The 55,829-nt window shown below is 67.6% G+C and carries 52 protein-coding genes and 1 tRNA gene (1 of these 53 cut by a window edge); 25 read left to right on the top strand and 28 right to left on the bottom strand.

Annotated features, from left to right (window positions below; all coding sequences use genetic code 11):
- Positions 1-125: 125 nt before the first annotated feature.
- The gene (locus tag Q9Q79_RS14960; protein ID WP_024958251.1) at positions 126-2,972 is read left to right on the top strand and encodes an autotransporter serine protease; all 2,847 of its coding nucleotides are present in this window, start codon (positions 126-128) and stop codon (positions 2,970-2,972) included.
- Between the two features lie 44 nt (positions 2,973-3,016).
- Here the strand turns inward: Q9Q79_RS14960 and Q9Q79_RS14955 are convergent, their stop codons facing one another.
- Positions 3,017-4,114, bottom strand: a complete 1,098-nt coding sequence (locus tag Q9Q79_RS14955) for a Glu/Leu/Phe/Val dehydrogenase dimerization domain-containing protein (protein ID WP_005410578.1) — start codon at positions 4,112-4,114, stop codon at positions 3,017-3,019.
- 278 nt (positions 4,115-4,392) lie between these two features.
- Between Q9Q79_RS14955 and Q9Q79_RS14950 the strand changes: the two genes are divergently transcribed.
- A complete protein-coding gene (locus Q9Q79_RS14950) occupies positions 4,393-5,469 on the top strand; it encodes an HDOD domain-containing protein (RefSeq protein ID WP_005410577.1) in 1,077 nt (358 codons plus the stop codon).
- A gap of 3 nt (positions 5,470-5,472) precedes the next feature.
- Here the strand turns inward: Q9Q79_RS14950 and Q9Q79_RS14945 are convergent, their stop codons facing one another.
- The 3 genes from Q9Q79_RS14945 to Q9Q79_RS14935 all read right to left on the bottom strand — a co-directional run bounded on the left by Q9Q79_RS14945 (position 5,473) and on the right by Q9Q79_RS14935 (position 8,442).
- Positions 5,473-7,065 carry a phospholipase D family protein gene (locus tag Q9Q79_RS14945; RefSeq protein ID WP_043035441.1) on the bottom strand — a complete coding sequence of 531 codons (1,593 nt, stop codon included), beginning with the start codon at positions 7,063-7,065 and terminating at the stop codon, positions 5,473-5,475.
- Between the two features lie 130 nt (positions 7,066-7,195).
- Positions 7,196-7,894 carry an RNA pseudouridine synthase gene (locus Q9Q79_RS14940; protein ID WP_043035442.1) on the bottom strand — a complete coding sequence of 233 codons (699 nt, stop codon included), beginning with the start codon at positions 7,892-7,894 and terminating at the stop codon, positions 7,196-7,198.
- Positions 7,895-7,941: 47 nt separating this feature from the next.
- Positions 7,942-8,442, bottom strand: a complete 501-nt coding sequence (locus Q9Q79_RS14935; protein WP_043035443.1) for a M48 family metallopeptidase — start codon at positions 8,440-8,442, stop codon at positions 7,942-7,944.
- A 62-nt stretch (positions 8,443-8,504) separates the two neighbouring features.
- On the opposite strand from Q9Q79_RS14935, the gene Q9Q79_RS14930 reads away from it, so the two are divergent.
- On the top strand, positions 8,505-9,062 hold the full coding sequence (locus Q9Q79_RS14930; RefSeq protein ID WP_005410573.1) for a DUF2058 domain-containing protein: 558 nt from the start codon (positions 8,505-8,507) through the stop codon (positions 9,060-9,062).
- Between the two features lie 170 nt (positions 9,063-9,232).
- On the top strand, positions 9,233-9,499 hold the full coding sequence (locus Q9Q79_RS14925) for a DksA/TraR family C4-type zinc finger protein (RefSeq protein ID WP_005414219.1): 267 nt from the start codon (positions 9,233-9,235) through the stop codon (positions 9,497-9,499).
- Between the two features lie 511 nt (positions 9,500-10,010).
- Here the strand turns inward: Q9Q79_RS14925 and Q9Q79_RS14920 are convergent.
- Positions 10,011-10,604, bottom strand: coding sequence for a mechanosensitive ion channel family protein (locus Q9Q79_RS14920; protein ID WP_005410571.1), 594 nt, complete (start codon positions 10,602-10,604; stop codon positions 10,011-10,013).
- Positions 10,605-10,640: 36 nt separating this feature from the next.
- The gene (locus tag Q9Q79_RS14915) at positions 10,641-10,820 is read right to left on the bottom strand and encodes a hypothetical protein (protein ID WP_044570681.1); all 180 of its coding nucleotides are present in this window, start codon (positions 10,818-10,820) and stop codon (positions 10,641-10,643) included.
- Between the two features lie 126 nt (positions 10,821-10,946).
- Between Q9Q79_RS14915 and Q9Q79_RS14910 the strand changes: the two genes are divergently transcribed.
- Genes Q9Q79_RS14910 through Q9Q79_RS14900 form a run of 3 tightly spaced genes read left to right on the top strand, consistent with a single transcriptional unit; the run spans position 10,947 to position 12,947 of the window.
- Positions 10,947-11,525, top strand: coding sequence for a sigma-70 family RNA polymerase sigma factor (locus tag Q9Q79_RS14910; protein ID WP_012480954.1), 579 nt, complete (start codon positions 10,947-10,949; stop codon positions 11,523-11,525).
- The gene (locus Q9Q79_RS14905; protein ID WP_012480953.1) at positions 11,522-12,055 is read left to right on the top strand and encodes a hypothetical protein; all 534 of its coding nucleotides are present in this window, start codon (positions 11,522-11,524) and stop codon (positions 12,053-12,055) included. Before Q9Q79_RS14910 ends, Q9Q79_RS14905 begins: the two co-directional genes overlap by 4 nt.
- Before the next feature lie 10 nt (positions 12,056-12,065).
- Entirely contained in the window at positions 12,066-12,947 is an 882-nt protein-coding gene (locus Q9Q79_RS14900) for a DUF4097 family beta strand repeat-containing protein (RefSeq protein WP_012480952.1), read from the top strand.
- A gap of 49 nt (positions 12,948-12,996) precedes the next feature.
- Here the strand turns inward: Q9Q79_RS14900 and Q9Q79_RS14895 are convergent, their stop codons facing one another.
- The 3 genes from Q9Q79_RS14895 to Q9Q79_RS14885 form a co-directional block, all read right to left on the bottom strand.
- Positions 12,997-13,179, bottom strand: a complete 183-nt coding sequence (locus Q9Q79_RS14895) for a hypothetical protein (protein ID WP_005410566.1) — start codon at positions 13,177-13,179, stop codon at positions 12,997-12,999.
- An 11-nt stretch (positions 13,180-13,190) separates the two neighbouring features.
- On the bottom strand, positions 13,191-13,442 hold the full coding sequence (locus Q9Q79_RS14890) for a YkgJ family cysteine cluster protein (RefSeq protein WP_005410565.1): 252 nt from the start codon (positions 13,440-13,442) through the stop codon (positions 13,191-13,193).
- 271 nt (positions 13,443-13,713) lie between these two features.
- Entirely contained in the window at positions 13,714-15,075 is a 1,362-nt protein-coding gene (locus tag Q9Q79_RS14885) for an Hsp70 family protein (RefSeq protein ID WP_201864150.1), read from the bottom strand.
- Positions 15,076-15,257: 182 nt separating this feature from the next.
- Between Q9Q79_RS14885 and Q9Q79_RS14880 the strand changes: the two genes are divergently transcribed.
- Positions 15,258-15,593 carry a zinc ribbon domain-containing protein YjdM gene (locus Q9Q79_RS14880; RefSeq protein WP_005414225.1) on the top strand — a complete coding sequence of 112 codons (336 nt, stop codon included), beginning with the start codon at positions 15,258-15,260 and terminating at the stop codon, positions 15,591-15,593.
- 6 nt (positions 15,594-15,599) lie between these two features.
- On the opposite strand, the gene Q9Q79_RS14875 is transcribed toward Q9Q79_RS14880, so the two are convergent.
- Entirely contained in the window at positions 15,600-16,751 is a 1,152-nt protein-coding gene (locus tag Q9Q79_RS14875) for a transglutaminase-like domain-containing protein (protein WP_012480949.1), read from the bottom strand.
- A gap of 240 nt (positions 16,752-16,991) precedes the next feature.
- Between Q9Q79_RS14875 and Q9Q79_RS14870 the strand changes: the two genes are divergently transcribed.
- From Q9Q79_RS14870 to Q9Q79_RS14855, 4 genes are all read left to right on the top strand, one after another.
- Positions 16,992-17,594 carry a hypothetical protein gene (locus tag Q9Q79_RS14870; RefSeq protein ID WP_005410561.1) on the top strand — a complete coding sequence of 201 codons (603 nt, stop codon included), beginning with the start codon at positions 16,992-16,994 and terminating at the stop codon, positions 17,592-17,594.
- 49 nt (positions 17,595-17,643) lie between these two features.
- On the top strand, positions 17,644-17,817 hold the full coding sequence (locus Q9Q79_RS14865; protein ID WP_050550426.1) for an oxidoreductase-like domain-containing protein: 174 nt from the start codon (positions 17,644-17,646) through the stop codon (positions 17,815-17,817).
- Complete coding sequence (locus tag Q9Q79_RS14860; RefSeq protein ID WP_012480946.1) at positions 17,814-18,431, top strand: DUF998 domain-containing protein; 618 nt, start codon at positions 17,814-17,816, stop codon at positions 18,429-18,431. Before Q9Q79_RS14865 ends, Q9Q79_RS14860 begins: the two co-directional genes overlap by 4 nt.
- Positions 18,432-18,509: 78 nt before the next feature.
- The gene (locus tag Q9Q79_RS14855; RefSeq protein WP_201864152.1) at positions 18,510-19,856 is read left to right on the top strand and encodes a virulence factor family protein; all 1,347 of its coding nucleotides are present in this window, start codon (positions 18,510-18,512) and stop codon (positions 19,854-19,856) included.
- A 150-nt stretch (positions 19,857-20,006) separates the two neighbouring features.
- On the opposite strand, the gene mprF is transcribed toward Q9Q79_RS14855, so the two are convergent.
- On the bottom strand, positions 20,007-22,571 hold the full coding sequence (gene mprF, locus Q9Q79_RS14850; RefSeq protein ID WP_012480944.1) for a bifunctional lysylphosphatidylglycerol flippase/synthetase MprF: 2,565 nt from the start codon (positions 22,569-22,571) through the stop codon (positions 20,007-20,009).
- Between the two features lie 192 nt (positions 22,572-22,763).
- On the opposite strand from mprF, the gene Q9Q79_RS14845 reads away from it, so the two are divergent.
- Positions 22,764-23,111, top strand: a complete 348-nt coding sequence (locus Q9Q79_RS14845) for a RidA family protein (RefSeq protein ID WP_005410556.1) — start codon at positions 22,764-22,766, stop codon at positions 23,109-23,111.
- Between the two features lie 151 nt (positions 23,112-23,262).
- Here Q9Q79_RS14845 and rnfB read toward each other — a convergent pair whose 3' ends face one another.
- The 9 genes from rnfB to Q9Q79_RS14800 all read right to left on the bottom strand — a co-directional run bounded on the left by rnfB (position 23,263) and on the right by Q9Q79_RS14800 (position 32,391).
- Positions 23,263-23,676: an Rnf electron transport complex subunit RnfB gene (rnfB, locus tag Q9Q79_RS14840; protein ID WP_005414142.1), complete on the bottom strand. Its 414-nt coding sequence runs from the start codon at positions 23,674-23,676 to the stop codon at positions 23,263-23,265.
- Positions 23,677-23,700: 24 nt separating this feature from the next.
- Complete coding sequence (locus Q9Q79_RS14835) at positions 23,701-24,291, bottom strand: HAD family hydrolase (RefSeq protein WP_201864153.1); 591 nt, start codon at positions 24,289-24,291, stop codon at positions 23,701-23,703.
- A gap of 78 nt (positions 24,292-24,369) precedes the next feature.
- Entirely contained in the window at positions 24,370-26,436 is a 2,067-nt protein-coding gene (gene metG / locus Q9Q79_RS14830) for a methionine--tRNA ligase (protein WP_049395543.1), read from the bottom strand.
- Between the two features lie 102 nt (positions 26,437-26,538).
- Positions 26,539-26,982, bottom strand: a complete 444-nt coding sequence (locus Q9Q79_RS14825; RefSeq protein ID WP_012480941.1) for a DUF2147 domain-containing protein — start codon at positions 26,980-26,982, stop codon at positions 26,539-26,541.
- Between the two features lie 410 nt (positions 26,983-27,392).
- Positions 27,393-27,797 (bottom strand): VOC family protein, encoded by a 405-nt coding sequence (locus Q9Q79_RS14820; RefSeq protein ID WP_005414138.1) that lies wholly within the window; start codon positions 27,795-27,797, stop codon positions 27,393-27,395.
- On the bottom strand, positions 27,794-28,861 hold the full coding sequence (locus Q9Q79_RS14815; RefSeq protein ID WP_043035453.1) for a serine hydrolase domain-containing protein: 1,068 nt from the start codon (positions 28,859-28,861) through the stop codon (positions 27,794-27,796). Before Q9Q79_RS14815 ends, Q9Q79_RS14820 begins: the two co-directional genes overlap by 4 nt.
- 16 nt (positions 28,862-28,877) lie before the next feature.
- Complete coding sequence (locus Q9Q79_RS14810) at positions 28,878-30,818, bottom strand: DUF885 family protein (RefSeq protein WP_059035031.1); 1,941 nt, start codon at positions 30,816-30,818, stop codon at positions 28,878-28,880.
- Positions 30,819-30,913: 95 nt separating this feature from the next.
- The gene (locus Q9Q79_RS14805) at positions 30,914-31,699 is read right to left on the bottom strand and encodes a queuosine precursor transporter (protein WP_012480937.1); all 786 of its coding nucleotides are present in this window, start codon (positions 31,697-31,699) and stop codon (positions 30,914-30,916) included.
- Positions 31,696-32,391 (bottom strand): DUF502 domain-containing protein, encoded by a 696-nt coding sequence (locus Q9Q79_RS14800; protein WP_005414135.1) that lies wholly within the window; start codon positions 32,389-32,391, stop codon positions 31,696-31,698. The genes Q9Q79_RS14805 and Q9Q79_RS14800 overlap by 4 nt, the downstream gene beginning before the upstream one ends.
- Before the next feature lie 76 nt (positions 32,392-32,467).
- On the opposite strand from Q9Q79_RS14800, the gene Q9Q79_RS14795 reads away from it, so the two are divergent.
- On the top strand, positions 32,468-33,784 hold the full coding sequence (locus Q9Q79_RS14795) for a hypothetical protein (protein ID WP_099484056.1): 1,317 nt from the start codon (positions 32,468-32,470) through the stop codon (positions 33,782-33,784).
- A gap of 7 nt (positions 33,785-33,791) precedes the next feature.
- Here the strand turns inward: Q9Q79_RS14795 and Q9Q79_RS14790 are convergent, their stop codons facing one another.
- The 4 genes from Q9Q79_RS14790 to trxA form a co-directional block, all read right to left on the bottom strand.
- Positions 33,792-34,244: a DUF4442 domain-containing protein gene (locus Q9Q79_RS14790; RefSeq protein ID WP_010482929.1), complete on the bottom strand. Its 453-nt coding sequence runs from the start codon at positions 34,242-34,244 to the stop codon at positions 33,792-33,794.
- Positions 34,245-34,318: 74 nt separating this feature from the next.
- Entirely contained in the window at positions 34,319-35,944 is a 1,626-nt protein-coding gene (locus tag Q9Q79_RS14785) for a CHASE2 domain-containing protein (protein ID WP_065183442.1), read from the bottom strand.
- Positions 35,941-37,596 (bottom strand): FecR domain-containing protein, encoded by a 1,656-nt coding sequence (locus tag Q9Q79_RS14780; protein ID WP_043034738.1) that lies wholly within the window; start codon positions 37,594-37,596, stop codon positions 35,941-35,943. Before Q9Q79_RS14780 ends, Q9Q79_RS14785 begins: the two co-directional genes overlap by 4 nt.
- A 153-nt stretch (positions 37,597-37,749) precedes the next feature.
- Positions 37,750-38,607, bottom strand: coding sequence for a thioredoxin (gene trxA / locus Q9Q79_RS14775; RefSeq protein ID WP_005410542.1), 858 nt, complete (start codon positions 38,605-38,607; stop codon positions 37,750-37,752).
- Positions 38,608-38,731: 124 nt separating this feature from the next.
- On the opposite strand from trxA, the gene Q9Q79_RS14770 reads away from it, so the two are divergent.
- From Q9Q79_RS14770 to Q9Q79_RS14735, 8 genes are all read left to right on the top strand, one after another.
- Positions 38,732-39,334 (top strand): DUF998 domain-containing protein, encoded by a 603-nt coding sequence (locus Q9Q79_RS14770; RefSeq protein ID WP_201864068.1) that lies wholly within the window; start codon positions 38,732-38,734, stop codon positions 39,332-39,334.
- A gap of 105 nt (positions 39,335-39,439) precedes the next feature.
- Complete coding sequence (leuS, locus tag Q9Q79_RS14765) at positions 39,440-42,082, top strand: leucine--tRNA ligase (RefSeq protein ID WP_012480931.1); 2,643 nt, start codon at positions 39,440-39,442, stop codon at positions 42,080-42,082.
- 136 nt (positions 42,083-42,218) lie between these two features.
- Positions 42,219-42,803: an LPS assembly lipoprotein LptE gene (gene lptE / locus Q9Q79_RS14760; RefSeq protein ID WP_005410539.1), complete on the top strand. Its 585-nt coding sequence runs from the start codon at positions 42,219-42,221 to the stop codon at positions 42,801-42,803.
- Positions 42,804-42,812: 9 nt separating this feature from the next.
- Entirely contained in the window at positions 42,813-43,850 is a 1,038-nt protein-coding gene (holA, locus tag Q9Q79_RS14755) for a DNA polymerase III subunit delta (RefSeq protein ID WP_012480930.1), read from the top strand.
- Positions 43,851-44,519, top strand: coding sequence for a nicotinate-nucleotide adenylyltransferase (gene nadD / locus Q9Q79_RS14750; RefSeq protein WP_005410537.1), 669 nt, complete (start codon positions 43,851-43,853; stop codon positions 44,517-44,519).
- A gap of 58 nt (positions 44,520-44,577) precedes the next feature.
- The gene (gene rsfS, locus Q9Q79_RS14745) at positions 44,578-44,988 is read left to right on the top strand and encodes a ribosome silencing factor (RefSeq protein WP_005410536.1); all 411 of its coding nucleotides are present in this window, start codon (positions 44,578-44,580) and stop codon (positions 44,986-44,988) included.
- 64 nt (positions 44,989-45,052) lie between these two features.
- Positions 45,053-45,523: a 23S rRNA (pseudouridine(1915)-N(3))-methyltransferase RlmH gene (gene rlmH / locus Q9Q79_RS14740; protein ID WP_005410535.1), complete on the top strand. Its 471-nt coding sequence runs from the start codon at positions 45,053-45,055 to the stop codon at positions 45,521-45,523.
- A gap of 22 nt (positions 45,524-45,545) precedes the next feature.
- Positions 45,546-45,622: transfer RNA gene (locus tag Q9Q79_RS14735), tRNA-Asn, on the top strand.
- Positions 45,623-45,694: 72 nt separating this feature from the next.
- On the opposite strand, the gene Q9Q79_RS14730 is transcribed toward Q9Q79_RS14735, so the two are convergent.
- From Q9Q79_RS14730 to Q9Q79_RS14715, 4 genes are all read right to left on the bottom strand, one after another.
- The gene (locus Q9Q79_RS14730; protein ID WP_005410534.1) at positions 45,695-47,116 is read right to left on the bottom strand and encodes a basic amino acid/polyamine antiporter; all 1,422 of its coding nucleotides are present in this window, start codon (positions 47,114-47,116) and stop codon (positions 45,695-45,697) included.
- Between the two features lie 128 nt (positions 47,117-47,244).
- The gene (locus Q9Q79_RS14725; protein ID WP_043034741.1) at positions 47,245-50,079 is read right to left on the bottom strand and encodes a TonB-dependent receptor; all 2,835 of its coding nucleotides are present in this window, start codon (positions 50,077-50,079) and stop codon (positions 47,245-47,247) included.
- 196 nt (positions 50,080-50,275) lie between these two features.
- Positions 50,276-50,926 carry an energy transducer TonB gene (locus Q9Q79_RS14720; protein WP_012480926.1) on the bottom strand — a complete coding sequence of 217 codons (651 nt, stop codon included), beginning with the start codon at positions 50,924-50,926 and terminating at the stop codon, positions 50,276-50,278.
- Positions 50,927-51,139: 213 nt separating this feature from the next.
- Complete coding sequence (locus Q9Q79_RS14715) at positions 51,140-51,877, bottom strand: SIMPL domain-containing protein (RefSeq protein WP_005410531.1); 738 nt, start codon at positions 51,875-51,877, stop codon at positions 51,140-51,142.
- A gap of 131 nt (positions 51,878-52,008) precedes the next feature.
- Between Q9Q79_RS14715 and Q9Q79_RS14710 the strand changes: the two genes are divergently transcribed.
- The 3 genes in view from Q9Q79_RS14710 to Q9Q79_RS14700 are tightly spaced (at most 30 nt apart) and all read left to right on the top strand, a layout consistent with a single transcriptional unit that may run on beyond the window.
- Positions 52,009-52,617, top strand: coding sequence for a Maf family nucleotide pyrophosphatase (locus tag Q9Q79_RS14710; RefSeq protein WP_065183444.1), 609 nt, complete (start codon positions 52,009-52,011; stop codon positions 52,615-52,617).
- The gene (rng, locus tag Q9Q79_RS14705; protein WP_005410529.1) at positions 52,610-54,097 is read left to right on the top strand and encodes a ribonuclease G; all 1,488 of its coding nucleotides are present in this window, start codon (positions 52,610-52,612) and stop codon (positions 54,095-54,097) included. The genes Q9Q79_RS14710 and rng overlap by 8 nt, the downstream gene beginning before the upstream one ends.
- A gap of 30 nt (positions 54,098-54,127) precedes the next feature.
- Positions 54,128-55,829: the beginning of a YhdP family protein gene (locus Q9Q79_RS14700; RefSeq protein ID WP_180872604.1), read on the top strand. The gene runs 2,153 nt beyond the window's last position; the window shows 1,702 of its 3,855 coding nt (coding positions 1-1,702); it begins with the start codon at positions 54,128-54,130; its stop codon lies off the right edge, out of view.

Here is a 55,829-nt window from a genome sequence, read left to right as displayed (position 1 = left end):
GCCCCGGTTTCCCGGCAGACTGCGTGGGGGTCGGCCCAAGTATAGAGGGTCGGGGAGGGCTGCCGCTGTGCGGCGCCGAACGCCTGCCGGGATGAAGGCAGGCCAACGTTCACGGGAAGGAATCGATGGAGCGAACGATGATGGTGAGGTCTGTGCTGGCAACCGCGCTGGCGATGGCGCTGACGGCCTGTGGTGGAGGCGGCGGAGGCGGCAGCAACGTGCGCGTCGACCCGCCCCCGACCACGCCGACACCTCCAACCACGCCTCCGCCGACGACACCACCGCCGGCCAAGCCGCAGGAGCCGGCCTTTGATGCGCATCTTTCAGTCACCAACGCGCGCGCCGCACAGGCCGCCGGCCTGACCGGGCAGGGCGTGCGCATCGGCATCGTCGATTCGGGCGTGCAGCGCAACGCGGTGGCCTTGAATGGTCGCGTGCTGGCCAACTTCAATTACATCGATCCCGCCAGGAACAACCTGGCGGTTGATGACGTGGTCGGGCATGGCACCGCCGTGGCCAGCCTCGCTGCCGGCGCAGCAGTGGGGACCTGGCCGGGCGGTATCGCGCCAGGCGCCCAGATCGTCTCGGCAAGGATCATTTCCGACAAGCCGCCGACCGATGACGGCAGTGGCCAGGGCAATGCCTTCAGTGGGCCGCTGGGCGTGGCCCAGGTCCACCAGGACCTGATCAGCTACAACGTGAAGGTGATGAACAACTCGTGGGGCGGCCTGTACTGGACCGATCTGCCGACCACCGCGCAGGTAGCCGCCGAATACCGGCCGTTCGTGATCAACCACGGTGGCCTGGTGGTGTTCGCCGCCGGCAATGACGGCCGCAGCGAGCCGAGCAGCCTGGCCGCGCTGCCCAGCCAGAAGGGCGTGGCAGGCACGCTTCCGGCGGCCGATCTGGAGCGCGGCTGGCTGGTGGCCACGGCGGTGGACCCGTTTACGCCGGGCGCGCTGGCCAGCTATTCGAATGCCTGCGGCCAGGCGGCCCGCTACTGCCTGGCAGCGCCGGGCAGCGCGGTCTACCCGGATGCCAACGGTGGCAGCTACTACTGGAACTACGGCACCTCGTTCGCCGCGCCGCTGGTCTCCGGTGCGGCGGCGCTGGTCTGGCAGCGCTTCCCCTACTTCAACAACGATCTGGTGAGGCAGACCCTGCTGGGCACTGCCAAGGACATCGGTGCGCCCGGCGTGGATCCGGTGTTCGGCTATGGCCTGCTCGACATCGGTCGCGCGATCAACGGTCCCGGCCGCTTCGACTGGGGCGATGTGGTTGCCAACGTTGATGCCGGCTCGACCAACTCGATGTGGAGCAACGACATCACCGGCAGCGGTGGCCTGGTCAAGCAGGGCGGAGGCAAGCTGGTACTGGCCGGCAACAACAGCTATTCCGGCGCCACCCGCATCGAGCGCGGCATCCTGACGCTGCAGAACGGTGGCGTGATCCGTTCAAATGTGACGATCCTCGCCCAGCCCGACCCGGATTCCACCGGTCTGCAGTTCAACGGTGGCACGCCGCGGGTGATCGGCAATGTGGTCAACGGCGGCAGCGTGTTCCTCACCACCGGCAATACCACCGGCACCATCGAGGGCAACTACACCCAGCAGCCCGGCGCGCAGCTGATGATCGCGCTCGGTGCCAACGCACTTCAGGTCACCGGCAACGCAACGATCAATGGCGGGGTGCGTGTGCACGGCTTTGTCTCCGGCTATGTACCGCAGAACGGAACGCGCCAGGACCTCATCCACGCCGCGGGTGGCCTGAACGGCACCTTCAGTACCCAAGCCACTTCCACCGGCCTGCAGGGGCTGACCCTGGTGGCACCCACGTATGGCTACGACAGCAACAACGCCTGGTTGAACGTGAACCAGGTCAGCGTCACCGCCGCAGCCAGTGGCCTGAGCGCCTCCGCACAGGCCGCAGCGCAGCGCCTGGAAGGCGCATTCGCAGTGCTCGACGGCAACACCGGCCTGCAGGGATCGCCCTTCGGTACGGCAGCCGGTGCGCTGCAGTGGGCCGGAGGCGGCCAGCAGGGCCTGGCCGACAGCCTGCAGAGCCTGTCCGGCCAGGCGCATGCCCGCGCCGAGGCCGCCACCTTCGACAGCATCGACATGTCGCGGCGTGCGATTGCCGAGCGCTTCGATCGTGTACAGGCCACCCCGCGCCTGCGCGGGAGCTGGCAGAGCGCGCTGGGTGAGGCGGGGCAGGGCAGCTTCGCCGGCAACGCCGCCGACAGCCGGGGCTGGATGGCCGGCCAGGATCTGCCGCTGGGCGGCAACGGCCTGATGGGCGTCGCCTTCGGTGAGACCCGCAGCAATGGTGGCAGCAGTTTCGGCGGTGATCGCGGGCGTGATCGCCAGGCGCAGGCACAGTTGTACGCTGGCTGGAACCTGGGGCGTGGCTATGCGCTGGCCCAGTTCGGCAGTGGCCAGTTCACCCGCGCGCTGGATCGCCAGCTGCTGCTGGGTGCGGGCGCCTATGGTGTCTCGGCGCGTTACGGCGGGCGTTTCAGCAGCGCCAGCGTGGAAGGCGGATATCGCCTGGGCCGCGCAGGCGCTTCGGTGACGCCCTACCTCGGTGCCAGCACCACGCGTGTCGATACCGATGCGTTCAATGAGCTGGGCGGTTTCGGCTTCGGCCTGCGGGGTGATGCCACCCGCGCGCAGCGCAGCCAGATGCTGGCCGGCATCCGTGGCGAGCGGGGCTGGGGGCGTTGGAACCTGCGCGGACACGCCGAGTGGCAGCAGCGGCTGGACGGCGGTGACGCCGATTGGCAGGCCAGTTTTGTCGGCGTGGATGCCTGGGCGCCGCTGGCAGGCTGGAATGCGCCGCGCGGCAGTGCGCTGATCGGCGTCGCGCTGGAATCGTGGTGGGGCCGCAATGGCCGCTTGAGCCTGGGTTTCGACCAGCGTATCGGTGGCGAGGGCGCGCGGCAGGCTGCGTTGCGCTACAGCACCGGGTTCTAGCAATCGGTCGCGCCGGGAAGGCTCCCGGCGCGACGTCTGCAGCCTCAGCCGCCGCGCAGGTTGCCCAGGCGCGGAGTGCTGCGGCCCAGCGGCATCTTCAGCTTGCCGATCGACAGGATGCGGCTTTCCGCAATGCGATCGGCTGCCCGCTGCGGCGCGATGTTCTCGCGCTGCGACAGTTCGAAGATGCGGGTGAGGTTGTGGTAGATGCTGCGGATCAGTCGCATCGCGCGTTCGCGGTTGTAGCCGTCGATCTCCAGCGACACGTTCATCACACCGCCGGCGTTGACGGCGTAGTCCGGGGCGTAGAGGATGCCGCGCGCATGCAGTTCGTCGCCGATCTCCAGGCTCGACAGCTGGTTGTTGGCCGTGCCGCAGATGATCTTGGCCTTGATCCGCGGCAGCGTGTCGGCGTTGATCGCGCCTTCCAGCGCACACGGTGCGAACACATCGGCGTTCACTTCGTGGATCTCGTCCGGCTTGACCGCCTCGGCGCCGAAATCGCTGACTGCACGATCAACCAGCGCACTGTCCAGGTCGGTGACATACAGCTTGGCGCCGCGGTCACGCAGCAGTTTCACCAGTTCCATGCCGATGTGGCCCAGGCCCTGCACCGCGATGCTGGTCTTGCCTACTTCCTCATGGCCGAACTTGAAGCGCATCGACGCCATCAGTGCCTGCAGTGCGCCGTAGGCCGTGAAAGGCGCCGGATCGCCGGAGCCACCATGGACCTGGTGCACGCCGGTCACGAACTGGCTCTCCAGGTAGATGTTCTCCATGTCGTTGACGTCGGTGCCAACGTCCTCGGCGGTGATGTAGCGGCCGCCCAGCGAATCGACGTAGCGGCCGAAGGCGCGGAACAGTACCTCGGTCTTGTCCGTCTTCGGATCGCCGATGATCACCGCCTTGCCGCCGCCCACGTTGAGCCCGGCCAGCGCATTCTTGTAGGTCATCGTCCGGCTCAGCCGCAGCACATCGGCCAGCGCCTCGTCGGTGCTGGCGTAAGGGCGCATGCGCACGCCGCCCAGGGCGGGGCCCAGGGTGGTGTTGTGGATGGCGATGATCGCCTTCAGGCCGGCATCGTGGTTGTGGCAGAACACCACTTGTTCGTGGCCGGTGGTGGCGAGGGTTTCGAATAGCATGGCGTCTCCGATGGCGCGAACAGCGGCGAACTGCAGCGAACGGCCAGTGAACGGTAGGGTCCCAAAACAAAAAAAGCGACGTCGTCAGTGCAGGGGGACGGGTCGCGCGGCGCCATTCTAGTCCATTCCCCCGGTCGCTGCCGTCGACATCGGCGCCCTTCCGGTTAAAGAAGATGAAAGTGCGGCCGATGCTGCGACGACGGCGGGTGGCCGGATTCGCGTGAAGAGGCAGGGCGGTCAGTGACGGCAAGGGCACCACAACGACAGGGCAGGCGGCGATGACGCCGGCCTGGTGGCGATCGCTGCGCGGCTGGCTGGCGCGTTCGACCGGGGCGGCTCCGTTGCGCCTGGCGGCCGTATCGCGACAGGCGGTCGCTGCTGCCGCAGCCAGCCTTCAGGGCGAGGCCCTGCAGGCCGGTGAGATCGCCGCCCACCTGCAGCGCGGCCTGCATGCACTTGCCCTGTACCCACGGCTGGCTGGCGAGCCTGCCCCCGTGCAGGATCCGGCACTGGGCGAAGCGGTGGCGCGCGCGCTGCAGGACCGTGACTGGGCCGCCCGGCACCTGCCACGGCGCCCGCAACTGCTGCCGCAGCTGATCCAGACCGTCAACGACGATGCCGCCTCGGCACGGGTGATGGCGGCGATCATCGGCCAGGACCCGGTGCTGACCGGAAATCTGCTGCGCATCGCCAACAGCCCGGCCTACAAGGTGCATGAGCGGCCGGTGGAAAGCCTGCAGCGTGCGGTGACCCTGGTCGGTACCGAGGGCGTGCGCCAGATCATCAGCGCAGTGCTGGTGCAGCCGGTGATGCAGGTGCAGTGCGGCATGTTTCCGCAGTTCAGTACGATCATCTGGGAGCACGCACTGCTGGCTTCGCGTGCGGCCGCCGATCATGCGCGCACGGTCACCTTCGGTGATGCCTTCGCTGCGCAGTGGCTGGGCCTGGTGCAGGGGCTGGGGTCAGCGCTGGTGATGCGCCAGCTGCTGCAGGAAGCGCAGGCACGCGACGAAACCGTGGAGCCGGCGCTGGCCCTGCAACTGCTCCAACAATGGTCGTTGCCGCTGGCACAACGCGTGGCTGCAGCCTGGGAGCTGCCCGAGCCCGTGCACCAGGCACTGGCGCCGGAGGCCGATGGCCCACTCGCCGACAGCCTGCGTCTGGCCAGCGCTGCGGCGGCAGCCAGCCTGCTGTGCCGGCATGGACATGCCAGCCAGAGCCGCATGCTGGCCCTGCTCGAACAGTTGCCTTCAGCGCCGCCGCATGCCCTGCGTTGGATCTGGCGGCGCCTGCATGGACGCAGCGTGGAAACACGTGATGAGGCCGGACAGGAAGAGGCGGGTCCAACGCCCTGAGCGCTACAGCTGCGATTCGACCGGCAGCCAGCTGATCACCCGCGACAACCAGCGTTTGCGCGCCGTTGCCCCCGGCTCGGCCTCCACCCAGTGCGGTGGCGGTTCGCGCTCCAGCCAGCGCAACCGGCGACGGTCATCCAGCGCCAGCCACCAGCTGTGCCTGGGATCAGCCAGGCGCAGGTACTCGTCCCGCAGCTGTGCGCCCAGCACCGGATCGTCGAACAGCACGCCCATCTCGGTGTTCAGATAGGCCGAGCGCGGGTCGAGGTTGAACGAACCGACAAAACCGCGGCGGTCATCGACCAGGAACGCCTTGGTATGCAGGCTGGCGCCGCTGCTGCCGAACACGCCGGCATCGCCGGACTGCCCTTGTGCCTTCAGTTCGTAAAGGTGGACGCCGGCTTCGAGCAACGGCACGCGGTGGCCCATGTAGCCACCATGTACGGCGGCGACGTCATTGGCGGCCAGTGAGTTGGTGACCACGCCGACCTGCACGCCCCGCCCGGACATGGCCGAAAAGCCATCCAGGCCCTCGTTGCCGGGAACGAAGTAGGGCGAGATCAACAGGGCCTTGTGCCTGGCGGCCTGCAGCTCGCTGATCAGGGTCGACACCAGCCAGGCAGCGCGATCGTCCTTGCGGTGCTTCATCGGCGGGTCGGACACGATGCGCACTGCACCGCTCCAGTGCAGCGGCTCGGGGCTCGGGCGCTGCCGCTTGCGCGATTCGGCCACGCGCGCCAGGTACGGCCGGGCCACGTCCCGCTGCGCCTCATGGTCCGATTCGCGCACCAGCAGGCGCAGCTGTGCGTCGGTATGGAAGGCAAGCGCGGATACCGGAATGGCGGTTTCGCTGTTCCAGTAGTCGTCGAAGATGCGGTTGGCCTGCTCCACGGCGGGGCCGGCGACCAGCAGGTCCAGATCCTGGAAGTTCACATCGGTGCGCGCGCTGAAATACTCCTCGCCGATGTTGCGGCCACCGACGATCGCGACGCGGCCATCGGCGATCCAGCTCTTGTTGTGCATGCGGTGGTTCACGCTGAAGAAGCGCTGCACCATCTCCACCATGCGCAGGATGCCGGTCCGGTTGCGGAACGGGTTGTACAGGCGGATCTCGATGTTCGGATGCGCATCGAGCGCCATCATCAGCGCGTCCTTGTCCTTGGCATTCATGTCATCAAGCAGGATGCGCACGCGCACGCCGCGCTCGGCGGCGTCATACAGCGCCTTGGCCATCAGGTGGCCGATCAGGTCGTCGTGCCAGATGTAGTACTGCAGGTCCAGGCTGCGGCCTGCGTGCGTGGTGATCATCGCGCGTGCGGCGAAGGCATCCATGCCATCACTGAGGAAGGCCACGCCGGACTGGCCGGGATGGGCCTCCTGCAATGGCACGATCTGCTGGTCGATGCGGGTCTGCGCCGGCTGCAGTGGCAGCACATGCGAACGCGTGCCCCGTGCCTGCGGCGTGAGGTGGTCGGCCAGCAGCAGGCCGGACAGCACCAGCAGCACCAGCGCAGCGAGAATGATTGCAGCGATGCGCAGCAGGCGTCGCCACAGCGGCTTGGGCAGGCTCATGCCCCGATGGTAGAGCCACGCCATGCGTGAAGGAATGCCTGCACGATCGACAGGGGGTCAGAGCCCTTGCCTTCGGCACGGGATCCCACCCCGAGGGGGCGTCACCGATGGGGTCGGATCCCATTCCACAGGAAAGGGCTCTGACCCGCACACCTCAGAACCGCTCGTCGCTGCCCAGGTAGCGCCACTGCCCCGGCGGCAGCGGCCCCAGCGCCACGCGTCCGATACGCAGGCGGCGCACCCCGGTCACCTGCAGCCCGGCGGCCGTCACCGCTGCACGCAGGCCCTTGGCGGTAAGCCCCTTGCCGGCAAAGCGCAGGCGTTGTTCGCTCTGCCAGCTGACCTTGCCGCCGCCGGCCTCCTGCTGCAAACGCGCCATCAGCCATGGCCCACGCTCCGGGCCGCCCTCGGCCACTTCGATCAGGTATTCCTGTTCGGTGCGGCCAAGATTGCGCTGCAGATGGGCCAGCGTGGCCGGATCCTGGCTGACCACCACCAGGCCGCTGTCGCTGGCCGGAAGCGAGGCGGCCAGCTGCAGGCCATGGAAGTGACGCTGCAGCGGACGGATGTCGCTGGCATCGAGTTCGCTGCGGCTGTCACTGCTGACCAGCGCACACAGGGTCTCAGCGGCAACGCCGGCCGGCTTGTTCAACAGCATGCTGACCCGCTCGGCCTTTTCATCGCTGGCCTGCTCGGCCACAACGATCACCGCGCTGTCATCGACCGGGCGCTGCGGCTGCTCCACCACGTCGCCGTTGACCGTGACCCAGCCGCCTTCGATGTAGCGTCGCGCTTCGCCGCGCGGGATGCCGAGCAGGGCGGACAGGCGTTTGTCGAGACGGATCGGTTCCATGGCGGCAAGGTCGGGCAGGGGGCGCGCAGTGTAGCTGCTGCGGCCGGTCAGCGCTGGCCGCGGTTGGCCAGCTCGGTCAGGTACAGGCGGGTATCGAACTCCAGCTGCAGGTAATCCGGCTCCATGTGCTGGCACAGCTGGTAGAAGGCCTTGTTGTGGTCGGCTTCCTTCAGGTGGGCCAGCTCATGCACCACGATCATGCGCAGGAACGCTGCTGGTGCCTGGCGGAACACGGTGGCGATGCGGATCTCGCGGCTGGCCTTGAGGCGGCCGCCGTGCACGCGGGAAATGGCGGTATGAGTGCCCAGCGCGTGCTTGATCACTTCCAGCGTGTTGTCGTAGCAGACCTTGTTGAGCGGCACCGACTTGCGCAGGTAGCGGTCCTTCAGTTCCTGGGTGTAGTCGTACAGCTGGCGGTCGCTGCGCACCTCGTGGGGGTCGGGATAGCGCTGCTGCAGCCAGGGGCCGAGCTTGCCCTGCGCCAGCAGTTCGCTGACCTGGGCGACCAGGGGTTCGGGATAGCCGGTGAGGTACTTCAGGACTGCCATGCAGGGGCGGCGGGGCGTCGGTAGAATGGGGCATCCAAGATTACACGCGGTACGCACCGACCATGGCAAAGCCCAACGCGCTGCAGGAACAATTGCTCAAGGCCGGCCTGGCCAAGAAGTCGCAGGCCAGCGCCGCCGCGCGCGAGCAGGCCAAGGCCCGCCAGGGCAAGGCCGAATCGACCTCGGCCGAGGTCCAGCGCGAGGCTGAACGCGTCCGCGCCGAGAAGATCGAGCGCGACCGCGCGCTGGCCGCCGAGCGCAATGCGCAGGCCAGGCAGGCTGAACAGAAGGCGCAGGCGAAGCAGATCATCGCGGCCCATGCCGTGCCCCACAAGGGCGATGACGAGTACCGCTTCAGCGATGGCGCGGCGATCCGCACCCTGCTGATCGACCCCAAGCTGCGCAAGGCGCTGTCGGTCGGCGTGCTGGTCATCGTTGCCCACGGCGACGGTTACGCGCTGCTGCCACGTGCTGCTGCCGAGAAGGTGCGTGAGCGCGCCCCGGAAGCGATCATCGTCGACCACGGCCAGCCGGGCTCGACCGCGGAGATCTCCACCGGCAACGCCGAGGACGACGCCTACTACGCGCAGTTCCAGGTGCCCGACGACCTGGTCTGGTAAGCAAAAAGGGGACGGAGGGGATTAAGTCGCGATCGACCTGATTGAAGCCCTCCACGTTCTGCTCAGATTGCTGAAGATCAGCCGGGCATGGCTCGGCTCAACACAGGTCTGCTCCTTTGTGCGCGGGTGTATCGTCCCCATATCAGGCGACACACCTGCGGAGGATGGCCATGGCCACCGGTTGGGCGGGAGACGGCGCGGTCCAGGACCAGATTGACGCCACCGTCGACGATGCGATTGCCCGCGCGCGGCGCCAGCTGCGGCAGGGCCCTGGTCTGGAACACTGTGAGGAATGCGACGCGCCGATTCCGTTGGCGCGGCGCCAGGCCGTGCCCGGGGTACGGCTGTGCGTGGCGTGCCAGCAGGCGCACGACGACGAAGAGCAGGCGCATGCCGGGTACAACCGGCGTGGCAGCAAGGACAGCCAGCTGAGGTAAGGGGTGTTTTATTGCAGGGCTGCGCCCTGCACCTGCAGAAGCAACGTCAACATCAAAGGCTGGCATTCCGTGGGTTGGCAGGGCGGTGTCGGAGTGCGGGGACGCCGTGAACCCGTCCATGGGGGCTTGGCCGCGGCATCCATGCCGCGGACACCCCGCACTCCGACACCGCCCCGCCTCTGACAGATTTCCGCGATCTGTTGGAACCCGCTGCTGATGCCGACCGTTGGTCGGCACGGGGTCGGATTCAATTTTGACTATCGATATCTGACAGATGTGCCGACCAACGGTCGGCACCCACCAACAGCGCACGGAATCTGTCAGAGGTGGGGCGGTGTGGGTGGGCAGGACCGTTGGCGCCATGGATGGCGCCATCGAGCCCCCATGGACGGGTTTACGGCGTGTCCTGACCACCCACACCGCCCCGCCATCCCACGGAATGCCGCTCTTGATCTTGCTTCGGCTTCGGCCTCGGCAGGTGCAGGGCGCAGCCCTGCAAAGGAAAACCCCCTCAGCCGTCGCCCTGGATGCCGCCGGGGGCCTGTGCCGGGTCGCGCCAGCGCCGCACCGTGCGCTGGAAGAACAGGTTGTTCGGCAGCTGCAGCACCGTGCCCTCGTGGCCGTCGCCGGTCTCCTGCAGCGTGGTGTAGATCAGGTTCACGTCGATCACCCGGCCCTTCAGGCCCGGTTTCTCGCCGTTCTCCAGCACCTCGATGTAGTCATGCAGGCGGAATGGGCGCGTGGTGAAGATCAGCAGCGTGCAGAAGATGTTGGAGAGCACGCTCCAGGCCGCGAAGAAGGCCACCGCACCCACCGCCGCGAAGCCGGTGAACGCGGTCCACAGTACCGACGGCGATGCGCCGAGCAGGCTGAGGATGTACAGGACCGCGCTGAAATAGACCACGAAACTGGTGATCCGGCGCGCGCCCATCACCATTTCCGGTGGCAGCGTGTAGTGCTCGGCGAAGCGGCGGATCAAGCGCCGTGCCAGCACCCGCAGCAGCCACGCGGCCAGCAGGGTGAGCAGGATCTTCACGGCGATACCCGCGTCGTGGAGCCAAGGGTAGGTCCAGGCCGGCAGGTGATCCTTCAGCGACAACATCATGGGGGCGACGACGGGTGGCAATAACGGCCCTCGATGTTACCCGGCGCGTGCGGGGGATTCGACCGGCGGGGTCCAGGCCAGGCAGACCAGCTCCTGGCGGTGCTGCTGCAGGCAGGCGCGGCCGTTGTCGGGGCGCAGCTGCAGTGACAGGCCCAGCGCCTGCAGCAGGACGCAGGCAGCGATCACCAGCAGGGCGGCGCAGGAAGGGCTGGACATGGCAGGACTCCCGGACGGCAGATTCGCGAAGGACCTTCCATGGATGCAGCAGCCGTCGAAAAGGTTGCATGGCATCGGCCGTCGATCGGCTCTAAACCTTTTCCCGGGTCGCCGCATCCAAGCGATATGCTCGACACCACCATGCCCGCGCCGCCCGCCGCCAACGACGCCGTCGACGAACCCGCTCTGGTACGGGCGGCGGCCGCCGGCGACACCGCTGCCTACGAACTGCTGTACCGGCGTCACGCGCCGCGTGTATTCGCTGTCCTGTGGCGGTTGTGTGGCGGCCAGCAGGCACGTGCCGAGGATGCGCTGCAGGAGGCCTTCCTGCAGGCCTGGAAAGCCCTGCCAGGGTTCCGTTTCGAGAGCAGCCTGTCCACCTGGCTGCATCGGCTGGGGGTCAACGCCGCACTGATGGAACTGCGTGGTCGCGCCGCAGGGCAGGATCACGACAGTCTGGAGGAAGTCGATGGCGGCCTGCTGGAACTGGCGGTGCATGACCGTTGCGCGGGTACCGAGCGTGACCTGGAGCGCGCATTGTCGACACTGCCACCACGGGCGCGTGCGGTACTGGTGCTGCACGATATCGAAGGCTGGAAACACCAGGAAATCGCCGAGCAGCTGCAGATGGCTGTCGGCAGTTCCAAGGCACAGCTGCATCGTGCGCGCGGCCTGTTGCGCGCACGGCTGGGAGACATGACATGAGTACACACGAACACGATTCCGATCACGACCTGCTGGCCCGGCTGCGCGCGCTGCCGAACGAGCGCGATGTACCCGCCGATGGCTGGGCACGCCTGTCCGCCCGGCTGCCGCCGCGTGGACCGCAGGCAGCACCCGAGCCAACGGACAACGTGGTGGTCCTGCCGGTGCGTTCGCGGCGCCGCTGGTGGTTGCCGGCCGGCGCTGCCCTGGCGGCCAGCCTGGCACTGTATGTGGTGGCGCCGTGGCGGCATGCGCAGCCGGATACGCCGGCGCCGTCCGCCCTGCAGCTGCAGGCCGCGGCGATGACCGAGCAGTACCAGCAGGCCGTGGCCGCGCTGCCCGATGGACGGGCGCCGGAATGGCAGCCGGCCCTGCATGAACTGGATGAAAGCGCGGCGCAGATCCGTGCCGCCCTGGCGCAGGACCCGCGTGCGCCGCACCTGCTTGGCCAGCTCAAGCGCACCTATGCGTTGCGGCTGGAACTGACCCGGCAGGCGGCCTATGCCGCCGAGTCCGGCCTGACGACCTGAGGAGACCCCCATGACCCGAACCCTGATTTCCTGCTGTGTCGCGCTGCTGCTGACCCCTGCCGTGGCACTGGCCGACACCCGCATCGACGAGCGCCACACCTTGGCTGCGGGCGGTCGCATCGAGCTGAGCAACGTGGCCGGCAAGGTGACCGTGCGTGGCTGGGACCGCAATGACGTGCAGCTCACCGGCACGCTCAGCGACGGCCTGCAGTTGCGCCAGGAAAAAAGCGCCAACCGTGTGCGCTGGGAGATCGAATATCCGCGCCGCAGCAACAACGGCGGTGCAACGCTGGTGCTGAACGTGCCGCGATCGGTGGAGCTGCTGCTGAGCACGGTCAGCGCCAGCCAGGACATCAGTGGTATCGATGTGCGACGGCTGCAGGCCGACACGGTCAGCGGCAGCCTGAGCGCGGCTGGCCGCAGTGGCGACAGCAAGCTCAACACGGTCAGTGGCAGCGTCAGCGCACGCCTGCAGACGCCGAAGCTGGATGTGAACACCGTCAGTGGCCGCATCGAGGCCGGCGGCGGCGTGTCCGGTGATATCGGTGCGCAGACGGTGTCCGGACGGGTCGAGGTCGACGCCGGGCGCGTGCAGCGACTGGCGGTGGAAACCGTCTCTGGCAGCATCGATCTGGCAGCGGCCGGGCTGGCGCCCGGTGGCCGCATCAATGTCGAATCGGTCAGTGCCTCGGTCACGCTGAGCCTGCCACGCACGGTGTCGGCACAGCTGTCGGTGAACAGCTTCAGCGGCTCGATCAACAGCGACGCCGGTCAGGTGGAGCGGCCGCGCTATGGGCCGGGCAGCCATCTCGATACGCGTCTGGGGGGCGGCGATGGAGACATCCGCATCCAGTCGCATTCGGGCAGTGTGCGGGTACGCCTGGATCGCTGAGCACGGTCCGGCAGGCCGCGGCGGCAGCGCCGCCGCGGTCGGTACTGGGTCAGCTGGCTTTCTTCAGCGCCCAGGTGGTGCCGAGGACTTCGATCTTGCCACCGGCCTTGCGGAACGCTGCCAGGTCCGAAGCGATCGAATCGCTGCTGACCACGGTGCTGGCGGCCGCGCCCTTGCGTTCGCTGCGGATGCTGTTGCTGGCCTTCGCGGGGGTCTTTGCCTTGCGGGGCATGGTTGCTCCTGTCAGGTGGAAGGGGAGGAAAGCGCCCAGGCGTCGGCCTGGCGCAGGTAGTCCTGCCGCTCGCGGCGGCAGTCATCGCCGCCCATCGAAAACTGGCGGCAGATCGCCGGGCGCTGCGAATAGATCGTGCAGCGCAGGTGATAGGGATCGATCGCCGCGCACCAGCCTTCCTCGTTGCGCGCCATCACGGCACGGCCGTGGGTGTCGCGTGACAGGAACTGGCCAGGCACGTGGTCGCCGGGCTGCAGCAGCACGGGCAGCCGGCAACAGACCGCGTCACAACGGCGGCAGTCGATGGGTGCAGGTGCTGCGTCAGGTTGTAAGGCCACAGGGGCCTGGCGGGTGCCCAAAGCGGGTCTCGATGGCGGCTCAGGTGCTGCGCGGACCATGAACGAGCCAGGAAGGCATGGCCGCTAGGCCCGCAGGGCGGGCCAGGCTGCACCGTGGACACACACCGGCGTGGCCGGTGGAAGGTGCAGCGGGGTTCTAGCCGACCAAGAGTAACTTAGACCGCGTAACGTTTTGTTAATCCTGGCTGGCTGCCGCCAACGCCAGGCCCTGGACCACGCCCAGCGAGGGCTCGCCGTGGACCATGCGGGCCCCCGGGAAGGCCTCGGCCACGGCCTGGCGCAGGTAGCCGGCACGGGACATGCCGCCGGTCAGGAACACCGCATCCGGGTCGCCCCCGATGTCGCTGCGGACCTGGGCCAGCAGTTCCCGGATCTGCTCCAGGTAGCCGTGGGCGGCGGCGGCCAGGCCATCGGCGCTGCTGTCGGCATGCAGGTCGCGGGCGATGTAGTCCAGCGTGCTGCGGTGCTCGCTGGCGGCGCTGAGGGCGATCTTGGCGCGTTCGACATCGCGGTACAGGCGGGCGGTATTGCCGGTGTCCTGCAGGGCCTGCAGGCGCCCGCCCCACGGCTCGTCGACGTGATCGTATTTGTGCTGGCGGAAGTCGCGCTGGCGCGTCATGTCCTGCACGGTGGCTGCTTCCACATAGTGGTGGGCGGGCACGCGGGTGATGCCGCGGCCGAACAGCGGCATGTAGCTGGACAGGCTCAGCGCCAGATCAATGTCGGTACCGCCGCGGGCGATACCCCACGCGCGGTGGATACGCGGGGCGTCGTCGCCGCCGACTTCGGCATGCGCGATATCGGTGGTACCGCCGCCGATGTCGACGATCACCGCCTGGTGCCGCTCGCGGCTTTCGGCGTGGTAGTGCATGGCCGCCGCGGCGGGTTCTTCGAGGAAATCGATCTGGTCGAAGCCGGCCTGGGTGGCGGCCTCGCGCAGGATATCCAGTGCCTGGTCATTGCCGGCCGCGCCGATCGAGCTGCGGAACTGCACCGGGCGGCCGAGCAGAGCGGCACGCAGCGGCTGGCCAAGCTGGGCGCTGGCGGTCAGGCGGATGTGTTCGAGGATGTGCGCGGCGATGCCGGTGATGGTCTGCTTCGCGCGCGGGTGCAGGTTGTAGCCCAGCATCGACTTCGGGCTCTGCACCAGGTTGCCTTCGTGTTCCTCGAAATAGGCTTCCAGCGCGTCGTCGCCGTAGACCGCGTTCTGCAGCAGGTCGCTGGCGCTGCGTTCCTTGCCGGCGCGGGCCTCCATCCATTCACGGCGCAGGGCGCGCAGGGCTTCACGGCGCAGCGCCTGCGGCGTGCGTTCCTGGCCGGCGACACGGGCTGCACGCGCGGCGCTGTCGATCATCTGCTGCAGCTGGTGTTCCTGGCCGTCGTCGAGCTGGAAGTCGTCCGGGTCGGGCACCACGCCGGGGAAGTACACGCTGGTGCGGAACTGTTCGGCGTCACCGAAACGGATCGGCAGCAGTTTCCCCTCATGCACGATGGCGGCGGCGGAGTTGCTGGTACCGAAGTCGATGCCGAGGCGCATGGGGAGTTCCGGGGGCGGTCAGGGGCCGCGCACTCTGCTGCAGTTCGTCGCCGACTGCAAGTTCCAGCGTCACGGCTGCTCCAGCCGCGGTCATGGCGGCGGCCGGGCACCTGCCAGGGAGCCGGGGCCCCGGACCGGGCGGTTACAATGGCGGCTGTTGATTCACTTTGAGGTACTTGCCGATGTCGTCTGTTCCCGCCTGCCCGCAGTGCACCCTGGAAAACACCTATGCCGATGGCGCGCTGTGGATCTGCGCCGATTGCGGTTTCGAATGGACCGCCGAGGAAAGTGCCGGTTCGACCCTGGTCGTGCGTGACAGCAACGGCAATACCCTGCAGGCCGGCGACACCGTCACCGTGATCAAGGACCTGAAGGTGAAGGGGTCTTCGATCCCGCTGAAGCAGGGCACCGTGATCCGCAACATCCGCCTGGTCGAAGATGATGCCGAGCACATCGAAGGCAACTCGGACAAGATCAAGGGCCTGGTCCTGAAGACCTGCTTCCTCAAGAAGGCCTGATCGGTCTCAGCGCCTGGCCTGCTGCTGCGCGCGCCAGCGGGCCAGGCTGTCGAGCTTGGCCTGGTAGCGTGCCTGCTCCGGTGCACCACCCAGCAGCTGCGCGCGGGTCAGTTCACGGTCGGCGCGCTCAAGCTGCCCGGACAGGAAATACACGCGCGCCAGCCCGAAGTGGAACTGGTGCGCGGTGTCATACAGGCGCACGGCCTGCCGGTAATAGCGGATGGCTTCGGCCAGCTTTCCGGCCTGCTCGGCCTGCGTGCCCAGCATGTACTGCGCGAACGGGTCCTCACGCTGCACCGACTTCAAGCGTCGCTCCAAGGCCTTGGCCTGCGCATCCAGCCCAAGCTGCCGATACAGCGCGCTGGCATTGGTCAGCGCCGCATCCTGGCGACCGTCCAGGCGCAGGGCGCGGTCCAGTGCCTGCCGCGCCGCATCGGTGTTGCCCTCACGGTTGTCGAGCACACCCAGGTTGTTCCAGACCGAGGGGAACGCGCGATCCTGCACGACCGAGGCATCGAAGAACGCGCGGGCGCCGACGAGGTCTCCTTCGGCCATGCGTTCGGCACCTCGATTGTTGTAGAAATGGGCCAGTGCACGCGCGCGGCTGACCGGCTGCGGGCCGTGGCGGTCGTAGAGTACGTTGCGATCGAGGTCGACCGTGGCGTAACGCCCCGCGATCTCCACGCCCGCGTTGACGTGGCCCACACTGTAGACCACGCCGGCGTCCTGGTCCTGGTACCAGGACACGACCTGGCCGACTTCCTGGACGCGGGCCTGGATGCCAGCCTCGCGCGCCAGTGCCACGAACATCAGCGTGAAGGCGAGGCAGTTGGCGCGGCGCTGCTGCCAGACTTCGTCCACGGTGTAGGTCGCGTTCGCGTCGTACTGCAGGTCCAGCCCCTGGCGGCCGAAGATCATTTCCACCAGTGCCTGCAGCCGCTGCTCGCGCGATGAACTGCGGTCGATCACCTGCGCCTGCAGCATCGCGCGCATTGCGGGAGGAATCGCGAAGACCTGTTCCGGTGAGGGGACCTCCACCGGGGTGACGCTTCCGATGGGCGGGAGTGCATCGGTGCGCGGGTGGTCCTGTGCGCAGAGCGGCGCGGCCATCAAAGCGGCCAGGACCACGATGAAGATGCGGGCGGCAGGGCGGTACATGACAGTTCCCGGCAGCGGCGGGCGCTCCCGCCTGCAGCGAGTGTAGACCCGGCGGCGCCGCGCTGCAGTGACCGTTGGTCGGCGCGTGGCCGGTACGGCGTTTCATCCACAACCGATGTGGACCAGCGCTCGACAAAGCTGTGGACAACCGCGTCCAGGCCTCACCGGGCAAGCGTTGTGAGTATGTGGTGAAAAAACCATCAGCTTGCCGCGGGGCTGCGCAGGCGGGATGATCCGGGTATGGATTTCTCTCCGCTGACGCTGGCTCCTGCGCAGTGGCAGGCGCTGCAGGACAGCTACGCAACGCCGCCCCGCGCCTACCACCACTTCGGACACGTACGCGCGGTGCTGCAGCACTGCCAGGACGTGGCTGACGGCCCGGGCTGGCAGAGGCCCGCCGAGGTGTACCTGGCCGTGCTCTACCACGACGCGATCTATGTGGCGGGCCGCAAGGACAACGAAGCGCGTTCGGCGGCGCTGGCCCTGCAGGCAATCGCACGGGCCCCGGAACTGGCCGGCGTCGACGCCGCGCGGGTCGAGCAGTTGATCCTGCTGACAGCCCGCCATGGCGATCTGGGCCCGGACGACGTTGATGCCGAGGCCGCGCTGTTCCTGGACTGCGACATGGCGATCCTGGCCGCGCCCGAGCCGGTGTTCGCCGCCTACGATCGTGGTGTGGCCGAAGAGTACAAAGGGGTCGTGCCGGGCTTCCTGTACCGCGCCGGGCGTCGCCGTTTCCTGCAGGGGCTGCTGCGGGCGCCGCGCATCTTCCTCAGTGACTTCTTCCACCAGCGCCTGGATGCGGCGGCTCGGGAAAACCTGCGTCGACAGCTGGCCCGCTGAGCTGGACCGGTACACTTGGGCCTGCTCTCACCGATTGTCGCTTCCCACTGTGTCCGTCCCTGATCCCGATCCCCGCCCGCTGCCACCGGAAGAGCCCGGTCCCAACGAATGCTGTGGCAGTGGTTGCCCGCTGTGCGTGCTGGATCTGTACGCCGATGAGCTGCAGCGCTATCGCAAGGCGCTGGCCGAGTGGAAGACGCGGCATCCGGAGGCAACGCCATGAGCCGTGCGCGTCCGGCGGCGGTGCTGGCACTGGTGGCGCTGCTGCTGTTCGTGGCCACCGCGCTGTGGACCCAGGTCGCGCGCAGTGATCTGGACTGGGTGCGGGCAACCTTGAGCCTGTACCTGCACGGGCCGTGGGGCCTGGCATTGCGCGCTGCCTACTGCCTGCTGGCGCTGGCCATTGCGGCGCTTGGCATTGCGCTGTATCGCGGCAGCATTGGCCCGCGCCGCAGTGCGGCGGCGCCGCTGTTGTTCATTGTCTCTGCACTGGGGCTGGCGACGGTCGCCATCGGTGACAGCTGGCTGCCTGAAGCGACCCCGCTGCTGGCACCGTTCATCCATGGACTGGCAGCCAACACCGCGTTCCTGTGTGCCAGCGTCGGCATGCTGCTGCAGGCCTGGTATCTGCGCCGCGAACCGGGTTGGCAGTCCGCCGCGGGCCTGCTCTGGGGCTGGGCATGGCTGGCCTTCGTGCTGCTGTGGCTGCATGTGCTGTGGCGCGCCGGGCCGCCGCGTGGGCTGGGCCAGAAAGTGGTGATCGCGGTGATCGTGGGCTGGCTGCTGTATCTGGCGATGGCCCTGTACCGGCGCAGCCGTCGGGCCGCAGCCCACTGAATCCCCAACGGCCTGCGCCGGTACGTGCCGTGCACGCGGCGGCGGCGTATCGTGTGCGCATTCCATCGGGGATGCGACATGAAGCGTGCAGGGCTCGGCAGGGCAATGGGTGTGGTTCTGGCGTTGGCAGCGCTGCCGGCAATGGCGGCGGCCAACGTGCAGCAGTTCAGCCACGGGCGGTTCGAGCAGATTCCGGTGCACATGCCGGCTGGCACGCCGCAGCGTGTGGTGATCTGGTTCCATGAACCCACCGCCGGTGGTGATACCAGCCGCCTTCCGATCGAGGCCCTGCGTGCCGATGGCGCGATGGTCGCTGCCGTGGACATCGGGCATCTGCGCAGCGTGCTCAAGCGCGAGGGGAATCCGACCTGTTCGTTCGGTTCCGGCGACGTCGAGAACTTCTCGCGCTGGTTGCAGGCCTCCCTGCACCTGCCTGGCTACCACCTGCCGCTGGTCGGTGGTGATGGTGAAGGCGCCGAGATGGCCTACACGCTGGCCGCACAGGCCGACACCCAGGTATTCGCCGGCCTGCTGACCACCGGCTTCTGCCCGGATCACAGCCACGAGCGCATGGTCTGCGGCGATGGCGTGAAGCACAACAAGCTGCAGCCTGCCGAGTTGAATTCCCCGTGGCTGAGCGCCGCCGGCGACCATGGCTGCAAGGTTGGCGAGGCCAGCCGCTTCGTGCAGCAGGTGGCGATGGCACGCGAGTTCAAGCGCACCGCGCGCGGCGATGCTTCACCCGGCCTGGTGGCGGCGGCGCGGGTGATCGGCGCGCAGGCCGGCGTCAGCCTGGCACCGCCACCAGCCGCGCTGAAGGGCCTGCCGATAGTGGAAGTACCGGCGACCGGCAGCGGCGACACGCTGGCCGTGTTCGTTTCCGGCGATGGCGGCTGGGCCGGCCTGGACAAGGACGTGGCATCGTCGCTCAACGAGCATGGCGTGGCCGTGGTCGGCATCGACTCACTGCGCTACTTCTGGAGCGAGCGCACGCCGAAGGGATTTGCCACTGACCTGCAGAAGATCATCGATCACTACCGCCAGCAGTGGCACCGCGACAAGGTGATGCTGATCGGTTTCTCGCAGGGTGCCGACGTGCTGCCGGCCACCATCAACCAGCTTGATGCCGGCACCCGTGAGACGCTGGACCGTATCGTGCTGCTGTCGGTGGGCAGGAAGGCTGACTTCGAATTCCATGTCAGCAACTGGCTGGGGGGTGGTGGCGACGGCCTGCCGATCGCGCCGGAAGTGGCCAGACTGCCGGCGGAAAAAACGCTGTGCGTATACGGCGACAAGGATGAGGACGCACTGTGCCCGGACCTGCCGGCCAATGACGGCGTGAGGAAGGTGAAGCTGCCGGGCGATCACCATTTCGGGGGTGACTATGATCGCTTGGCCGAGGTGATCCTCAAGGGCGGGGCGTGAAGCGGAGAGAGTGCGAACCAACGGTTCGCACCCACCAGAACGTGCCGCGGTAATGCCGGGCCATGCCTGACCGCTGTCGCTGGCGTGTCGACCAAGGTCGACACCTACCGGGCGGCAGGTGGTGCCGGGCATGCTCGGCGGTATGGGGCGTCAATTGCGCCGCGGGTCCAGCGAGATCAGGCGCGTGGCATCCAGCAACGCGGCCGGCAGGTGCATGCCGCCGGGTGCTGCCAGATAGCGCGGTCGCCACTGCGGGTCGAACTTCGACTTGAAGCGGCGCAGGCCACTGAAGCCATAGAAGCGTTCGCCATGCCGCGCCAGCAGGCCGGCCAGTCGGTTCCAGCGCCCAGCAAGGCGATGCTGGGCCAGCCCGGACAGCGGCGCCATGCCCAGCGAGAAGCGCGCATAGCCCTGAGCGCGGCCCCACAGGAACAGCTCGATGAACAGGAAGTCCATCGTGCCCTTCGGTGCCTCGTTGACATGGCGCATGAGGTCCACCGACAGCTCGGCACCGGCCGGTGCCTGCCACAGGTTGGCGAATGCCACGATCTGGCCCTCGGCTTCGACCAGTGCCACCGGGAAGCGCGCCAGGTAATCCGGATCGTAGCTGCCCAGCGAGAAACCCTTCTCGTCGCCGGCCTTGTCTTCCAGCCACGCGTTGGAGATCGCGTGCAGGCGGGGAAGCAGGCTGGGAATCTCTTCCACCGGTGCCACGCGGAACGAAAGGCCCCCGCGCTTGCCACGGTTCCAGGCCTGGCGCAGATCGGCGCGTTCGCGGCCTTCCAGGCCGAAGTCGTGCAAGGGCACGATCGCTTCCTCGCCCAGCTTGACCAGGCCCAGGCCCAGGTCGAGATAGGTCTGCCAGTAGGTCTCGCCCACCTGGTAGAACACCGGGCGCAGGCCGAGCCGGTCAGCTTCCTCGCGGAAGCGCCATATCAGCGCGCGCGCCACATCAGGCGGGCCGACCGGATCGCCCATCGCGATCAGCGAACCGCCGTAGCGCTGCATCATCACAAAGCCCTGTTTCGCATCATCGCGCAGCACCGCCTTGTCGGCGGTCAGTACCAGGCAGGCCTGGGTATCGGTGGCACCGGCCAGTACCGGCGCCAATGATTGCAGCGTGGCCTCGTCGGCGGCTGGCAGCGGGCTGCGCGTACTGTGCAGCAGCCGCGCCAGGCCGAACATCACCAGCGCGATCGCCACCACCAGCAGCGCACGCAGCGCACGCGGTGCGTTGCCGGATATCGCAAACTGCCACCATAGTTCGTTCTGGTACTCGACATGGCTGTAGGTGAAGAACAACAGCCAAGTGACCGCCACCAGTACCAGGCCGAGGTTGCGCAGCCATGGCCACGACCATGCTTCATCGAGCAGCGCGCCCTGGCGGTAGAACTCGCGGCGTGCGGCCCACAGCGCCATCGCCACCAGCAGGGCGGAGACCGCGATCAACGGTTGGCCACCGCGCAGCCACAGTGGCAACGGGGTGATCACGCACACGGCCATCGCCAGCATCCATGCGGCATGGCTGCGCCGGGCCAGGCCCTGGCCGATCAGCAGCAGGGCGACGCCGCTGAGACTCCCGATCAGATGGGACGTTTCCAGGATCGGCAGTGATGCGTTGACCAGGTGACGGCGCGGCGTGGGCAACGTGCCGTCGATGACCAGCGCAGCACCGATGCTGAACACCGCCAGCGCGATGATCTGCGGCAACCATGGGCGCAGCGCGTTCCAGCCGGCACGGGTTGCCCCGGCACTGGCCTGCAGCGGCTGGCGCAGCGCGGGTGCAAGCGCGAGCAGGGTGGCCAGCAGCAGGGGCAGCACGTAGTAGGTGACGCGGTAGATCAACGCCGCGGCCAGCACTGCAGCCGGTGCCACCTGTGGCAGCAGCTTCAGCAGGCTCCATTCGAACACGCCGAGGCCGGCGGGCACGGTCGAAACCAGGCCGGCCAGCACCGCGACCAGGTACAGGCCGACGAAGCCGGGCAGGCCGGTCGGCGTCGAGTCCGGAAGCAGCACATAGAACGCGGCACTGGCCAGCACCAGCTCGATCACGCTGAGCACGGTCACCCCGATCATCGTGCGCCGGTCGGGCAGCCACAGCACATGGCCGAACACGCTGAACTGGCGTCCATCGCGGCCGACCAGCAGCAGGGTGGCCGCATAGGCCAGCAGCGCGACGATGCCGACGATGCGCACGGCATCGGGATTCAATGGCAATGCCAACGCTGCCGCCGCCGGTTCCATGCACAGCGCCACGCTGATCAACAGCCATGCACCGAATACGAAACCGAGCGTGCTCATCAGCACCACCTGGCCAATCTGCGCCAGGTCCAGGCCGGCGCTGCGGTAGCCGCGCAGGCGCACCGCGCCACCGGTCAACGCGGCAAAGCCCACGGTCTGGCCCAGCGTGTGTGCCAGGAACGCGGTGATGCCGACGCGCGCGGGGTGCACGCGGATGCCGCTGCGACGCAGGCCGATGGCATCGAAGCCGATCAGGCAGGCGTAACTGGCCAGGCCGAGTACCACGGTGAGCGCGATCTGCGTGCCGCTGAGCTGCCGGAACGCCTGGCGGATCGCACGATAGCCGTGCTCGTCGAACTCATTGGCCAGGCCGTGCAAGGCCAGGGCGAGGATCAGCAGCGGGATGACGATGGTGAGGACCCGCTTCCATGCCGGGGTGGAGGGAGCGGTGGCGGGGTCGGTGGTTTCGGTCATCGGCGCAAGGGTGCGTCAGGGAGGGCGAGGGCGGTGTCAATGCAGCCGTGGCGCATCGTGCGCCTGTCGCTGGCATTTGACCAGCGTCGCTGTCGGAAGCCGGTAGTGACCGTGTGTGGATGGCTGCCCTGCACCCATCGTTGACCGGTTTGGAGGACAATGCAGGCCTGATCACCCGCAGGAGCCACGCCCATGATGGAGCGTTACGACGTCGGACCGCGCATGTCCGAAATGACCGTGTACAACAAGGTCGCCTACCTTTCCGGCCAGATTCCGGAAGACACCAGCCAGGACATCACCGGGCAGACCCGGCAGGTGCTGGCCGAGATCGACAAGCTGCTGGCGCTGGTGGCCAGTGATCGCCAGCACGTGTTGCGCGCCGAAGTGTTCCTGGCCGACATGGCCGATTTCGACGGTATGAACAAGGCATGGGATGAGTGGGTGGTGGAAGGTGCGACCCCAGCGCGCGCCACGGTCGAGGCCAAGCTGGCCCACGCCGACTGGAAGGTCGAAATCGTGGTGACGGCGGCAGTGCCGTAACGGCGGGGTCACCTCCCAGCAGTGGAGGGGGGGTAGAGTCGACGGTTAGTCGACTGTCGCGCGCAGCGCGGGGTTTTGCGCCGCCGGAACGAAGAGCAGTCGACTAACAGCCGACTCTACCCCGCCGCTCCACCGCCGGTTGGTCTGGTGGCTAGGCCGGCACCAGCTCGATGCAGTCCACCGGGCACGGCGGGATGCACAGCTCGCAGCCGGTGCACAGATCGGCGATCACCGTGTGCATGTACTTGGCGCCGCCGACGATGGCGTCCACCGGGCAGGCCTGGATGCACTTGGTGCAGCCGATGCAGTCGGCTTCCACGATCAACGCCACCTGCGGCGCCTTGTGCTCGCCGCGCGAACGATCAAAAGGAATCGCCGGTACGCCCAACACCTGTGCCAGCGCGCGTGCACCGGCATCGCCACCGGGTGGGCAGCGGTCGACGCCTGCCTCGCCGCGCGCCATCGCCTGCGCGTACGGTCGGCAACCGTCGTAGCCGCATTGCCCGCATTGAGTCTGCGGCAGCAGGCGGTCGAGGCGTTCGGTCAGGGGTGGGATCAGGCTCATGCGTGGCGAAGGCTGCGCGTCGGGTTACTTCAGGGGTTTGCCGCGGAACCAGCGCTCGTGGGCCAGCGCCAGCATCGGCTTGTCTTCGGAACTGTCACCGTAGGCATGGATGCGCACGTAACGCGACAGATCGAACTGGCGACGGATGTGCTCGACCTTGCGCGGGCCACAGTCGCCACCGGCGTAACGGCCGGTCAGGCGTCCGTCCTGACATTCCAGCCGGTTGCAGATCAACTGCAGGCCCAGCTGCTCGCACCACGGCCGCAGGTACAGGTCCAGCGAGCCGGACACGATCACCACGGTGTGCTGCTGTTCCTTGTGCCAGCGGATCTGCTCCAGCATTTCCGGGCGCACCACGTCGGGCAGGAACTCACGCGAGAAGCCGGCGGCCAGGGTGGCGATGTCGTCACTGTGGCGGTCGCTGAAGGTCAGGCGGGTGACGCGCGCGCGGATGCGTTCGGCCGAGATCAGCTTCAGCTTGTACGCGAGCAGCCACGGGCCGACCTTCCACCACGCCTGCGCCAGCTGTTCGGTGGTGGCCACGCGGCGCAGGAAACGGCCATAGGTATCGCAGGTGGTCACGGTGTGGTCGAAGTCGAACAGCGCCAGTTCCATTCCGTTGCCTCCCATCGCGTTGCCTCCGCTGGCCAATGCTGCCGGCGGGCGCGGCCGAGGCCACGCCCGCTGCGGGCATCAGCGGACCGGCATGCCCGGCTGCGCGCCGCTGTCGGCGTCCAGCAACGCCAGCGCACCGCCGTCGAAGCCGGCCGACAGGATCATGCCTTCGCTCAGGCCGAAGCGCATCTTGCGCGGGGCCAGGTTGGCGATGAACACCACGCTGCGGCCGACCAGCTTCTCCGGCTCGCCGTAGCTGCCACGGATACCGGAGAAGATCTGGCGCTTGCCCAGTTCACCTGCATCCAGCTCGAAGCGCAGCAGCTTGTCCGATCCTTCCACGAACTCGCAGACCAGCACCTTGCCGATGCGCAGGTCGAGCTTGGCGAAATCGTCGATGCCGATGTAGGCCGGCGCGTCGGCGCTCTTTGCGTCGTCCTTGGCCGGGGCCGGGGCGGCCGGCTTGGCGGCGGGGGCAGCGGCAGCCGCCGGCTGCAGGGTGTCCTTGGAGGCGTCGATCATGGCGTCAATCTTCTTCGGGTCGATACGGGTGAACAGCGGGGTGTACTCGGTGATGCGGTGTCCCAGCAGCGGCTGTGCCAGTTCGGTCCAGTCGTTCACCGGCGCGGCCAGGAAGGCCTCGGCCTGCGCGGCGGTGGCCGGCAGCACCGGCTTCAGGGCGGTGACCAGCACGCGGAACAGGTTCAGGCCCTGGCTGCACACGGCCTGCAGCTGCGCGTCGGCGCCTTCCTGCTTGGCGATGACCCACGGCTTGACGTCGTCGATGTAGCGGTTGGCTTCGTCGGCCAGGGCCATGGTCAGGCGGATCGCCGCGGCCGGGTCGTTGCGCTCGTAGGCTTCACGGATCGGCGCCAGGCCGTCGACGAAGCGCTGGTACTGCGCCGCATCGGGCAGCTGCGCGGCCAGCTGGCCGTCGAAACGCTTGCTGATGAAGCCGGCGCAGCGGCTGGCCAGGTTGACGAACTTGCCGACCAGGTCGGCGTTGACGCGGGCGATGAAGTCACCCAGGTTCAGGTCGAGATCGTCGACGCCACCGCCGGACTTGGCGGCGTAGTAGTAGCGCAGCGCTTCCGGTTCCAGGCCGGCATCGAGGAAGGTACGCGCCATCACGAAGGTGCCGCGCGACTTGCTCATCTTGGCGCCGTCCACGGTCAGGTAGCCGTTGACGTGCAGGCGGGTCGGCGCGCGGTGACCAGTGCCGTGCAGCACCGCCGGCCAGAACAGGCCGTGGAAGTTGACGATGTCCTTGCCGATGAAGTGGTGCAGCTCGGTGCTGGTACCGGCGCGCAGGTGCGCTTCGAAGTCCTCGCCGATCCTGCCGCACAGGGTCTGGAAGCTGGACAGGTAGCCGATCGGCGCGTCCAGCCAGACATAGAAGTACTTGCCCGGCTGGCCGGGAATCTGGAAGCCGAAGTACGGCGCATCGCGCGAGATGTCCCACGCGCGCAGGCCACCTTCGGCATTGAGCCACTCACCCAGCTTGGCCTTCACGCCCGGCAGGGCGACGTCGCCGGCCAGCCATTCGCGCAGGAACGCGTCGAAGTGGCCCACCTCGAAGAAGAAGTGCTCCGAATCGCGCATTTCCGGCGTGGCACCGGAGATGACCGAACGCGGTTCCTTCAGGTCGGTCGGCGCATAGGTAGCGCCGCACACTTCGCAGTTGTCGCCGTATTGGTCGGGGCTGCCGCAGTTCGGGCAGATGCCCTTGACGTAGCGGTCGGGCAGGAACATGCCCTTGGCCGGGTCGTAGAACTGCGCCACCGAACGGCGGCTGATGTGGCCGGCCGCTTCCAGCTTCAGGTAGAACTGCTCGGTCAGCGCCTTGTTGGCCGCCGAATTGGTCGAGTCGTAGTGGTCGAAGGCCACGCCGAAGGCGGCGAAGTCACGTTCGTGGCTGGCCTGGATGTTGGCGATGAAGGTTTCCGGGGTGACCCCGGCCTTTTCCGCGGCCAGCATGATCGGCGTGCCATGGGTATCGTCGGCGCAGACAAACCAGGCCTTGCCGCCACTCATTCGCCGCGCACGCACCCAGATGTCGGCCTGGATGTAGCCGACCAGGTGGCCCAGGTGCAGCGGGCCGTTGGCGTAGGGCAGGGCGGTGGTGACGAGCGCGGTACGGGTCATGGTCGCGGGGTGAAGCCGAGGGGAACCGCAGAGTATCGCATGCCCGCAACGAGGTGACCCGGCCGAGGCCGGGTCACGGGGATGAAGCGGGGGCCGGGGCGCTTATTCGCGCTGCCAGGTCTGCGCGCGGCAGATGAAGGCGATGCAGCCGGACACGTCCAGCCGGGTGCCGCCGGGCTGCAGTTCCATCTTCGACTTGTAGGTCTTGCCGTTGGCCGGGTCGAGGATGGTGCCACCGGACCACTTGTTGGCGCCGTCGGCCTTCAGGTTCCAGAGGATGGTCATGCCCTTCACCGGCTTGTTCCTGTTGGCGCCTTCACAGCCGTCACAGACCGGGTTGGGGCCCTTGTCCGAGTGCAGGATGTCGACCACCTTGCCGGTCAGGGTGCCGTTGGCGGCCTGGGTGATCTCGACGATCGACTTCACCTTGCCGGTCTTGTCGTCGATGGTCTTCCAGCGGCCGGCGGCGCCATCGGCGGCCTGCGCCGAGAGCGCGGCCAGGCACAGCGGCAGTGCCAGCAGCAGGGTCTTGAAGGTGTTGCGCATGGTCCCCTCCCAGGGTTCATTCCGGCACGGTGCCGGTACGGGTCGACTGTATACCCATTCGGCGGGGTATGGGGAAGAGGGGCGTTGCAGGGCTGCGCCCTGCACCTGCGGTAGTGCCGGCCGCTGGCCGGCAACCTCAAAAGCAAAGGCAGCTATCCGTGGGATGGCGGGGCGGTGTGGGTGGGCAGGACACGCCGTAAACCCATCCATGGGGGCTCGATGGCGCCATCCATGGCGCCAACGGTCCTGCCCACCCACACCGCCCCACCTCTGACAGATTTCTGCGGCTGTGGGTAGGTGTCGACCTTGGTCGACACGGTAGATCCATGCCATGCGTGAATGAGGTTTTGGTTGCGGCGATGGGGTCAGATCCCTTTTCCGTCGGAAAAGGGATCTGACCCCCGGGGACGTCAACCGACTTCGTACAACTCCAGCGGCAGGTCGTCGGGGTCGGCGAAGAAGGTGAAGCGTCGGCCGGTGTATTCGTCCACGCGGATCGGTTCGCAGGCGACACCATGCGCGGCCAGGCGCTGGATGAAGGGTTCCAGTGCAGCCACCCGGAACGCGAGGTGGCGCAGACCCTGGGCCTCCGGGCGGCTGGGACGGGGCGGCGGCGAGGGGAAGGAGAACAGTTCCAGCTGGCCGCCGTCGGGCAGGGCCAGATCGAGCTTCCAGGAATCGCGTGCGGCGCGGTGGTTCTCGGCCAGCACGCGCAGGCCGAGGATGCGCACGTAGAAGTCCTTCGAGCGTGCGTAGTCGCTGCAGATCAGAGCGGCGTGGTGGATGCCCAGCAGGGCGTCGGAACCGGGGGTCATTGCAGGGTGTCCAGCCAGCGCTGGGCGATCTTCTGCGCCAGCGGATAGGGTTCGGGGTCGTTGCGGTTGGTCAGCACGATCACGGTCAGGTGCTTCTCCGGGTGGCGCACGATCACGTTGCGGAAGCCGATGCTCTCGCCGCTGTGCCATTGCACCGGGCCGTTCAGGCGCCAGCCGAAACCGTAATGCGGCACGTCCGGTTCCGATGTGGTCGTGGCCGGGCTGAACATCGCGCGGCGCGAGGCCTTCGACAGCAGGCGGTCGTCGTACAGCGCCGCATCCCAGCGGGCCAGGTCGTCCAGCGAGGAGTAGATCCCGCCGTCTCCCAGTACAGCGCTGGTAGTGCTCTGGTCGGTGCGCTGCCAGCGGCCATCGATCCTGCTGTAGCCATAGGCGCGTGTGGCGACCGTGTCCACGCCGTCCTGGTGGGCCACGGTATGCGCCATGCCCAGCGGGCGGAAGATGCGTTGTTGCAGGAAGGCGGCGAAATCCTGGCCGGATGCGCGGCCCACGATCAGTGCCAGCAGTGCATAGCCGCTGTTGCTGTAGCGGTACTGCGTGCCCGGCGCGAAGTTCAGCCGGTCCTGGCGCGACAGCAGGGCCAGCACATCGGCATCGTGTACCTGCCGCGTGTCTGCCGGGTCCATCAGGTCTTCGTAGTCGAGCAGGCCGCTGGTATGCGAGAGCAGGTGGCGGAGGGTGATGCCCGCTGCAGCCGGTGGCAGCTCGGGCAGCCACTGCCGGGCCGGCTGGTCCAGCCCGAGCCGGCCGTCTTCCACCAGCAGCACCGCCGCAGCGGTGAACTGCTTGCTGACCGAGGCCAGCCGGAAATTGCTGGCGGCTGTGACCGGGGTGCCGTCTTCGACCACCGCAAGGCCGTAGCCACGGCGGAACACTGGCTGCCCGTCATGCAGCACCAGCACTGCGGCGCCGGGCACCTGGCCATCGTAGGCCTGCATCAGGCCGTCGATACCGGCATCCGGTGGGGTCAGCACCGGTGCGGCGGCGCCCGCCAGAGGCAGCAGGCCCAGCACGGCGGCGAACAGGGCGACGGCAGGGCGCATGGTGGCTCCGGAAGCGTCAGGGCGAAGGTGTGGGCGCAGCGCTGGCCGGCTGTGCCATCCAGCGCTCCATCTTGCGGTCCAGCACGTCCAGAGGCATCGAGCCGTCTTTCAGCAGTTCTGCATGGAAGCGGCGCAGATCGAAGGCTGCGCCCTGGCGTGCCTTGGCCTTGTCGCGCAGGGCAACGATGGTGGTCAGGCCGGCGACGTTCGACAGTGCCTGGCCGGGCTGGGCCATGATCCGCTCGACTTCGGCGTTGGCGTCATCGCTGCTCATGTCCACCGTCTTCTGCAGGTAGGCCACGGCCTGCTGCTTGCTCCAGCCCTGTGCATTGACGCCGGTGTCGGCGACGACGCGCGCGGCGCGCAGCAGGCGTGAGTACAGGTAGCCGATACGGTCGTAGGGATCGGTGTAGACGCCGAGGTCTTCCCCCAGCGTTTCGGCGTACAGGCCCCAGCCTTCGACGAACGCAAGATCGCCACCGAGGCGACGGAAGCGCGGCAGCTTGGCCAGCTCCTGCTGCAGGCCCAGTTGCACGTGATGGCCGGGAATCGCTTCATGCAGGTACTGCACCGGCACGCTCCAGCGCTTGCGGCTGGGCAGGTCGCGGGTGTTGATGTACAGCACGCCGGGCTGCCCGGGCGGCGACGGCTGGTAGGCGGCAGCGGCGGCGGTCAGCGCCCGTTCCGGCTCCACCGCGCGTACTTCCAGTGCGGACTTCGGCAGCGTATCGAGCACCTGCGGCAGGCGCGCGTTGACCTGCTGCTGCACCTGGCGGTAGCGGCTGATCAGTGCATTGGCATCGCTGTACTGGAACTGGCGATCATTGCGCATGCTGCGCAGCAGCTTTGCCGGCGTGCCACGCAGCTTGGCGTCCTTCATCACCGTGGCGATCTGTGCCTGCAGTTCCTGCACGCGTTGCTCGCCCAGCGCGTGCAGCTGCGCGGCGGTCTGGTCGCTGGCGGTGGTCTGCACGATCAGGTTGGCGTACCAGGCCTGGCCGTCGGGCAGCGCGCCCATGCCGCTGCTGGCGCGCGTGGCCGGCAGGTACTCGGTGGCGATGAAGCCGCGCAGGGCGCGGTAGGCGGGCATGATGCGCAGTTCGATCATGCGCTTGTACTCGGCACTGATGCGCGCCTTGTCTTCGGCCGCAATCGTGTTCGGCATGGTGCGGATCGGCGACCAGAAGATGCTCTCTTCAGCGGTCGGCTTGATCACCGCATCCAGCTGCGGCAGCACCTTCTCCATCAGGTCGCGCGGCTGCACCACGCCGGCCTTCATGCCCTGGCGCATGTTGTCGATGGCCTGGTCGAACAGTTCGGGAATGCCGAGCGAGCGGCGCGACCAGGTGTCGTAGTCCTGCACGGTGTTGAACGGCTGCGCGCCGGCGCCGGAGCCGAGGATCGCCATGATGCTGCCGATGTTGTAGTACTGGCTGATCGGCATCATCCAGCTCGGGTAGCGCTCGGCAGCCAGCGAGGCGCGCGCGTCACGTACGAAGATCTCGTAACTGAGCAGGTCCTGGCCCTGCAGGCCATCGCTGCCGAGTTTTTCGACCTTGCCCAGCCACTGCGTGGTGAAGTCGTGCGACTGCTGGCGCCAGGCGGCGGACAGGATGTTGGGCAGCTGGTCGTTGTAGCGCGGTTCGCCCTGGAACGTGGCCTGCAGCGGGTTCAACCGCATCGAGGCATCCCAGTACTCGTCGTACAGCCGTTCCAGCTGCACCTGCTTGGGCACGGCACGGGCCGGTGCGACCGGACGCGGCGCAGCGCGGCGCGCCGAACTGCCACGGGCCGGTGCGGTGGCACGGGCGGGCCTGGCCTTGGGCTTGGCGGCCTGGCGGGTCTGCGCAGCGGCAGGGCGGCTGGCCTTCTTCTTCGCTGCTTCGGCCGACGGCACGGCACTGAACAGGAACAACGCCGCAATGGCAGCGGCCAGGACGCGGGGGGAATACGGCATCAAGAAGCTTCCGTGGAACACAGATCGTGGAGCTTGCACGATCCGCGCGCGTACGGCCAGCGTGAAGACGCAGTCAGCTTGGCGGCGCTGGGGCTTCAGTCAGCCGCAGCGGCGGCGCGCAGTGCCGCCGCGCGATCGGCGCCCAGATAGCGGGTGATGGCACGCCGCATCAGGTACAGCAATGGAATCAGGGCGACCGCAAAGCCCATCTTGTACACGTAGTTGACACTGGCGACCGCAAGGAACAGCGAGGTCGGCCAGTGCTGCGGGCCCAGCACGAAGGCGATCCAGATCACCACGAAGCTGTCCACCACCTGCGAGATCGCAGTCGATCCGGTCGCACGCAGCCACACGTGGCGTTCACCGGTGGCCTGGCGGATGCGGTGGAACACCGCCACGTCGATCAGCTGGCCAAGCAGGAAGGCCACCAGCGAACCGGCGATGGTCCACATGCCCTGGCCGAACACGGCTGCGAACGCGGCCTGGTAGTCGGGCACACCGTGGCCATCCATCGAGGTGACCCACCAGCTGGCCGGCGCCAGCGAAATGGCCGCGAAGGCGAACAGGAAGCCGTAGCCGATCAGCACCACCGCCAGCCACGAGATGAAGCGCACGCCGCGCTTGCCGAAAAACTCGTTGATGGTGTCGGTCATGATGAACACCACCGGCCACAGCAGGGTACCGGCGGTGAAGCTGAGCGAGCCGGTCTGGCCGAACAGGTTCCAGTTCAGCGGGGCGATGCCCAGGGTGTCTTCCAGCGCGAAGATCTTCACCCCGATCAGCTCGGCCAGCACCGCATTGCCGCAGAAGAACGCGGCCAGCACGATGAACAGCAGGACCGCGCGGTCCTGCAGCGGGCGCTCGATCGGCGCCGGGGTCATTCGGTGCGTTCGCCGGTGCGTTCGCCGGCGCGGGTGAACGGCACGCTGGACGGTGCGACGGCGCCGCCGGAAATGATGAAGCTCATGGCCTGGTCGACGGTCCAGTCAGTCGGGGTCAGCAGTTCCACCGGCACGATTTCCAGGTAGCCCGAGGTCGGGTTCGGCGTGGTCGGTACATACACCGCGGCCAGCTCACGGTCGGTGCCGTGTTCCTTGATCACGCGGGTGACCAGGCCGACCGATTTCATGTCGCGGTGCGGGAAGTCGATCAGCACCACGCGCTGGGTGCTGCCCGGTTCGGTCTGCAGCATGTCCAGCAGCTTCTTTGCGCTGTCGTAGATGATGCTGGCCAGCGGAATGCGCTTGATGACCGCGCCCACCCAGCGCAGCAGGCGCTGGCCGAGCACGCGGCGGCTGGCCACGCCCACCGCCAGGATCACCAGCAGGGTGGCCAGCAGGGCGATGGTGTCCTGGATCCATTCGGCGCGGACCCAGCCGAGGTAGTGCGGAAAGCTTGTCGCGATCTGCTCGGACAGCGGTACCACCAGCGGGCTGGAAATGCCCGACAGCAACACGAACACGAACTTGACCACGACCCAGGTCAGCCAGATCGGCAGCAGGGTCAGCAGGCCGGTCAGGAACAGGCGCTGCAGGGAGGGGCGGGGGACCAGGGCGGGGGCTTCGAGCGACATGTGCGCATTGTAGCGGTCACTGCCGGTCGATTACGCTGGTGGATCGACTGCGGCAACGAGCCATGGAAGGGAAGCTGTGTTGAAGATTCTGCGTGGACTGGGCTGGACCCTGGCGGGCCTGCTGCTGTTGACCATCGTGGTGTGGTGCGCCTCACGCATGTGGCCGGTGCCGGAATCGCGGTTGCAGGCGCAGCAACGGCTGGAAGCGCGGCTGCCGGCGAGCGGGCGCAACGGTTATGCCCTGTTGTGGACGCTGCCGTTCGACGATCTGGATGCCCGCCAGCGCGAGCAGGCGTTGGCCGAGGACGTGCGCCGTTGGGAGGCCGACCTGCGGGGCAGCAGCGGCGGCCAGACACACCTGGTGGCCAACCATGCCGAGCTGCGCTCGCGGCCCGGTGCCAGTTGCGGGCCGGCCGCCCGCGGCTGCCTCGCCCAGGTCCGCGCGGACCCGCAACGCTTCGTGGAGGCCCATGCCGGGCACCAGCAGTTGCACGCGCGGCTGGATCAGCTCGCCGAAGCAGACTACTTCGTATCGCCGTTCCAGCCGAAGGGCGAGGGCATCCTGGTGCCGATGCCGACCTACGGGCTGGTGGTCGATGCCACCAGCGCACGCGCGCTGGCGTTCGTACAGGGTGACATCGACGGTGCCCTGCGCGGCAGCTGCCGGGGAGTGCAGCTGGGCCGGCGGCTGGTGCCCGGTGGCAGCTATCTGGTCGAAAGCATCATCGGCGCCAGCCTGGTACAGGCCAACGCGCAGCTGCTGGCCGACATGCTGGTCGAACTGCCTGCCGATCACCCGCTGCCGGCCGAATGCGAACAGGCCATGCAGCCGATGCGGGCCGACGAGCAGAGCCTGTGCCGTGCGATGCAGGGCGAGTATGCGATGAACCGGGTGGCGATCGAGACCTCGGCGCGGGAATTCGGCGGCGCGCTGGTACTGGACCGCAGCAGCACCCTGGCCCGTGCGGCCGGCAATCTCGGTTGGGCCTGTGGCGCGACGGCGACCGCTGCGCTGGAGGCGGACCGTCCGTTGCCGGCACCGGCGCCGCCGCAGCGTGACTTTGGTTGCCTGTCGAACGTCATGGGTTGCCTGTTGACCGACATTGCGGGTCCGGTCTATCCGGCCTATTCGTCGCGCACCCAGGACGCCGCGGCGATGCTGCGCCTGCTGGGTGCACAGCGCTGGCTGCGGCAGCAGCCGGGGGATCCGGTGGATGCCCTGCAGCGGTTGCCGGCACAGTTCGCCTCGCCGGTGCGGGCGCCGCAGGTGTCGGCGGATGGCCGCCATCTGCAGGTGCCACGCCGCTCGCCGTCCCGCAGCAACGACGAAAGCCCATGGCTGTCGGTGCCGTTGCAGGCGGAGCCAGCTTCGACTGCGTTGGCGCGCGATTGAGGCGCGCTCAGCGTGCGTGTGGCTTCAACCGCAGGTAGACCTGCTTGCGGACCTGTGCGACCACCTCGCCGCTTTCATCGATCACGTCGTTGCTGAACCAGCGCAGCACCTTCTCGCCACTGGCCGCTTCGGCGCGCAGTTCGTCCAGCAGCGCGTCGTCGATGCGGAACGACGTCCGCACGATGCCACGGCCCGGCTTGAGGAAGTCGATGGCGCCGGCGCGGTCCCACACGTAGTAGTCGCGGCCGAGGATGTGCAGCAGGCCGAGCATCCAGAACGGATCGGTCATCGCGAACAGGCTGCCGCCGAAGTGGGTGCCGACGTAGTTGCGGTTCCATGGCCGCAGGCGCAGCTCGACATCAATCTGCCGGTAGTCGGGGGTGATGCGGGTGACGTGGATGCCGGTGAACAGGAAGGGCGGCCAGAGGTTGATGCCGAAGCGGAACAGACGGGCGTTCATGCGGATCCGGGGGCGCTGGGCGAGGTGTCCAGTCTAACCATTCGCATGCGTATGTTGCACCCTGGTGGCACCGGTCACGCGTCGCCGTCGATCACATACCCGTCGCGCCCGTTGGCTTTGGCCTGGTACAGCGCGGTGTCGGCCCCTTCGACGAAATGATGCGGTTGCAGCCCGCCTTCCGGTACCCGGGTAAACACGCCGATGGTGAGCGTCACCCGATCGTCGCTGCCGTCACCGTGTACCGGCAATGCACGTACGCAGTCGATCAGGTCCTGGATGACAAGCCGCGCGCCTTCGGCCGGGGTATCGGGCAATACCAGCGCGAATTCATCGCCACCGTAACGCGCGGCCATGTCGCGCGGACGCCGCGCATGCGCGCCGATCAACCGGGCGACGTCCCGCAGCACGCGGTCGCCGACCTGGTGGCCATGGCGGTCGTTGTGGCGCTTGAAGTGGTCGACATCGATCAGCGCCAGGCTCAGTGGCTTGCCGTTGCGTCGTGCGGCGTCGCATTCCTGCTGCAGCGCCTGTTCGAAACGCAGGCGATTGCCAAGGCCGGTCAGTGCGTCGCGGTTGGCCTGCCGGTGCCAGGCCGAAATCCGCCAGATCGCCCAGGCCAGCAGGACCAGCAGGATGCCCAGCAGGGCGGTGGCTGGCGCCCACCAGAGGTTGCTGGTGCGCAACAGCAACCAGCTCAACAGAGGAGCAAGCGGCAGCGAACACAGCGCCGCCAGCCACGGCAGGCGCAGGCCGAGCAGGATCACGCACAGCGCCACCAGCACCGCGCTGATGGTGTGCTGCCAGAAGCGGGGCAGCACCTCGATCTGCTTGTGCTGCAGCAGCATCGAGGCGATGTTGGCCTGGTACTCGCTGCCGCTCATCCAGAACTCGCGGGTGGTCGGGGTCAGCAGGCGCGGTGCGATGCCGCTGGCGGTCATGCCTACGATGATGCGGCGGCCATGCAGCATCGCCATGTCCACGTGGCCATCGAGTACGTCTGCGTAGGAAACCTGCGGCAACTGCTCGGGAGGTCCGGCATAGCGCACCCGCACGTAGTCGTTGCGCCGCCATTGATAAGGCGAGCCCACCTCGGGATCAGGGTCGGGCAGTCCGCGCACCGCGCCCGCGGGCAGGCCGGTCAGGGCCAGCCCTAGCGCCGGCCAATGCGCCTTGCCGATGCCCGCATGCAGGTAGATGCCGCGGGCGACGCCGTCGCTGTCCACCTCAACGTCGGTGTGGCCGATGGCGGCGGCACTGGCCGCGATCTGCGGAACTGGCAGCATTTCCTCGGCCATGCGATCACCGGCTGCCGGTGCGGCCAGCACCGGCAGCACCACCCGGCCATTGCGACGGATGGCCGCGGCCAGCGCCTCGTCCTGGCGGCTGTCGCGGCGGTCCGGCTCGGACAGCATCAGATCCAGCGCGACCCGTTCGGCACCGGCATCGGTCAGGCGATCCAGCAACCGGGCGTGGACCGAGCGCGGCCACGGCCATTGGCCGATGCGTTGCAGGCTGCCTTCGTCGATGGCCACGATCAGCACGCTCGGGTCGGGTCGATAGTCCCAGTTGCCGACCATCGCGTCGTAGGTGGCCTCGTCCTGCCGCCACAGCCATTGGCCCTGGCTGGCGACGATGGTCAGTATCCCGGCCAGCATGGCCAGCAGGATCCGCTTCGACCACGGCAGCGGCGAACGCCTCACAACAGCAGCCACAGCAGCAGGGCACCGCCGCCGGTGCCATAGCAGAGGCGACACGGCAGGGCGATCTTCTGGGCAGGCGAGAACTCGCCAGCATGGCCGTCATCGTCGATGTACTGCACGCGCACATGCAGGGTGCCGCGCCACGGACGCTTGAAGCTGACCTGCGGTTCGGCCACGGTTTCGTCGACCAGGGGTGCCTTGAAGTCGCCGCGGCGGTCGACCTGCACGCGATAGCGCTGGCCTTCGCTGCCGGCCTGCCAGCGCAGGGTCAGTTCACCGTGCGCGGCCTCGGGCGGTTGCAGCGCAGGATCGACCGGCTCGTTGCTCAGCTGCAGTGGCAGGGCCTGGCCATAGCGCCCCTGGTGCCCATCGGCACTGCGGGAGGCGATCCGCCAGAAGTAGTGACCCGGCGGCAATGGCTGCGCCAGGCGCAGGTCGGTGCCGGTGCTGGTCTGTTCCTGCAGTGGCTGTACGAAGCTGGAATCAGCCGCGATCTGCAGCACGCTGCTGCGCGCACCGGGGGCCTGGCTCCAGCGGAAACGCGGGCGGTCGCTGTTGATTGTCTGTCCATGCAGCGGGGCCAGGGTCAGCGGCGGTGGAGGCTGGTCGCTGAGTTCGAAGTCGGCACTGGCGTCGATGCCTTCCACACCCTGCGCATCGACCGCGCGCAGCAGGATGCGCAGCTGGCCCGGCGGCAGATCGCCGATGGCCAGGCGGGTATCGGGGGTGGTGGCAGCGAACAGCAGGATCTCCGGCGTGGCTGCCTCCACCACTTCAACGCGGTAATGCGCGGCGCCGGCGACCGGAGTCCATGCCAGCAGCGTCGGCAACGGGGCCAGGCGCAGTTCATCGTTGCGCAGCTGCGGTGCCGGCAGCAGTGCGGAGACTGCGTCCGGTGCGGCGTCTGCGCTGGCGCTGCGGGTGGCCTGTCCGGGCTGGACCATGCGCTGGCCATGGGTGTTGCCGACCTGCACCTTGCCCTGCAGGACCTCGGTGGCCGCGACATCACGACCGTCGCCGGCACTGACCCGGAAGACGGTGCCGCGCACGCTGCTGGTGGCGGTGGGCGCATCGATGATGTAACGCGATGCCGGGCCGCGCGCGGGCGTCACCCGATTGCTGGCGCGGCCCTGCTGCAGGCGCAGGCGGGTGTCGACCATGCCGGTGTGGCCGTAGCGGCTGAGCTGGTCCAGGCGCAGGCGCGAGTACTCACGCAGCTGCAGGCGCGACGCATCGGCAAATTCCAGCGTGACGCTGGATTCGCCCTCGGTCTGTACGGTGTCTCCGATATGCAGCTGCTCGCCGGCCTGGATGGCGCGGCTGGCGCTGCCGTCTCCACTGGACAGTTCGACTTTGCCGCGGACCGAGAGCACCCGCGCCGGCGCCGGTTCGATGCGCAGCCAGCTGATGGGGAAACGCAGCAGCTGGCCGGGCGGCAGCCGGTAGGGGTTGTCGATTCGGTTGTGCTGCTGGAGCTGCTGCCAGCGCACCGAGGGTTTCAGATACACGCCACCCAGATCCCACAGGGTGTCGCCGGGGCGGACCCGGTAGTTCCAGTCCTGCGCGGCGGCGATGGCCGGCAGCAGAAGCAGGGCACAGAGCAGGGCGCCCTGGAAGCGCATGGCAAACAACAGCGAGCGGACGAAGGTCACAGTTTTGCAATCCCGGCAATGCGGGGGTGCAGCTGCAAGACCCCATGGCCCCGACCTCATCCCCCCGAACGGATCGTGGCGGCCGTACGGCCGCCATCGTGCGCATTATTGCCCGCGTCCAGTGCAGGGATTCTGAACGAACCCGGCTTCCGTTCAGAACAGCAGGGAGGCCATCCTGCGGCGGTACTGGCCGACCAGGTCCTCGTCGGAGATCACATTGAAGGCATCGATCAGCGCCTTGCGCGGCAGGCCTTCCTCGAAACTCCGGTCGATCCGCAGCATTTCCAGGAACTGCGCCAGCGCGGCCTCGTCATGGCCGCCGAGCAGCAGCTGCACGCCGCGCAGGTGGCGGGCCTTGAGGTCATTGCCGTTGGCGGCGATGCGCGCGTCCAGCACCTCGGCGGCCGGGGCGTCCTTCAGGGCGGCGGCAAAGGACAGCCGGGCGCGGGCGCGCACGGCGCGGTCGTCGGTGGCCAGGTTGGCGGGCAGGCCGTCGATCAGCGTGCCGGCTTCGTCCACGCCGCCGATCTGCAGCAGGGCCAGGGCCAGGTCGAGCTTCAGCTCGTCCTTGTCCGGCTCGGCGGCGATCTGCGCACGCAGTACATCCACCTGTGCCTGCGGATCCAACGGCGCTTCGTCCTCGGCGGCAGTGTCGCCGACGTCGGCCGGCACGATGCCGTGCTGGGCCAGGAACTCACGCAGCTGGCCTTCCGGGATGGCGCCGGGGAAACCGTCCACCAGCTGGCCGCCCTTGACCAGGAACACGGTCGGCACCGAGCGGATCTGGAAGGCGGCGGCGATCTGCTGTTCCTTGTCGACATCGACCTTGGCCAGCTCGAAGGCGCCGTTGTATTCGGCGGCCAGTTTTTCCAGCATCGGCCCCAGGGTCTTGCAGGGGCCGCACCACGTGGCCCAGAAGTCGACCAGCACCGGCGTCTGCAGCGACTTCTGCAGGACTTCGGCCTCGAAGGTCGCAGTGGTGGCGTCGAATACGTAGGTCGTCTCGGTCATGGGGGAGGCATCGATTGGCATCTGGAGACCGATTCTATGGTGACGATCGATGCCAGTCTCAACCCGGACTGCGGCAAATGCCCGACAATGCGTCGTTCCCGCCGCCGTTGCTCCTGGAGCCCGCATGACCTCCCCGTCTTCCCTGTCGCGTCTGTCCGGCCCCGCCGCCGCACTGCTGTTCGTGCTGGCGGTGCTGGGCTTCGGCGCCGGCCTGGAAGGTTATGCACAGGCGCGGCACCCGGTGGCCCTGCTGGGCGCACATGGCGTGCCGCACGCGTTGGCCTTCAATCTGCTGGGCTTCGTACTGCCGGGCCTGTTGGCGGTGGTCGTGGCCGAGTGCCTGCGCCGACAGCTGCCGCCCGGTGCTGGCTGGGCGCCGCGGGTGGGCAGCCAGATGCTGTTGCTGGGCGGACTGGCCTTCACCGCGATGGGCTTGATGCCGCTGGATGTGGACGATCTGCACGGGCCGGCCAGCCAGCTGCACGCCAGTGCCTGGATGATCTGGGTGCTGGGCTTCGTCGCCGGCACCCTGTTGCTGGGCATCTCCCAGCTGCGCCAGACGCACGGCCGCGCCCTGGGCGGGGTGGCGCTCGCCTGTGGCGTGCTGGCGGCGCTGGCTGCCTTTGCGCTGCAGGGCGTGCTGCCGGCGCCGCTGGCACAACGGCTTGCATTCGCCTGCTGGGCGGTCTGGCTGGCGCTGGCCCTGCCTCTGTCGCGACCGCGCTGAGACCGGCTCCGGGCGCTGGCGGGGCCGGCGGTCGGCGGGCAGGATTGGAGACGTTTGCCGCACTGCGGTACGCTGTACCGCTTTGCCGCCGCATCCGCGTGTTCCATGACCAGCGCTGAAACCAACGCCTACGACCCGCAGCAGGTTGAATCCGCCGCCCAGAAGTACTGGGACGCCACCCGTGCCTTCGAAGTCGACGAGACTTCGGACAAGCCGAAGTACTACTGCCTGTCGATGCTTCCGTACCCGTCCGGTGCGCTGCACATGGGCCACGTGCGCAATTACACCATCGGCGACGTGATCAGCCGCTACAAGCGCATGACCGGCCACAACGTGCTGCAGCCGATGGGCTGGGACGCGTTCGGCCTGCCGGCGGAGAACGCGGCAATCAAGAACAAGACCGCACCGGCGGCCTGGACCTACAAGAACATCGAGCACATGCGTGGCCAGTTCAAGGCCATGGGCTATGCGGTGGACTGGTCGCGCGAATTCGCCACCTGCCGCCCGGACTACTATGTCCACGAACAGCGCATGTTCACGCGCCTGATGCGCAAGGGCCTGGCCTACCGCCGCAATGCGGTGGTGAACTGGGATCCGGTCGACCAGACCGTGCTGGCCAACGAGCAGGTCATCGATGGCCGTGGTTGGCGTTCCGGTGCGCTGGTCGAGAAGCGCGAGATCCCGCAGTGGTTCCTGCGCATCACCGATTACGCCCAGGAACTGCTGGACGGCCTGGATGAACTGGACGGCTGGCCGGATTCGGTCAAGACCATGCAGCGCAACTGGATCGGCCGCTCCGAAGGCCTGGAAATCCAGTTCGACGTGCGTGATGTCGACGGCACTGCGCTGGATCCGCTGCGCGTGTTCACCACCCGTCCGGATACCGTGATGGGCGTGACCTTCGTGTCGATCGCCGCCGAACATCCGCTGGCCCTGCATGCGGCGAAGAACAACCCGGAACTGGCTGCGCTGCTGTCGGAAATGAAGCAGGGTGGCGTGTCCGAGGCCGAGCTGGAAACCCAGGAAAAGCGCGGCATGGACACCGGCCTGCGTGCCATCCATCCGGTCACCGGCGAAAAGGTGCCGGTGTGGGTCGCCAACTTCGTGCTGATGGGCTACGGCACCGGTGCGGTGATGGCTGTTCCGGGCCACGACCAGCGCGACAATGAAGTGGCCAACAAGTACGGCCTGCCGATCAAGCAGGTGATCGCGCTGAAGGATCCGCGCAACGACGACGAGCGCACCTGGGATGGTGCCCGCTGGCAGGACTGGTACAGCGACAAGAACCGTGCCTTCGAGCTGGTCAACTCGGCCGAATTCGATGGGCTGGATTTCCAGGGCGCCTTCGAAGCCCTGGCCGAACGCTTCGAGCGCAAGGCCCAGGGCCAGCGCCGCGTCAACTATCGCCTGCGCGACTGGGGCGTGAGCCGCCAGCGCTACTGGGGTTGCCCGATTCCGGTGATCTACTGCGACAAGTGCGGTGCGGTGCCGGTGCCGGAAGAGCAGCTGCCGGTGGTGCTGCCGGAGGACGTGGCGTTCTCGGGGACTGGTTCGCCGATCAAGACTGATCCGGAATGGCGCAAGACCACCTGCCCGGAATGCGGCGGCGCGGCCGAGCGCGAGACCGACACCTTCGACACCTTCATGGAGTCGAGCTGGTACTACGCCCGCTACACCTCGCCGGGTGCCCGAGATGCGGTCGACAAGCGCGGCAATTACTGGTTGCCGGTCGACCAGTACATCGGCGGCATCGAGCACGCGATCCTGCACCTGATGTATTTCCGCTTCTACCACAAGCTGCTGCGCGACGCGCGGATGGTGGACAGCAACGAACCGGCACGCAACCTGCTGTGCCAGGGCATGGTGATCGCCGAGACCTACTACCGCCCGAACCCGGACGGCTCGAAGGACTGGATCAATCCGGCCGATGTAGAAGTGCAGCGCGACGAGCGCGGCCGCATCACTGGCGCCACGCTGATCGCCGACGGCCAGCCGGTGGTGGTCGGTGGCACTGAAAAGATGTCCAAGTCGAAGAACAACGGCGTGGACCCGCAGGCGATGGTCGACAAGTACGGTGCCGACACCGTGCGCCTGTTCTCGATGTTCGCCGCCCCGCCGGAACAGTCGCTGGAGTGGAACGAAGCCGGCGTGGACGGTATGGCGCGCTTCCTGCGCCGCCTGTGGGCCCAGGTGCAGAAGCACGCCGCCGACGGTGCCGCCCCGGCGCTGGACGTGGCCGCGCTGGACGCCAACCAGAAGGCACTGCGTCGCAAGACCCACGAGACCATCGGCAAGGTCGGTGACGACTATGGCCGTCGCCACAGCTTCAATACCGCCATCGCGGCGGTGATGGAACTGATGAACGCGCTGGCCAAGTTCGAGGACGGCAGCGAGCAGGGCCGTGCGGTGCGCCAGGAAGCGCTGCAGGCCATCGTGCTGCTGCTGAACCCGATCACCCCGCATGCCAGCCACGCCCTGTGGCAGGTGCTGGGCCATGGCGAGACGCTGCTGGAAGACCAGCCGTTCCCGCAGGCCGACGCCGGTGCGCTGGTGCGCGACGCGCTGACCCTGGCCGTGCAGGTCAACGGCAAGCTGCGTGGCACCATCGAGGTGGCCGCCGATGCTGCACGCGAGCAGGTCGAAGCACTGGCTCTGGCCGAGCCGAATGCGGCCAAGTTCATGGAAGGCCTGACCGTGCGCAAGATCATCATCGTGCCGGGCAAGATCGTGAACATCGTCGCTGCCTGATGCATCCTGGGCCGGTCACCCACGCGGTGGCCGGTACCTTCCCGGTGCGGGGCCATGCACTTGATGGCCCTGCATTCACGCGGCTTCGGGCAGGCTGTGTGTTGCCGTGATCGCCCGGCTCCGCCAGACTGTCTCCATGACCCGAATACTGCTTGCCCTCGTTCTTGTCCTCGGCCTTGCCGGCTGCGGTTTCCATCTGCGCAACAAGCTGATGCTGCCGACCGACACGGCGCCGGTGAAGGTGGTCTCCACCGCGCCATACAGCGAACTGGTCAAGCTGCTCAATCGCAGCCTGCTGGCTTCCGGTGCCAAGCTGGCCGACGAGGACAGCAAGGGGCCCAGTACCCAGCTCCAGGTGCTGTCCGAACGCTGGGGCGACCTGCCGATCGCCATCGACTCGCAGGGCCGTGCGCAGGAGTACAGCCTGCGCTATGCGGTGATCTTCATCTTCCGTCGCGAGGATGGCAGCGAGCTGGTGCCGCAGCAGGTGATCGAACTGTCGCGCGACTACGTGTCGCCGCCGACCGACGCCACCGGTACCACCACCGAACGCGAAATCCTGGCCGATGAGCTGCGACGGGAAATGTCCGCGTCGATCATCCGCCGCATCGACAGCGTGGTGCGCGCCGAGATCGAGAAGGGCGGCAGCCTGACGGCGCCGAAGGCCAAGCCGATCGAAGGGGCGGAGCCGGCCGAGCCGGTTCCCGCAGCCAAGCACTGAGTCGCGACGATGGAACTGCGTCCGGAGCAGCTGGCCAGCCAGGGCGCTGACACCCCGCTGGCGCCGGTCTACCTGATTGCCGGCCCGGAAACCCTGCGCGTGCTTGAGGCGGCCGACGCCATCCGTGCACGCGCACGCGCCGCCGGCATCGCCGAGCGGGAAGTGTTCGACGCCGATGGGCGTGATTTCGACTGGAACCAGCTCGACGCCAGCTTCAACGCGCCCAGCCTGTTCAGTGCCCGCCGCCTGGTCGAGGTGCGCCTGCCCAGCGGCAAGCCGGGCAAGGACGGGGCCGAGGTGATCAGCCAGTTCTGCGCCAACCCGGCGCCGGACGTGGTGCTGATGATTACCGCCAGCGAATGGAGCAAGGCCCACCAGGGCAAGTGGGCCGAGGCAGTCAATCGCATCGGCGTGCTGTCGGTGGCGTGGGCGATCAAGCCGCACGAACTGCCGGACTGGATCGAGCGCCGCCTGCGTGGCAAGGGCCTGCGTGCCGATCCGGCCGCCGTGCAGCGCCTGGCCGAGCGGGTCGAGGGCAACCTGCTGGCCGCTGCGCAGGAAATCGACAAGCTGGCGTTGCTGGCCGACGGCCAGCCGCTGGACGTGGAACGGATGGAATCGCTGGTGGCCGACGCCGCCCGCTATGACGTTTTCCGGCTGCTGGAAGCCACGTTCTCCGGCCAGCCGCCGGCGGTGCTGCGCATGCTGGCGGGCCTGCGCGGCGAAGGCGAGGCGGTGGCCGCACTGATGCCAATGGTGATCCGCGAGCTGTTGGCTGGTGCCGGCCTGGCCCGGGTACAGGCGCGTGGCGGCAATCTGGCCGCCGAAATGAAATCGCGCGGCATCTGGGAATCGCGGCAAGCGCCCTACAAGCGTGCGCTGCAGCGGCACCCCGAGGGCAAGCGCTGGGAGCGTTTCGTGGCCGAGGCCGGACTGGTCGACCGCATCGCCAAGGGGCGCGCCGACGGTGATGCCTGGCTGGCGCTGGAGCGCCTGCTGGTGGCCGTGGCCGAACCGCGTGCCGTGCGCCTGCTGGCGCGGGCCTGAGTGATGAGCCTGCGGATCTATTACGGGGGCACCTTCGATCCGGTGCACCTCGGGCACCTCGCCATCGCGCGTGCTGCCCGTGACGAACTGCAGGTCGCTGTGCGCATGCTGCCAGCGGCTGATCCGCCGCATCGCGCGGTGCCGGGCGCAACCGCTGACCAGCGCTTCACCATGCTCTCGCTGGCCATCGGCGATGAGCCAGGCCTGCTGCTGGACCATCGTGAACTGGACCGCGCCATACGCTTTCCCGGCCGCCCGTCCTATACCGTCGACACCCTGCGCGAACTGCGCGGCGAGTTGGGCCCCAGCCGGCCATTGGCCTGGCTGGTCGGGGCCGACAGCCTGCTGGGCCTGACCCGCTGGCATGAATGGGAGGCACTGTTCGGGCTGGCCCATTTCGTGGTGGCCGAGCGCCCGGGCAGTCCCCTTCAGGCCTCGGTGGATGGCGAACTTGGCCGCGCCCTGGAAGGGCGCTGGGCCGACAACGAGCAGGCCCTGTTCGCCAGTCCGGCCGGGCGCATCCTGCGCCTGCATCATCCGCTGCGCGAGGAATCGGCCAGTGCCGTGCGTGCGCAGATCGCCGCCGGCGGCCCCTGGCGGGCGTTGCTGCCGCCGGCCGTGGCCGACTATGTGGCCGCCCATGGCCTGTACCGCTCCCCTACGCCGTGAATGCCGCCGCCCCGGCTTGCCCGTATAATCGCCCCCACGTTTATCGAGTCGATCCACTTTGAGCAACCAGACCCAGCCCCAGACCATCAAGGTCGATCTGCCCAGCCCGCCGCCGTCCGTGCCGGAACTGCTGGCCAGCGTCCGCCAAGCCACCGAAGACCTGAAGGCCAAGGACCTGGTCGAGATCGATGTGCGCGGCCGGTCCAGCGTTGCCGACTACATGATCGTCGTTTCGGGCACCTCGACCCGCCACGTCAAGTCGATCGCCGATGAAGTCGTGCGCTTTGCCAAGAATCTCGACGTGATGCCGCTGGGTGTTGAAGGCGAGCGCGAAGCCGAGTGGGTACTGGTCGACCTGGGCGACGTGATCGTGCATGTGATGCTGCCGCGCGTGCGTGAGTTCTATGCCCTGGAGCGCCTGTGGACCGTTGGTGACCAGCCGCCGTCCAGCGACGACGAAGTGGCCTGAGCCGCACGTTGATGCATCCCTTCGACGGCGCCGATGGCGCCGTCGACGTTTTGGAGGACCGTTGATGAAAGCCCGCCTGATTGCTACCGGCGAACGCGCACCCAGCTGGGTGGCGCAGGGCTTCGCCGAGTACCAGAAGCGGCTGTCGCACTGGCTGCCGTTCGAGCTGGTGGAAATCGAGCCCGGCCTGCGCGGCAAGGGCCGCGATGCGCGCCGCGCCACCGAAGACGAAGGCAGGCGCGTGATCGCCGCACTGCCGAAGAATGCCTATGTGGTGGCGCTGGATGTGCCGGGCCGCCAGCTCAGTTCCGAACAGCTGGCGCAGCGGCTGGAGCATTGGCGTGGGCAGGGCAGGGACCTTGCCTTCCTGATCGGTGGCCCGGAAGGGCATTCGCCGGAAGTTTCCGCGCTGGCCGACGAAAAGTGGTCGATTGGACCATTGACGCTGCCGCACATGCTGGTGCGCCTGGTGGTGGCCGAGCAGTTGTACCGGGCCGCCGCAATGATTGCGAATCACCCCTACCATCGCGCGTGAAGAGTGGTTATACTAGTCGTCTGCCCGAATAGCTCAGCCGGTTAGAGCACTTGACTGTTAATCAGGGGGTCGTTGGTTCGAGTCCAACTTCGGGCGCCACCTTGAAGAGACCTGCATCGCAAGATGCAGGTCTTTTTTTGCGTTGTTGTAGAGCCGAGCCCGCGCTCGACTCTACAGTGCCAGCTCACCTCTGGAGAACGCCACCAGCGTAGCGATGGCCACCACCAGAATGGCGCCGAACAACACCCATTCCCAACGCGTGAATACCTGCTCACCGCGTTGCAGCCGGGTCAGTGCGAACACCACCACGCCGGGCACATACAGCAGCACCGACAGCAGCAGGTTGTCGAGGCCTCCTGCATACACCAGCCACAACGCGTAGGCACTGGCCAGCAGCGCCACCGCGAAATCACGCCAGCGCACGCCCGGTTCACCCGCATAGGCGTCCCCGCGCCACGCCAGCTGCACGCCGAACGCGGTGGACAGGAAGTAGGGCACCAGGCTCATCGAGGCCGCCAGCAGCACCAGGCCCGTGTAGCTGCCGGAGTTGACCAGCACCAGCAGCAGGAACAGCTGGATCAAGCCATTGCTCAGCCACAGCGCGTTGGCGGGCACGGCGCGCGCATTCTCGCGTCCCAGGAAGGCCGGCATGGTGCCGTCGCCTGCAGCGGCGTACAGCACTTCGGCACACAGCAGCACCCAGGCCAGCAGCGCGCCGAGTACCGAAATGATCGAGCCGACGATGATCACCGTCGCGCCCCACTCGCCAACGATGGCGCGCAGCACGTAAGCCATCGACGGATTGGGCAACCCCGCCAGTTCGGCCTGCGACAGCACGCCCATCGACAGCAGGCTGACCAGCACCAGCAGCAGCCAGACGCCGAGGAAGCCGATCACCGTGGCGCGGCCGACATCGGCGCGACGGGCCGCACGCCGCGAGTAGATGCTGGCGCCTTCGATGCCGATGAATACCCACACGGTCACCAGCATCATGCCGCGCAGCTGCTGGCCGAGATCGCCGAGTGCGGGCGCGCCAAGGAAATCGGCACGGAACACATCCATGCGGAAGGCACCGGCGGCCAGGATCAGGAACAACGTGATAGGCAGCAGCTTGGCCACCGTCACCAGGCCGTTGACGATGGCGGCGGTGCGCAGGCCGCGCAGCACCAGCAGGTGCACGGTCCAGAGAAGTAGCGACGAAGCGGCCACGGCGGCCGGGGTATTGCCTTCACCGAAGACCGGCATGAAGTGGCCGAGGCCACTGAAGATCAGCACGAAGAAGCTGGCGTTGCCGAGCACCGAGGCAACCCAGTAGCCCCACGCGGCGGAGAAGCCGATGTAGTTGCCGAAGCCTTCGCGCGCGTATGCGTAGATGCCGGTATCGAGATCCGGCCGGCGGTTGGCCAGGGCCTGGAACACGAAGGCCAGCATCAGCATGCCGGCGCCGCTGACCGCCCAGCCGAGCAGCGCCGCCGCCGGACCGGCGCTGCGCGCCACGTTCTGCGGCAATGAAAAGATGCCGGCACCGACCATCGAGCCGACCACCAGTGCGGTCAACGCGGGCAGCCCGAGGCGTTGTGATGTCGCGGCCATGATGTCCCCTGCGGCGCTGATGCCGCTGACCCACGGTAGCGGTGTGCCCGTGAACATGCCTGCAAGGCGCACAACGACGAAGGCCCGGGCAGGTGCCCGGGCCTTCGACGGTGGTGCGTTGAGCGGTATTACTTGAAGGTGTACTTGGCGCCGACAGTGAAGTAACGGCCGATGGCGCCGCTGAAGTGCAGCGGGTTGTAATTGACACCGCCGTAGGTGGACGGATCCAGCGGCGCGATGCGATCGAACACGTTCTGCACCGAGGCGTTCAGCTCGAAGGCTTCAGTGATGTTCCAGCGGCCCGACAGGTCGAAGGTGGTGAACGAGGAGATCTTCTTGACGTCCGTACCGTCTGCATACGCGAAGAGGTAGGAGCCGTTCGGACCACGGAAGTCCTTGTTGTCCATCTTCGAGATGTAGTTGGCAACGCCGCTGACGCTCCACGGACCCTGCCTCCAGGTGGTGCCGAAGTTGATGCGGTCCTTTGGCGTGCCGATGCAGTTGGTCACGTCGCAGTTGCCGTGGGTACCGGCGTAGTCGACAGTCACGTCGGCATCGGTGCGCTCGAACTTGAGCACATGGCTCCACTGCAGGTCCATCTCCAGCTGACCTGGGCCGATATCGAAGGTCTGGCGGATATCGGTATCGATACCCCGGACCCGGGTCGATGCGGCATTGATGTACTGCGTGTTGACCGCCAGGATGCTGCCGGTACCGGGTACGCCATTTAGCAGGTTGTTGTCACGCAACACGTTGCCGGCGGCAATGGCTTCGGAGGTGCTGCCCTGGGCGATTTCGTTGGTGCGCTTGATCTGCCAGGCATCGATGGTCAGCGAAGTCGTGGACGTGGGCTGCAGGACGATACCCACCGAATAGCTCTTGGACTCTTCCGGTTTCAGGTCCTTGTTCGGGCGGGTGATGATGGCGACCGGCAGAGCGCCACAGTCGTCGTCGTTTGCACCTGGTGCCGGATTGCCGCCCGGGCAACGCACGGGGTCGGACGCATTGGAGAATGCTGCCAGACCACCATCGCCGTTCTCGGCGGGGTTCGGTGCACGGAAGCCTTCCGCATAACTGCCGCGCAGTGCGATCCAATCGGCCGGCGTCCACTTGATGCCGATCTTCGGCGTGGCCTTGCCTTCACCGCTCTCGTACTTGTCGTAGCGCACCGCACCGGACAGTTCCAGGGTTTCCAGCACCGGTGCGGACAGCTCGACGTAACCGGCGTACACGTTCTGGGTGCCGTCGTAGGCCGAGTAGCCCAGGCCGATGATCTGGCCCTGGTCGGTGTAGGTCTGCGGGGTCAGGCTGTTGCTGGTCTTGCGCCATTCAGTACCCAGCGCCAGGCCCAGCGGGCCACCCTTCAGGTCCATCAGGCTGCGCGACACGGTGAAGTCGAACATGTCCAGGCTCGACTTCGCACGTGCGCTGATATCCGGCGAAATGAAGTCGTACAAGGCCTGCGAGTTCATACCGGCATTGTCACCGATGCGCCAAACACCACCAGCGCAGTTTGGGTTGGCCAGTGCACAACGTACATTGTCGTAGTTGAGGAAGCCGGTGCGCTTGTTGACCAGGTCGGTGCCGGAGTGCAGATACGCGGTGTCGTAGCTCCAGTCGCCCCAGTTGCCCTTGACGCCGACCAGGAAGCGGGTGAACTCGTTGGTGTTGTTGGTTACACGCGGGCCGACATCCCAGGCCGAATAGCGCAGGCGCGAGGCCTGGCCCGGAATCGGATTATCTGGATGATTCGGTCCCAGCACCGTAGCGCCGTCGCCACTGTTGGCGTTGACCGGGCCACCCGGATAGCCCCAGCCGCCTGAAACGCCAGACGGGGTGTTGCTGAAGGTGGTTTCCTTCTTTGAGTAGCCGATTTCGGTGTAGATCTCACCACCTTCACCAAAGGCGAAGCTGGCACGTCCAAACACGTTGACGTACTTCTCTTCCGGGGTGAGATCGCGATACAGCTGGTTCGGATCCCACAAGCAGCCCTGCGCCTGCGCGGATGCCTCTGTCTGGCCCGGAATCGTGGTAAGACCAGCACAACCGGGCAAAGCGACCAGGAAGGCCGGATTCTCTTCGGTCACATTGCGATCGTCGTACACCGAACCGTTCGGACCAACACCGCCGCGGGTCTTTCCACTGAGGAAAGCGCCGCCGAGGAACTGGGCGTTGTTGCCATAGCCCCACGGGCGGGTATCGCCGGTACCGATCCACTTGCGGTTCTTGCGATCGCTGATCTTGATCGCGTCGGTCTTTGCGACATCCAGGCTGAAGAAGGCATTCCAGCCGTCGGTGGCCAGATCGCCGGTACCGGCGGTCAGGGTCGCCTTCTTCGCGTCGCCATCGCTGTCGCCGGACAGGCCGTAGGAACCGCGAAGGATCGCGCCCTGGAAATCACTGCGCAGGATAATGTTGACCACGCCGGCGATGGCATCGGAGCCATAGATCGCCGAGGCGCCGTCCTTCAGCACTTCCACGCGTTCAACGGCGTCGAGCGGGATGGTGCTCAGGTCGGTGAAGACCTTCTGGCCGTCATCGGCCAGGCCGTAGGTGGCCATGCGACGACCATTCAACAGGACAAGGGTCGAACCCGCGCCCAGGCCGCGCAGCGAGATGCCGGCACCACCGCCGGCAAAGCCGTTGCCGAAGGTCTTCGGGATCGAGCCGGAACCATCGGCGGTCAGGGTCTGCAGGTATTCGGCGACCGTGGTCTTGCCGGTGCGGTCGATTTCCTGGCGGGTCACCACCTGCACCGGGGACGGTGTTTCGGTGTTGGTGCGCGGAATGTTCGAACCGGTAACCGTGATGCGGTCCAGGTTGGTGGCCTTCTCCTGCGCGAAGGCGGAGGTGGAAGCCACGGCGCCAACCAGCAGCAATGTGCCGCCGGTAAGGATGTGGGTGATGGACGATGCCAGGGTGCAGCGGCGGCGGCTGGCGGGCCGTTGGATCAGGTGTTTCACAGCTTCTCTCCTAACTGGAAAACCGTAGCGTTGAGGGCTGTCTCCGGAGTATCCGGGACGGGCCAATCTAGGTTTCCGACGGGTGACGAAGTCGTGAAATTTTGCTTAATCCGTAACGTTTGAACTGGAACTTTGCCGAGTTTGGCAGTTCGGTCTCGAAGGCCGGTCCGACAGGCGGTCGGACCGGCCCGGGTCGTCAGTCCGGCAACGAGAACTGCACCGGCACCAAACCGATGGCCGGTACCGCTATACCATCACGCTGGGCCGGTTCAAAGCGCCACCGCTTGAGCACCTGTTGGCGCGCAGCCTGGTCCAGGTGGCGCGAGCCACTGCTGCGCTCGATGCTGACCGCGACCGGCTGGCCGCTGCTGTCGACCTCCACCCGCAGCAGCACCGTGCCCTGCTCATGGTTGCGCAGTGCGGCGACCGGATAGGCCGGTGGCGGGGCACTGCGGTATTGCAGCTGGGCGCCGGCCAGCGGTGCATGGGTGTCGATGCTCGGCGCGAGTTGCGGCGGGGCCGGTTCGGCGGCCGGCAGCATGATGCCCTGCGTTTCCTCCACGGTCGCGGTTGGGGCCGGCAGTGGCGGTGTCGCCGGCTGTGCCTGCGGTTTCGGCACGACCCGGGCGACTTCCTTCGGTTCCTGCAGCACCGGTGGGGGCGGCGTTGGCGGGATCTTCTCGATCAGCCTGACCGTGGTCTTGTCACGCGGGACCTGCACGGCCTGGTAGGTCGCCGGGATCAGCAGCAACAGGAACGCGAGCAGGTGCAGGGCGATGGCCGCGCTCCAGGCGGCAACGCGGGCGGGGTCGAAGTGCGGGGATGCAACGGGATACGTACGAACCATGGTCCACCTCCATGCCAGTGACGAAGTCCTCAACGCACCAGGGCCCGTGGCGGGGTTGCCGCACGCGGCTGGCAGCCAATCATTAACGCCAGGCCCCAGCCACTGCCTAGAGGCAGGGGCAGGACCGTTGGGCTGGCCTTCAGCCAGCCGCCCCGGCCCATGAAAAAGGCGGGCCCCTGCGGGACCCGCCTCTGTCTACCGGAACGGATGGGATCAGCGACCCAGCTCGAACACCACGTCCAGATTGACCGACACAGTGGATTCGCCCGGGGCGACCGGCGTGGCCTTGTCCATCGCCGCGCCGGCGGCCATGGTCCGCATCATCGGCATCGGGCGGTAACCACCCCCGGCATTCTCGGAGATGCTGACGATGCGGCGCACCTGAAGGCCGAGCGACTTGGCATAGGTCTGGGCGCGGGCCTGGGCCTTCTTCAGCGCGGCCAGGCGCGCTTCGTCATAGACCGGTTCCGGCTGGTCGATCTCGAAGCTGGGGCCGTTGATCTGGTTGGCGCCCTGAGCGGCCAGCGCGTCCAGCACCTTGCCGAGCTTGGCGATGTCACGGACCTTCAGGCTGACCGTGTTGCTGGCCTGGTAGCCGGTGATCTTCGGCGCTTCGTTGTCGGCATAGCGGTACTGCGGGTTGAGGCTGACGCCGCTGGTCTGCACGTCGCGCTCGGCGATGCCGGCGGCCTTGATCGCGGCCAGTACCTTGTCCATCTGCTGGGCGTTCTGGCGCATGGCGCTGTTGCCATCGGCGGCCTGGGTGACCACGCCGGCCGACAGGGTGGCCACGTCCGGTACGCGGGTGGCTTCGGCATTGGCCGAGATGTTCAGCAGCGTGCCTTCGGCCGCGGCGGCGATCGACGGCGACGACGGGGCGGCATGGGCAGTCATCGAGGTTCCAAGGGCGAGGGACAGGGCAAGCAGCAGCGGGGTGGCGGTCAGGCGCATGGAGAACTCCTTGTTGTGCCGTTGAGGGTGGTGTCGTAGCGATGAACGCGCTGTGAGCCCGTTCGGGGTTCAACGCGTTCCGGGACGGGTTGCCGACGATTCAGGTGGCGGCCTCAGGTTATGCTGTGCCGATGCTCTATCTTGCTTCCCGCTCCCCCCGACGCAACCAGTTGCTGGCCCGACTCGGACGCCCCTTCCAGGCCCTGGACCTGGAGGTCGTCGAGCAGCGCGCGCCCGCTGAAAGCGCCGAACAGTATGTGTGCCGGGTCGCCGCCGACAAGGCGCGCGCCGGCCTGGCCCGGATGCTGGCCGATGATCCGCAGGCGCGGGTGCTCGGCTCGGACACCGAGGTGGTGCTGGACGGTGAAGTGTTCGGCAAGCCGGCCGACGCCGCCGGCGCCCGCGCGATGCTGGCGCGCCTGGCCGGGCGCACCCACCAGGTGATGACTGCGGTGGTGGTGGTCGGCGCCGACGGGCTGGACAGCGAACTGGTCATTTCCGAAGTGACCTTCGCCCCGATCGCCGCCGCCGACATCGCCGCCTATGTCGCCACCGGCGAGCCGTTGGACAAGGCCGGGGCCTACGCCATCCAGGGCGGGGCCGAGCGCTGGATCGAACATCTTTCCGGCAGCTACTCCGGCGTCATGGGGCTGCCATTGCTGCATACCGATCGTCTGCTGGCGCGCTGTGGCGTGCTGGCCCCCACTGCCGATGCCGCCAGGGAGGCTGCCGATGTCTGAGGAAATCCTGGTCAATGTGACCCCGCGCGAGACCCGGGTCGCGGTGATCGAGAACGGCATGCTGCAGGAACTGCACATCGAGCGCGGTTGGCGCCGGGGTGTGGTCGGCAACATCTACAAGGGCAAGGTGCAGCGGGTCATGCCCGGCATGCAGGCCGCGTTCGTCGAGGTAGGCCTGGAGCGCGCCGCGTTCCTGCACGCCAACGACGTGGTGCGCCCGGCCCCGGTGGCCAGTGCAGACACCGAGAACACGACCCTGCCGCCGCCGGCCAGCGTGCCCATTGTCGAGCTGCTGCGTGACGGCCAGGACATCGTGGTGCAGGTGGTGAAGGACCCGATCGGCACCAAGGGCGCACGCCTGACCACCCAGATCAGCATTCCGTCGCGCTACATGGTGCTGCTGCCGCAATCCAAGGTGGTGGGGGTGTCCGCGCGCATCGAGGATGAAGCCGAGCGCGCCCGACTGAAGGCCCTGGTGACCGAGCTGTCTGCGCAGCATGGCGGCTACGGCTACATCGTGCGTACCAATGCCGAGGGCCAGCCGGCCGAGGCCATCGCCGAGGACATCGCTTACCTGTCGCGGGTCTGGAACGTGGTCGAGCGCCGCGGCCGCGAAGCGGCCTCGTGCAGCAACATCTATGAAGACCTGAGCCTGCCGCTGCGTTCGGTGCGCGACCTGATCCGCAAGGACGTGGACAAGGTGAAGGTGGACTCGAAGGAAACCTTCGCGCAGCTGCAGGCGTTCGTCGCCAAGTACATGCCGGTGCTGGCCGAGAAGCTGGAACTGTATTCAGGCGATCGCCCGATCTTCGACATGTTCGGGGTGGAGGACGAGATCGGCCGTGCGCTGGACAAGCAGGTGCCGCTGAAATCCGGTGGTTACCTGGTGATCGACCAGACCGAGGCGATGACCACCATCGACGTCAATACCGGTTCGTTCCTCGGCCAGCGCAACCTGGAAGAGACGGTGTTCCGCACCAACCTGGAAGCGGCACAGGCGGTGGCCCGCCAGCTGCGCCTGCGCAACCTGGGCGGCATCATCATCATCGACTTCATCGACATGGACGATGCCGAGCATCGCCGCCAGGTGCTGCGCACCCTGGAAAAGGCGCTGGCCCGCGACCATGCCAAGACCACGGTGTACGACTTCTCGCCGCTGGGGCTGGTGGAGATGACGCGCAAGCGCACGGTGGAAAGCCTGGAGCGCCAGCTGTCGGAAACGTGCCCGCAGTGCAGTGGCCGTGGCAGCATCAAGACCACCGAAACGGTGACCTACGAGATCTTCCGCGAGATCACCCGTGCCGTGCGCCAGTTCGATGCCGCACGCCTGCTGGTGATCGCCTCGACCAAGGTGGTCGCGCGCATCACCGACGAGGAATCCTCGGCGGTGGCCGAGCTGGAGGAATTCCTCGGCAAGAGCATCCGCTTCCAGGCGGACGAGCAGTACCTGCAGGAGCAATTCGATGTCGTTCTGCTCTGATCCTCGCCGGCCGCAGGCCGGCGGTGGCCGATGAGCGCGCCGCCGCGCCTGCGACTGCGAAGGATCCGCCGTCATTTCATTGCCGCCTGCGCGGTAGGCCTGGTCGGGCTGGCACTGCTGGTGGGTACCCTCAGCCAGCTGCTGCCGCTGGCCGAGCGTCACCCCGACAGGATTGCCGCCTGGCTGAGTGAACGTGCCGGCCAGCCGGTGCATTTCGACCAGCTGCAGACGGCCTGGACCCGGCGTGGTCCGCTGCTGCAGCTGAAGGGCCTGCGCATCGGTGCCGGTCAGGGCCTGGCCATCGGCGAGGCCGAAGTGCTGGTGTCGATGTACAGCGGGATGCTGCCTGGTCGCTCGCTGACCGAGCTGCGCCTGCGTGGCCTGGCACTGGACCTGCAGCAGGGCAAGGACGGCCGCTGGTCGGTGCGTGGCCTGCCGAAGTCAGACACGGGCGGTGACCCGCTGGACGCGCTGCGCCGGCTGGGCGAGCTGCAGGTGATCGATGGCCGCTTGGGTGTGCATGCACCGGGACTGGGTATCGATACCACCCTGCCGCGTATCGATCTGCGCCTGCGCGTCAATGGCGACCGCCTGCGTGTGGGCGTGCGTGCCTGGGCGCAGACCGATGCCCTGCCGCTGACCGCAGTGCTGGACGTGGACCGCGCGCGCGGCAACGGGCAGGCCTGGCTGGGTGCCGATCCTGTTGATTTCCACGCCTGGTCGCCGCTGCTGGCAGCTGGTGGCGTGCGCCTGCGCGAAGGCAAGGGTGAGCTGAACCTGTGGCTGACCCTGCGCGACTTCGCGCCGGTGGCGCTGACCACCGATTCGGACCTGCGTGACGTGCGCGTCGACGGTGCACCGATGCCCGACGTGGCAACGCCGCGGTTGCAGCTGCAGCGCTTGCAGGCGCGCCTGCGCTGGCAGCGCCAGGCCGACGGTTGGGCGCTGCAGGTACCGCGCCTTCGTTTGAAGACCGAAGACGGCGAACAACAGCTCGATGGCCTGCAGTTGCAGGTTGGCAGGCAGCTGCGGGTGAGTTCCGGCGAAGTACAGGCCGGTACGGCGCTGCGTGCGCTGGCGCTGAGTGATCGCCTCGAGCCAGGCCTGCGCCATTGGTTGTTCCTGTCCAAACCGCAGCTGGATGTGCGAGAGCTGCAACTGGCCGGCGAACGTGATGGCCCGTTGCGGGCACAGGGCGAGCTGCAGTCGCTGGGCTTTGCCAGCGTTGGCAATTCTCCGGGTCTGCGCGGCCTGGGGGGACATTTCGAGGGCGACGCCGATGGCTTCAGCCTGCAGCTGCAACCGCAACGGCAGCTGCAGTTCGACTGGCCCACCGGCTTCGGCGTGCGGCATGACCTGCACCTGGCGGGCCAGATCGTGGGCTGGCGTGACGAGGCCGGTGGCTGGCGTATCGGCACTGCGGCGATGCGCGTGGAAGGCACCGACTACGCGGCCGATGTGCGCGGTGGTGTCTGGTTCCAGGGCGACGGCACGCGGCCCTGGCTGCAGTTGGCGGCCAAGCTGGACGATGTGCCGATGACGGCGGCCAAGCGCTTCTGGATCCACTCCAAGATGAGCAAGGGCGCCACCGACTGGCTGGACATGGCGCTGGCCGGCGGCCAGGTGCGCAATGGCATCGGCCTGGTCAGCGGTGACCTGGACGACTGGCCGTTCGACAACAACGATGGCCGCTTCGAGGCCACCGGCCATATCGCCAACGGCGACATCCGCT

Origin of the sequence: Stenotrophomonas sp. a6, assembly GCF_030913325.1 — a bacterium.
Classification (GTDB): domain Bacteria; phylum Pseudomonadota; class Gammaproteobacteria; order Xanthomonadales; family Xanthomonadaceae; genus Stenotrophomonas; species Stenotrophomonas maltophilia.
Note: the sequence above shows the minus strand (reverse complement) of the source record. Positions and strands in the feature narration are given on the sequence as shown.

Coding starts and splice junctions, on each gene's coding strand:
- Q9Q79_RS14960 (WP_024958251.1), top strand. CDS start 126: ATGGAGCGAACGATGATGGTGAGGTCTGTGCTGGCAACCGCGCTGGCG.
- Q9Q79_RS14955 (WP_005410578.1), bottom strand. CDS start 4,114: ATGCTATTCGAAACCCTCGCCACCACCGGCCACGAACAAGTGGTGTTC.
- Q9Q79_RS14950 (WP_005410577.1), top strand. CDS start 4,393: ATGACGCCGGCCTGGTGGCGATCGCTGCGCGGCTGGCTGGCGCGTTCG.
- Q9Q79_RS14945 (WP_043035441.1), bottom strand. CDS start 7,065: ATGGCGTGGCTCTACCATCGGGGCATGAGCCTGCCCAAGCCGCTGTGG.
- Q9Q79_RS14940 (WP_043035442.1), bottom strand. CDS start 7,894: ATGGAACCGATCCGTCTCGACAAACGCCTGTCCGCCCTGCTCGGCATC.
- Q9Q79_RS14935 (WP_043035443.1), bottom strand. CDS start 8,442: ATGGCAGTCCTGAAGTACCTCACCGGCTATCCCGAACCCCTGGTCGCC.
- Q9Q79_RS14930 (WP_005410573.1), top strand. CDS start 8,505: ATGGCAAAGCCCAACGCGCTGCAGGAACAATTGCTCAAGGCCGGCCTG.
- Q9Q79_RS14925 (WP_005414219.1), top strand. CDS start 9,233: ATGGCCACCGGTTGGGCGGGAGACGGCGCGGTCCAGGACCAGATTGAC.
- Q9Q79_RS14920 (WP_005410571.1), bottom strand. CDS start 10,604: ATGATGTTGTCGCTGAAGGATCACCTGCCGGCCTGGACCTACCCTTGG.
- Q9Q79_RS14915 (WP_044570681.1), bottom strand. CDS start 10,820: ATGTCCAGCCCTTCCTGCGCCGCCCTGCTGGTGATCGCTGCCTGCGTC.
- Q9Q79_RS14910 (WP_012480954.1), top strand. CDS start 10,947: ATGCTCGACACCACCATGCCCGCGCCGCCCGCCGCCAACGACGCCGTC.
- Q9Q79_RS14905 (WP_012480953.1), top strand. CDS start 11,522: ATGAGTACACACGAACACGATTCCGATCACGACCTGCTGGCCCGGCTG.
- Q9Q79_RS14900 (WP_012480952.1), top strand. CDS start 12,066: ATGACCCGAACCCTGATTTCCTGCTGTGTCGCGCTGCTGCTGACCCCT.
- Q9Q79_RS14895 (WP_005410566.1), bottom strand. CDS start 13,179: ATGCCCCGCAAGGCAAAGACCCCCGCGAAGGCCAGCAACAGCATCCGC.
- Q9Q79_RS14885 (WP_201864150.1), bottom strand. CDS start 15,075: ATGCGCCTCGGCATCGACTTCGGTACCAGCAACTCCGCCGCCGCCATC.
- Q9Q79_RS14880 (WP_005414225.1), top strand. CDS start 15,258: ATGTCGTCTGTTCCCGCCTGCCCGCAGTGCACCCTGGAAAACACCTAT.
- Q9Q79_RS14875 (WP_012480949.1), bottom strand. CDS start 16,751: ATGTACCGCCCTGCCGCCCGCATCTTCATCGTGGTCCTGGCCGCTTTG.
- Q9Q79_RS14870 (WP_005410561.1), top strand. CDS start 16,992: ATGGATTTCTCTCCGCTGACGCTGGCTCCTGCGCAGTGGCAGGCGCTG.
- Q9Q79_RS14860 (WP_012480946.1), top strand. CDS start 17,814: ATGAGCCGTGCGCGTCCGGCGGCGGTGCTGGCACTGGTGGCGCTGCTG.
- Q9Q79_RS14855 (WP_201864152.1), top strand. CDS start 18,510: ATGAAGCGTGCAGGGCTCGGCAGGGCAATGGGTGTGGTTCTGGCGTTG.
- mprF (WP_012480944.1), bottom strand. CDS start 22,571: ATGACCGAAACCACCGACCCCGCCACCGCTCCCTCCACCCCGGCATGG.
- Q9Q79_RS14845 (WP_005410556.1), top strand. CDS start 22,764: ATGATGGAGCGTTACGACGTCGGACCGCGCATGTCCGAAATGACCGTG.
- rnfB (WP_005414142.1), bottom strand. CDS start 23,676: ATGAGCCTGATCCCACCCCTGACCGAACGCCTCGACCGCCTGCTGCCG.
- Q9Q79_RS14835 (WP_201864153.1), bottom strand. CDS start 24,291: ATGGAACTGGCGCTGTTCGACTTCGACCACACCGTGACCACCTGCGAT.
- metG (WP_049395543.1), bottom strand. CDS start 26,436: ATGACCCGTACCGCGCTCGTCACCACCGCCCTGCCCTACGCCAACGGC.
- Q9Q79_RS14825 (WP_012480941.1), bottom strand. CDS start 26,982: ATGCGCAACACCTTCAAGACCCTGCTGCTGGCACTGCCGCTGTGCCTG.
- Q9Q79_RS14820 (WP_005414138.1), bottom strand. CDS start 27,797: ATGACCCCCGGTTCCGACGCCCTGCTGGGCATCCACCACGCCGCTCTG.
- Q9Q79_RS14815 (WP_043035453.1), bottom strand. CDS start 28,861: ATGCGCCCTGCCGTCGCCCTGTTCGCCGCCGTGCTGGGCCTGCTGCCT.
- Q9Q79_RS14810 (WP_059035031.1), bottom strand. CDS start 30,818: ATGCCGTATTCCCCCCGCGTCCTGGCCGCTGCCATTGCGGCGTTGTTC.
- Q9Q79_RS14805 (WP_012480937.1), bottom strand. CDS start 31,699: ATGACCCCGGCGCCGATCGAGCGCCCGCTGCAGGACCGCGCGGTCCTG.
- Q9Q79_RS14800 (WP_005414135.1), bottom strand. CDS start 32,391: ATGTCGCTCGAAGCCCCCGCCCTGGTCCCCCGCCCCTCCCTGCAGCGC.
- Q9Q79_RS14790 (WP_010482929.1), bottom strand. CDS start 34,244: ATGAACGCCCGTCTGTTCCGCTTCGGCATCAACCTCTGGCCGCCCTTC.
- trxA (WP_005410542.1), bottom strand. CDS start 38,607: ATGACCGAGACGACCTACGTATTCGACGCCACCACTGCGACCTTCGAG.
- Q9Q79_RS14770 (WP_201864068.1), top strand. CDS start 38,732: ATGACCTCCCCGTCTTCCCTGTCGCGTCTGTCCGGCCCCGCCGCCGCA.
- leuS (WP_012480931.1), top strand. CDS start 39,440: ATGACCAGCGCTGAAACCAACGCCTACGACCCGCAGCAGGTTGAATCC.
- lptE (WP_005410539.1), top strand. CDS start 42,219: ATGACCCGAATACTGCTTGCCCTCGTTCTTGTCCTCGGCCTTGCCGGC.
- holA (WP_012480930.1), top strand. CDS start 42,813: ATGGAACTGCGTCCGGAGCAGCTGGCCAGCCAGGGCGCTGACACCCCG.
- rlmH (WP_005410535.1), top strand. CDS start 45,053: ATGAAAGCCCGCCTGATTGCTACCGGCGAACGCGCACCCAGCTGGGTG.
- Q9Q79_RS14730 (WP_005410534.1), bottom strand. CDS start 47,116: ATGGCCGCGACATCACAACGCCTCGGGCTGCCCGCGTTGACCGCACTG.
- Q9Q79_RS14720 (WP_012480926.1), bottom strand. CDS start 50,926: ATGGTTCGTACGTATCCCGTTGCATCCCCGCACTTCGACCCCGCCCGC.
- Q9Q79_RS14715 (WP_005410531.1), bottom strand. CDS start 51,877: ATGCGCCTGACCGCCACCCCGCTGCTGCTTGCCCTGTCCCTCGCCCTT.
- Q9Q79_RS14710 (WP_065183444.1), top strand. CDS start 52,009: ATGCTCTATCTTGCTTCCCGCTCCCCCCGACGCAACCAGTTGCTGGCC.
- rng (WP_005410529.1), top strand. CDS start 52,610: ATGTCTGAGGAAATCCTGGTCAATGTGACCCCGCGCGAGACCCGGGTC.